The sequence below is a fragment of the Vibrio sp. 2CM40D genome (assembly GCF_023161825.1).
Classification (GTDB): Bacteria; Pseudomonadota; Gammaproteobacteria; order Enterobacterales; family Vibrionaceae; genus Vibrio; species Vibrio alginolyticus.
Genome location: NZ_JALNTL010000017.1, coordinates 1 through 51,576 on the forward strand (window position 1 = coordinate 1; position 51,576 = coordinate 51,576).

Genomic DNA, 51,576 nt, shown 5'->3' on the forward strand with positions numbered 1-51,576 from the left:
TTTGATACCGAAGTATCGAATTGGATTATCATCAACGAGTGCCCACACAGATTGATAGGTCTATATTGTTAAAGAGCAACTCTTCTTTGTGATTGACATCACTTCGGAAGAGGCGGCCATTCTAGCGAGATAATTTATTGTGTCAAACACTTTCTTCAAATTATTTCGTTTTTCTTTTCAGCCTTATCAACTTCGCTTAAACCCTTGTGAGGCCTTGCCCTGTCGACGAGGAGGCATTATAGAGATCGCGCTCACATTGGCAAGTGTTATTTTTCAAAAATTGCAAAAACAGTGGTTAAACGATGAGTTTTCGATCAAACCTTTATTTATTCAACTTTACCCCAAACTATCACACAACTTATCCACAGAGTTGTTCTTTGAGACGTGTTTTTCAAGTACCATAAATAAAGAAAGCTGCTTTATTGCAGCTATCTTTATTAAACTTAACCTAAACTCTATTTAAAGAGCATTATGGCTATATGCCAGACCCATCTTGTTCAGAGCCATCATCTTCGTGTAGGCCACATTCTCGCTTTAAGCCAAAGAATCGAGTTTCTTCCTCTGACATTCCCGGCTCCCATTTACGAGTAGTATGTGTATCACCAACTGAAAGGTAACCTTCATCCCACAATGGGTGGTATTTAAGGCCGTGTTGTTCTAAGTAGTAATGAACGTCTTTATTAGTCCAATCAATTACTGGTAGAAATTTAAACACACCGTTCTGAATTGATAGAATCGGTAAACCTGCACGAGATTTACTTTGCTCTCGACGCAGTCCAGAGAACCACGTTCCAACATTAAGCTCTTTTAACGCTCGACGCATCGGCTCAACTTTATTGAGCTTGTTGTATTTTTCAATTCCCTCTACGCCTTGCTCCCATAATTTTCCATATCGAGCTTCTTGCCAATTCGCACTTTCCTTGGCTCGATAAACTTTTAAATTTAGGTTGAGAGCATCTGTCAGCTCATCGATAAATCGGTACGTCTCAGCAAACAGGTAACCAGTATCGGTTAGAATGACGGGGATGTCCGCTTTGGCGCGAGTAACTAAATGAAGCATAACCGCGGCTTGAATACCAAAACTAGAAGAAACCGCGAACTCGCCTTCTAGATTATCTAAAGCCCACGCTACTCTCTCTTGTGCTGAAAGCTTTTCGAGCTCGACATTAATTTGAGCAAGACGGAGGATTTGCTCCGTCTTTGTTAATGTCAGTAACTCTGTGAGCTCCAGCTTGGATGCTACAGAATCAAGCATGAAAGTCCCTCTTTGATACGAGCACTTCTTGGATAATGCCAGCACGAATAGTGAAATCGCCAAAGGCTTCGCCTTCTTCACGCTCTTTCGACCATCGGGCCACCAGCAGATCAATCTCTTCTAAGATTTGCTTATCCGTGATGTTCTCTTTATACATTTTTGGTACTCGAGTACCGGCACGGTTACCACCTAGGTGCAAGTTGTAACGACCCGGCGCTTTGCCAACTAGACCAATTTCAGCCAACATTGCGCGACCACAACCATTTGGACACCCAGTTACACGCAAAATGATGTTGTCATTTTCTGGTAGGTTGTGCTTCTCCAGAATCCCCTCAACATCAGTAACAAACTGAGGAAGGAAACGTTCAGCTTCTGCCATCGCTAGCGGACAAGTTGGAAAAGCAACACAAGCCATTGAGTTCTTACGCTGTTCACTTACGCCGTCGTCCATTAAGCCATGTTCACGAGCGATCTTTTCAATCTTCGCTTTTTCGTTTTTAGGTACACCCGCAACAATTAGGTTTTGGTTTGCTGTCATGCGGAAATCGCCTTTGTGGATTTTGGCAATTTCAGCAACACCCGTCTTAAGTGGTTTACCTGGAAAGTCTAATAAGCGACCGTTTTCGATGAAAAGCGCTAAATGATATTTACCATCAATTCCTTCTACCCAGCCAATACGGTCACCACGTTCTGTGAATTCATATGGACGGCTTTGCTCAAACTTAACACCAGCACGTTTCTCGACTTCCGCTTTAAACACATCGCTACCTACACGATCTAACGTGTACTTCGTTTTCGCATTTTTGCGGTTTGAACGGTTACCCCAATCACGCTGAGTTGTTACTACAGCTGCGGCAACATCAAGTGTCTTGTCCAGCGGAATAAAGCCAAAGTCGTCAGCGCGGCGCGGATAAGTTGATGTATCGCCATGCGTCATCGCTAAGCCGCCGCCGACCAGGACGTTAAAACCAACCAGCTTGCCGTTATCTGCAATCGCTACGAAGTTGAGATCGTTAGCGTGTACATCTACGTCATTTTGCGGTGGGATAACCACTGTAGTTTTAAACTTACGTGGTAAGTAGTTCTTGCCTAGAATCGGTTCGTCTTCTTCCGTGCTTTCTACTTTTTCACCGTCTAGCCAAATCTCTGCATAAGCGCGCGTCTTTGGTAATAGATGCTCACTGATCTTCTTCGCCCATTCGTAAGCTTCTTGGTGTAACTCTGACTCCACTGGGTTAGTGGTACACAACACGTTACGGTTTACATCACCCGCGGTTGCAATCGAATCAATGCCAATACTGTTGAGCGTTTGATGCATCAACTTAATATTCGGTTTTAATACCCCATGAAACTGGAACGTTTGGCGAGTCGTCAGACGAATACTTCCATATAAAGAGTGCTCCGTTGCGAACTTGTCGATCGCTAACCATTGCGTTGGCGTGATGATGCCTCCAGGCATACGAGCACGAAGCATCACATTATGTAATGGTTCCAGTTTTTGCTTTGTGCGTTCATTACGGATATCACGATCGTCTTGTTGATACATACCGTGGAAACGAATTAACTGGAAGTTGTCGGCAGTAAAGCCACCAGTAATACGGTCCTGTAAATCTTGCTCAATGGTGCCACGTAATAAGTTGCTTTCTCGCTTCAGGCGCTCGTTATCAGATAGCGGCCCTAACTCTTCACCTAATACAACCTGCTTATTATTGTCCGTAGAAAAAGTCATTAGTAAACATCCCTCTGATAACGTTTCGCTTTACGTAGGTCATTAATAAATTGTTCTGCATCGTCACGCGGCATCTTGCCTTCTTGTTCAGCAACGATAACCAATGCGTCGTGCACATCTTTTGCCATACGCGTTGCATCACCGCAGACATAGATATAAGCGCCTTCTTGGATCCACTGCCACACTTGAGCTGCGTTTTCTAAGATGCGATGTTGTACGTAAACCTTTTCTACTTGGTCACGACTAAAGGCAACATCCAATCGGCTTAGTACTCCTGACTTGAGATACTTTTGCCATTCCACTTGGTATAAGAAGTCTTGAGTGAACGTGCGATCACCAAAGAACAACCAGTTTTTGCCTTCAGCATCACGGTTTTCACGTTCCTGAATAAAGCTTCGGAATGGTGCGATCCCTGTGCCAGGACCAACCATGATAATTGGAGTGCTATCATCTTCCGGCAGTTTAAAGTTGTTGTTATGCTCAACAAATACTTTAACTTCATCTCCCTCTTCGAGACGCTGTGCTAAGAAACTAGACGCTCCACCATATCGTTTTTCGTCGTTTTGTTCGTACTCAACCAAAGCAACCGTTAGGTGTACTTCTTCATCGACCTCTTCTTGGCTTGATGCAATAGAGTAAAGGCGTGGAGTAAGACGACGAAGCAAACCAATCAATTCATCTGCGGTTAACTTGGTTTTCTTTTCTGCCAGTACATCAACGATTTGAGTATTTGCAGAGTACTCGCGAAGCTTATCTTTATCTTCAACTAACTTTTGTAGCTTCTTGCTACCGGATAACTCGGCAAACTTTGTGATGAGCTGCGGGTTAGATGTTGTGATTTCATATTTACTCACGAGAGCACTGTGGATTGACAAGCTTTCACCATCAACGTCAACAGTCTCAACCCCAGACAAACCGACCTTACCAAGAATGGCATTTGCAAGTTCCGAGCTATTTTCAAACCACACACCTAGTGCATCACCTGGCTGATACGTTAAGCCCGAGCCTTCTAAGTCGATTTCTATATGACGAACGTCTTTTCCAGAGTCACGGCCCGTGATTTTTTGACTGGTCAGTAACGTCGCAGTGTACGGATTTTGTTTATTGTAAGGAGAGTGCGCAGTCGCAGCTTGACCCACTGGAAGTTGAACCACATCCGCTTCAGAGCCAGAAGACAGTGTATCTTTTACCTTGTCTAACGCATTCTTACGCCATTCAGTTGCAGGGGCTTCATAATCCACATCGCAATCAAGACGCTCGATAAATGGAGTCGCGCCTAGCTTTGATAGGTAAGTGTCGAAGTCTTTACCGGTCTGACAGAAGAACTCGTAGCTAGAATCTCCCAATGCAATAACACCATATTGCAGGTTTGGCAGCTTAGGAGCCTTCTTCGATTGCAAAAACTCATGTAGCTCAATGGCATTGTCTGGCGCTTCGCCTTCGCCGTTAGTCGATGCCACAATAATGACATGCGTTTCTTTGGCTAAGTTTTTACCTTTGTAATCGCTTGCATCAAAAAGTTCGACTGCAATTCCTTCTGCTTTTGCTTCCTGTTCCAGAGCTTCAGCAACACCTTTAGCATTGCCCGTTTGGGAAGCAAAAATAATACTCAACTTACCTGCTGGCTTCGCTGATACGGCTGCCGTTGCTTGTGCAATTGGCGTTACCGCTGTGTTTGGTTGATTTTGAGCTAATCCCCAAAAATACCCACTGACCCAAGCAAGTTGCTGTGAAGACAACTCAGAGACAGTTTGTTGGAGTGAGCTAATTTGTTGGTCATTCAGAGGGCTTGCGATTGGAGGATTTCCTCCTTGCCCATTATTATCTTCAGACACATTCTTGTGAGAATACTCATTCTTTTGAAAAGACATTATCACGACATCCCTATTCATTGCGTGACGATAGAGTACCCACTCTCCTTAATAACAAGAAAGAATAGAAGTGAATGTTTTATAACTTTTTGGAAGTAAGAACGGCTTACTTTTTGCTCATCGATCTTCAATGCGGACTTGTTGAAAGCCTACTGCCATTGCCGATTTTGACGCAGTATCCAAATCTTCATAAAGACATTCTTCGCCGTGACTGTCCGTTAGAAAAACAAAACCACCGCGCGCATGTCTGAACTCTACAACCCAACCACCCTCTTGGATTGCAGGCTCAATAATCGCTTCGATAAGCTGATTTTCACGGAATAGATGTCTTAGTTCATTTATTGTCATCGCTATCCCTGCTTTAACTTTCACATTGCTCCTAGGTAAGCATGGTCTAAGTCAGCCAAATAGGGAGAAATTTCGATTAGATATAATGAAGTGATATAAAAAAACGCCGCTTATAAAGCGACGTTTTAAGTAAATCGAATATCTAACATGGCTGAATTTAGAACGCGTATTCCGCACTCACAAAGAAGCCGTTAGCAAAAATAAACTCTTTCCCTAGATCCGACATGAATTTATCGGACTCTAAATCAATCACACGGTAACCTCCACGAAAAGCCAGTCGAGCTTTTTCGAGCGGTACATTGTATTGAACACCTGCCATGAAATCGGTGCTTTTGATACCTTTGTTGTCACCAAAGTTTATCTCACCAATCACATCAAAGTTTGTATCCGGAACTTGAATTTCTGCGTAACCATACCAAGCCCAAATCAGCTCATCAAATTCTTCTACACGCCTGCTTGAGCCAGCATCAATGTATTTAGTGTCACTTAAATTACTGAACGTGAGACCCGCATCAAAGTGCAATAAATCATGCTCTAGAACGTGGTAATACAAGGTTAAATCGAGCTTATCGAACCCCATGTAATCCGCATCAACACTTGAGTAACGAAGGCGCGCATTAGGGACATATTTAACATCATGTTCAATCGCCGCGTAAAAAGTGCCTGCGGTACTGCTATCTCGTCTCACTTCATTAACTTTAGTGTCGGCAGCCCATACCTCTGCGCCGACTTTTGTCGATACAGAGTACTCTGCAAAAACAGGAAAAGATACTGCCAACGATAATGCCGTTAAAGCGATATTCGCTTTATTTGTCATGTAGTATTTACTCCGAGATAGCTGATATTCACGTAGAGGACGTGAGAGGAAATATACCATATTCTCACGCCTCTCCATCAACTAAATGATGTTACTCATTATTTATAGCGGGGCTGAGCGACGTAATTCTTGAAGAACCAAATACCCAATGCAATCACGATTAACCATGGTAATAGTTTAAGTACCGCTCCAACCATTCCCAGTAAAAACATCACAACTAACGCAATACCAGTTGCTGCGAATACGGTCATCATTGTGATACCCGTAACCAACAAGGTCGCCGCAAAGACTAAAATAAAGATTAGCTCCAACATAATCACTTCTCCATTTGTTTTCAATAAACAGAGCAGTTTCCATACCAACTTACAGAAACGAAGTTAAGATTATGATTTTTAATAAAAAAACAAAGCCAGAGGCATTTCTGCACTCTGGCTTTATCATTCTTTAGTTGGTAATTTTAGCCATTCACTGGCGAATTTTACACATTCAATTCTTTTGGAATCTTAGCTAGCGCGTCTTGCAATACTTCTAGACCAGAACCTGGTTTGTGCGCATTTTCACTGATATGACGACGCCATTGACGAGCACCGGGCATGCTTTGGAACAAACCTAACATGTGGCGGGTAATATGACCAAGGTACGCACCTTTCGCTAATTGCGCTTCAATGTATGGATACATCTCTTCAACAATTTCGCTGCGTTTCTTCACTGGAGCATTAGAGCCAAACAACTCTTGATCTACCGATGCCAGTAAATATGGGCTTTGGTATGCTTCACGACCAATCATCACACCGTCAAGATGCTGAAGATGTGCTTTTGCTTCTTCTAATGATTTCACGCCACCGTTAATCGCAATCGTTAGGTGTGAGAAGTCTTGCTTCAATTGGTAAGCGCGTGGGTAATCCAATGGTGGGATCTCACGGTTTTCTTTTGGGCTTAGACCACTTAACCATGCTTTACGTGCGTGGATAGTGAACTGCTCACAGCCACCCTTTTCTGAAACAATAGAAACGAAATCCGTTAGGAATTCGTAAGAGTCTTGATCATCAATACCAATGCGAGTCTTGACTGTTACAGGGATATCGACCACGTCTTTCATTGCTGCGACACAATCCGCAACTAACTGCGGTTCAGCCATTAGGCAAGCACCAAATCGACCGTTTTGTACGCGGTCAGATGGACACCCCACATTTAGGTTAATCTCATCGTAGCCACGCTCTTGCGCTAGCTTGGCACACGTAGCCAAATCTGCTGGGTTTGAACCACCAAGTTGAAGGGCTAACGGATGCTCTTCTTCGTTATAAGCCAGGAAATCTCCTTTTCCATGAATGATCGCACCTGTCGTCACCATTTCAGTGTACAACAGGGTTTCTTTGGTCATTAAGCGATGGAAGTAGCGACAATGACGATCAGTCCAATCTAACATTGGTGCTACGGAGAGCCTGCAAGAATGAGTCATGATATAAACACCCGTTTTTATGTTGCCAAGGTCGAGCGCAGCAGTACGCTCAAAAAATAAGTCGGGTATTGTATACCCAAGCACCTCTGGGTGCTAGTTTCAGCGAGAATGATTTGGTTGGCTGACTAGCCAAGTGCTTAGGAATACGCAGAAGTAATACGAATCTGTCATTCGTTGATTCATTCTGTGATGATTATTCCGCCTTCACACCACCACCGACTTGCTTTAATTCATGATTTTCGTTCTGATAGTGGGTAAAATGAAGCATTTCTAAACGAACTTCGTATAGAAATGATTTATCATAGAGCACGTCCGATAGTTATGGTGAAAGGTTTGAACCCAACAATCATTGAACAAATTGAAAGTATCTGCGCAGAGCGTGGAGTACGACTGACTCCGCAACGCCGACGCGTATTTGAACTCATTTGTTCTAATCGCCGCGCCTCAAGTGCGTATGAGCTATTGGAGCAACTAAAAGAGAGTGAGCCTCAGGCTAAGCCGCCCACTGTTTATCGAGCATTAGATTTTCTCCTAGAGCAAGGCTTCATCCACCGAGTGGAATCGACAAATAGCTTTATTACTTGTTGTTCTTTCAATACTCAGCAGCACTTTTTCCAATTACTAATTTGCGATAAATGTGGTGATGTCGTTGAACTCGAAGATGAGACGCTGATATCCTTGTTAGCCGAAAACGCCGAGAAGCATGGATTCAAACTGACCAACCAAGTTATTGAAACTCATGGTGAATGCCAGGCCTGTTCCTCCGAGACGAAAGAAAAAGTATAGAAGAACGTTATGCGCGCTGAATTTGTAAACCCGTTTTTAGCTTCTTTAATGAACGTGCTAAAAACTATGGCTTCTCTTGAGCTGAAGCCACAAAAACCGCGAATCAAAAAAGATGAGATCGCACGAGGTGACGTTTCTGGTCTGATTGGTATGGTAGGCCCACAAACTCGTGGTTCAATGTCGATCACCTTTGATGAAGCACTCGCCCTAGAAATCATGCAGAACATGCTTGGTGAACGTCCAAATGGGCTCAATGAAGAAGTGACCGATATGGTGGGTGAGATCACCAACATGGTTACTGGTGGTGCGAAACGCATTCTGGCGGAAAGTGGTTTTGACTTTGATATGGCAACACCGGTTGTGGTTTCGGGCCGAGGTCATACGATTCGCCACAAGTGTGAAGGCTCAATTATTATCATGCCTTTCTCTTCCCAATGGGGAAATGCCTTTATCGAAATTTGCTTCGAATAAAAGAGAAAAAATAGGTTGGCACTGGCCAACCTATTTTGTTTTTGCCTCAGGCAATAAAAAGGTCAGCATTTGCTGACCTTTTCTTTATCTATTCAAACATTAAGCTTTGAACGCTTTAAATGCGTTGATTAGACCGTTTGTTGAGCTGTCATGCGAGCTGATTTGAGACTCGTCTGCAAGCTCAGGTAGGATTTGGTTAGCCAGTTGTTTACCTAGCTCCACGCCCCACTGGTCAAAGCTGAAGATATTCCAGATAACACCTTGTACGAAAATTTTGTGTTCGTACATTGCGATCAAGTTACCTAGCGTACGAGGCGTGATTTGCTTCACTAGAATAGAGTTTGTTGGACGGTTACCTTCAAACACTTTGAATGGCGCAATCGCTGCCACTTCTTCAGCATTCTTACCTACTTTCACCAACTCTTCTTTCACGGTTTCTTCATTTTTACCAAACGCTAGAGCTTCAGTTTGCGCGAAGAAGTTAGACATCAGTTTTTGGTGATGATCGCTAGCTGGGTTGTGGCTAATTGCAGGTGCAATGAAGTCACATGGGATAAGCTTAGTACCTTGGTGAATTAGCTGGTAGAACGCGTGCTGACCGTTGGTACCTGGTTCACCCCAAATGATTGGGCCAGTTTGGTAAGTTACAGCATTGCCGTCACGGTCAACGTATTTACCGTTTGATTCCATGTTGCCTTGCTGGAAATATGCTGCAAAACGGTGCATGTATTGATCGTAAGGTAGGATAGCTTCTGACTCCGCACCGTGGAAGTTGTTGTACCAAATACCAATCAAAGCAAGAATCACTGGAATATTGCTTTCTAGATCTGTTGATACGAAGTGCTTGTCCATCTCGTGAGCACCATCAAGCAACTCAACAAAGTTGTCGAAACCTACTGCTAGTGCAATTGATAGACCGATCGCAGACCATAGTGAGTAACGGCCACCAACCCAGTCCCAGAATTCAAACATGTTCGCTGTATCGATACCAAATTCAGACACGGCTGTCGCGTTTGTTGAAAGCGCAGCAAAGTGCTTAGCCACATGAGCCTGATCACCCGCCGATTCTAGGAACCAATCACGAGCAGTGTGCGCGTTAGTCATGGTTTCTTGTGTTGTAAACGTCTTAGACGCGATCAAGAATAACGTCGTTTCTGGGTTAACTTTCTTCAACGTTTCAACGATGTGTGTACCATCAACGTTAGATACGAAGTGAAGGTTTAGATGATTTTTGTATGGCGCTAGAGCTTCCGTCACCATGTAAGGGCCAAGGTCAGAACCGCCGATACCGATGTTCACAATATCGGTAATTGCTTTGCCTGTGTAACCTTTCCATTCACCGCCGATAACGCGCTCAGTGAATGATTTCATTTTTTCTAGAACCGCGTTCACTGCTGGCATTACGTCTTCGCCATCTACCATAACTGGAGTATTAGCACGGTTACGTAGTGCAGTGTGAAGAACAGCGCGACCTTCTGTTTGGTTGATCGCTTCACCACTGAACATCGCTTCAATTGCAGATTTCAGCTCGGTCTCTTTCGCAAGAGCAAACAGGTGCTTCAGAGTTTCCTCATTGATGAGGTTCTTTGAGTAATCGACTAGGATGTCTGAGCCGAAACGTGCAGAGTATTTGTCGAAACGCGCTGCGTCTTGAGCAAACAGCTCTTTAAGATCCATATCTTGTGCAGATTCGAAATGCGCCGTTAGCGCTTTCCAAGCTTGTGTTTGCGTTGGATTGATATTTTTCAACATGGTCTTTATCCCGATGTTACAGTAGGTTCCATTCCTTACAGTCTAGCGAAAACTGTGGAATCCCCGATTTAGCAAATAGAATATAAATTAGATGTTTGGGCAAATTGCCACAAAACAAGTCTTTGTAATTTTTTTTCAGGCGCCAATTATGACCGAGAGCTTTTACACTCACATTGAGTTAGGTCACGTTCCCTGCCCTGAAATTGAACAATTCATTTACGATGACAAGAATCATATCATTTACTAATGACAGGCTCTAATTGGAATAGGATAGACGCCAATTTATAAATTTCCAAAGGAACACGTATGTGGGCACAAAAAACACTGCAATTAAAAGCGAGATGCCGCGGTTTTCACCTGATAACTGATGAAATTGAACAACAATTACCACAAATAAACGAACTTTCAGTAGGTTTATTACACTTATTTATTCAGCACACCTCCGCCAGTTTGACCTTAAATGAGAATGCTGATCCAACCGTGCGTATGGACATGGAAGCGCACTTCAATAAGTTTGTGCCAGAGCGTGCTCCTTATTATCAGCACACCTATGAAGGTGACGACGACATGCCGGCACATATTAAAGCATCACTGCTTGGCAGTAGTGTGACGGTACCAATCCAAAATGGTCGATTAGCTTTAGGAACATGGCAAGGTATTTACTTGGGTGAGCATCGAGACTTTGGTGGCGGCCGCCGCGTTATTGCTACGATTAACGGTGAGTAGATAAAACAAAGGCTAACCTTGGGTTAGCCTTTCGTTGTTTATTTGGAGTATTCCATCTCGACGCGAGGCGTTAGCTTAGTCACGAGTTCATACGCAATCGTACCAATGTGACCCGCTACTTCTTCTACTGGGAGCTCTTTCCCCCAAAGAATCGCTTCGTCGCTGACTTTATCCGTTGCGTCTGGTCCCAAATCGACCGTCAGCATATCCATGGAAACTCGACCTGCAATAGGTACTTTACGGCCATTAACCCACACCGGCGTACCGTTTGGAGCACTTCTTGGGTAACCGTCGCCATACCCTACAGCAATGACACCAACTTTTGTATCTCGCTCACTGGTCCAAATACCACCGTAGCCAACACTTTCACCCTTCTTCACTTCACGTACCGCAATAAGGTGGGATTTAAGTGTCATGACAGGCTGATACCCAAGATCTTGCGCCGTTTTGTCATCGAATGGCGACACACCATACATGATAATACCCGGACGAACCCAATCTAAATGGCTTTGAGGCCATGCCAATAACCCCGCAGATGCCGCCAGTGAACGTTCCCCTTGGCAACCAGAAGTCAACGATTTAAACAGCTCAATCTGTTGTGGGGTAATATCGCTATCCAGCTCATCTGCACAGCCAAAGTGGCTCATGTAACGCAACGGTTTCGCTACATTTGGACACTCCTTCAGCCGCGTTACAAACTCGTCATATTGTTCAGGACGAACCCCAAGGCGGTGCATGCCACTGTCAATCTTCAGCCACACGACAACCGGAGTTTCAAGGTCTGCTTGCTCCAAGGCGATAAGCTGCTCTTCACAGTGCACCACAGTTTGGATGTTGTTCGTCACAAGAACAGGTAAGTCACCAGGAGAGTAAAAACCTTCTAGCAATAGAATCGGCTTTACTACTCCACAAGCGCGCAGTTGCAATGCTTCTTCAATACGAGCCACACCAAACGCATCCGCATGGTTAGCATGTTTTGCGACATGACGTAATCCGTGACCATAACCATTGGCCTTGACGACAGCCATCACTTTACTTTGTGGCGCTTGAGCTTTTACGCGCTGTAAGTTGTGCTGCAACGCAGACAAATCAATGCACGCCTTGGCCGCTTTCATATAGCTCATGGGATTACTCATCATCAATATCGAATGCAGGACCCGCGTAGTTGTCGAAACGCGAATGTTGACCTTGGAAAGTGAGGCGAACAGAGCCGATAGGACCATTACGCTGTTTACCAATAATGATTTCGGCCGTACCTTTGTACGGACTATCTGGGTGATAAACCTCATCACGGTAGATGAACATGATCAAGTCGGCATCCTGCTCGATGGAACCGGATTCACGCAAGTCCGAGTTTACTGGTCGTTTATCCGCACGTTGCTCTAGGGAACGGTTTAGCTGCGACAGTGCCACAACAGGCACATTTAGCTCTTTTGCCAGCGCCTTAAGAGAGCGCGAGATCTCAGCAATCTCAAGAGTGCGGTTATCGGTTAACGAAGGCACGCGCATCAACTGAAGGTAGTCGACCATGATCATCGACAGACCGCCATGTTCACGAGCGATACGGCGAGCGCGCGAACGCACTTCGGTCGGAGTTAGACCAGAGCTATCATCGATGTACATATTTTTCTTCTGCATCAGGATACCCATAGTAGAAGAAATACGCGCCCAATCTTCGTCATCTAGCTGACCCGTACGGATCTTGGTTTGGTCAACACGAGACAAAGAGGCCAACATACGCATCATCAACTGTTCAGCTGGCATCTCTAACGAGAAAATAAGTACGGGCTTTTCTTGTTGCATGGCCGCATTTTCACACAAGTTCATCGCAAAGGTCGTTTTACCCATCGATGGACGCGCTGCGACAATCACCAAATCAGAGCCTTGCAAACCTGCGGTTTTCTTATTGAGATCGGTGAAACCGGTATCGACCCCGGTAACACCATCTTGTGGCGTTTTATACAACAACTCGATACGTTCTAACGTCTTTTCGAGGATGTTGTCGACGTTTTGTGGTCCTTCGTTTTCACTAGTTCGAGACTCGGCGATAGCAAAAACTTTACTCTCCGCCATGTCTATTAAATCTTCAGAACTGCGACCTTGAGGGTCATAGCCCGCGTCCGCAATTTCATTCGCGACACCAATAAGGCCACGAACAATCGCACGCTCAGCGACAATATCAGCATACGCATTGATGTTAGCTGCACTTGGCGTATTCTTCGCCAAGTCAGCGAGGTAAGCAAAACCGCCTACATCTTCTAACAACTCGTGACGCTCTAGATATTCCGATAAAGTAATAAGATCGAGAGGTTTACCCGCTTCAAGAATGGTTTTTACACCTTCAAAAATCAGGCGGTGTGGACGACTATAGAAATCACTGCTCACAACACGTTCGGCAACGGTGTCCCAACGTTCATTATCCAGTAAAAGACCACCAATTACTGATTGCTCGGCTTCTAGTGAGTGAGGTGGCACTTTGATTGCGTCGACCTGACTGTCTGAAGGTTTGCGATTTCTGTTTTCCGCCATGACTTTGCTCGATAACTACTATTGACCCACGATTATAACCTTAACCTAGCTGAGATGCTTCCCCGAAGCGACAATTACTTGTTAAGAAATCATCATGTGAACCACCCGGGTAATAGCCTGGTTCTTCCGCCTAGCTCTAATAAAAATTAACCTACCATTGACCCAACCAAATATCTGTATCAGTATCATGCCCCTCCTTTTTGATTACGTTCGAGGTTGATGTGTCCCGATACTGGTTACTTAGCTTTAGCCTACTGTGCGCTAGTGCATCGTATGCTGACGAATCAGTACAGCCAGAGCAAAATATTGATGTACCCGACCCACTAAAAACCGAGGTGGAGTTCGGCTATCAAGCTCACACAGGTAACACGGACTCTCGTTCCCTGAATGCTCGTTTGAGTGCTGAATATACGTCAGGTCGACACCGTTCTAATGGTGAATGGAAGTACTACAACTTGTACAAAGACGGTGAAGAAGACAAACGCTCATCCACCTACTCCCTACAGAGTGACTACAAGTTAGGCCCTAAGACATATTTGTATGGCAGCTTTAAAGGAGTGGATTCTCGCTACAGTGCTTATTTTAAAGACTATACGTTGTCAGGTGGTTTGGGTTACCAGTTCTCCTACACTGAGAACTTCATTTTAGAGGTAGAGGTAGGCCCTGGTTTTCGCTATCAAGAGCCAAACTTAGACGAAATAGATGATGACGATATTGTCTTTCCCGATATCGTTAGAGAAGGCATTTTTCGAGGAAATATCAACACAACTTGGCATGCGTTGGATAATTTAAGTTTCGCAGCTGATATTACGTTGGTAACAGGTAGAAGTAACACACGTACTGATAGTGAACTCAGTGTAACCAATGATATTACTGAAGATATCGCACTGAAACTGGCGCACTCTCGTCAGTATCACGATAAAGTGCCTGAAGGCTTAAGCAAAGCGGACAGCGTATTTTCCGTTAATTTACTTTTCGCTTTTTAACCCTTTTTCTCTCAGTTTTAGAAATAAAAAAAGCACCTCCAAGGAGGTGCTTTTTAGTATTTCGTCTTGATACTGAATTACTCAGCAGCAACAACTTGTAGGTTAACTGTCGCGAAAACTTCAGAGTGAAGTTGAACGCTGATCTCGAACTCACCAGTGTTACGTAGAGCACCTTCAGGAAGGCGAACTTCGCTCTTAGCAACTTCAACGCCTGCAGCTGTGATAGCGTCAGCGATGTCACGAGTACCGATAGAACCGAATAGTTTGCCTTCGTCACCAGCTTTAGAAGCGATAACTACCGCTTCTAGAGCGTTAACTTTCTCTGCGCGAGCTTCTGCAGCAGCTAGTTGCTCAGCAACTTTAGCTTCTAGTTCAGCACGACGAGCTTCAAACATTTCAACGTTAGCTTTAGTTGCCATAACTGCTTTACCTTGTGGGATAAGGAAGTTACGAGCGTAGCCAGATTTAACGTTTGCAGTATCGCCAAGACCACCTAGGTTACCAATTTTATCAAGTAGAATAACTTGCATTGCTTAATCCTCTTTCTTAATAAAATGAACCGATTACTGATGCTTGTCAGTGTACGGTAGTAGAGCTAGGTAGCGTGAACGCTTGATAGCACGTGCTAGTTGACGCTGGTACTTAGCGCTTGTACCAGTGATACGGCTAGGTACGATTTTACCAGCTTCAGTGATGTAGTTTTTAAGAGTTGCTACGTCTTTGTAATCAATCTCTTGTACGCCTTCTGCAGTGAAACGGCAGAATTTACGACGACGGAAGAAACGAGCCATGGGCTATCTCCTGATCTTAAATTTGAGTAATGTTGTCGGCGTGTAACACTAATTTTCCCACGCCATTTCGGCCGGTTTGATAAGTGACAAAACCACTTACCTTAATGTTACTGCCTTGAACTAAATTCTGAGTTAGTGCTTGTGACCCAAGCCCGCTGACGACTACCGGCATACGACAATAAACTTGTCGAGGTAAGTCAGCTTCGATAATAGTAGAGCGATGCTCCAGCCAAAACCGACAGTGTTCAATACCACCAGGGCTTTTACTACGAATGGGCGGTTTGGCAATGGTGCCGCTCAGCTCCATTCGATTGGCCATAAGAAAACTTACTCAGCAGCTTCTGACTTAGCTTCAGGCTTAGCTTCAGAACGCTCTTCACGACGTGGAGCACGCTCTTCTTTTTGCTTAAGCATGATAGATTGCTCAGTGATCGCTGCTTTAGTACGCATGATCATGTTACGTAGAACTGCATCGTTGAAACGGAAAGCAGTTTCTAGCTCATCAATTACAGCTTGGTCAGCTTCAACGTTCATAAGAACGTAGTGAGCTTTGTGAAGCTTGTTGATTGGGTAAGCCAGTTGACGACGGCCCCAGTCTTCTAGACGGTGGATTTTACCGCCAGCTTCAGTGATTGAACCAGTGTAACGCTCGATCATGCCAGCAACTTGCTCGCTTTGATCTGGGTGCACCATGAATACGATTTCGTAATGACGCATTGGTTGCTCCTTACGGATTATTCAGCTTCCACAAATGGCTCAGTCGTCCAGAGGAAGCAAGGAACTAAAGATAATTGACTGAGTTTAAGGAGCACGAATAGTACAGAAAGGGCGTAAAATAGGCAAGTGATTATTTGCTCAGCGCAGTGGATATTTAATTTCTTCTAATACTAGAAAACACAAAGGCTGCCAACAAGCTGGCAGCCTTTAAAATCAGCGTGTTATTGCGCTGGCTTATCGGTGCTTATTTAACTTCAGCCAGTTCAGCGCGCATTTGATCGATCACTTGTTTGTAATCTGGCTCACCGAAAATCGCCGAGCCTGCAACAAACATGTCTGCGCCCGCTTCTGCAATTTCACGAATGTTGTCAACCTTCACACCGCCATCGATTTCTAAGCGGATATCACGACCAGACTCGTCAATCATCTTACGAACGGCACGCAGTTTATCTAGTGTATGAGGAATGAATGATTGACCACCAAAACCAGGGTTTACCGACATCAGTAGAATCATGTCGACTTTATCCATAATAAATTCAAGACTTGCAAGTGGCGTTGCTGGGTTTAGTACCACACCAGCCTGACAGCCGTGCTCTTTAATTAACTGCAGTGTACGGTCTACATGATCAGAAGCTTCTACATGGAACGTAATCATCGACGCACCCGCTTTTGCGAAATCAGGAATAATACGGTCAACGGGTTTCACCATTAGGTGAACATCGATTGGCGCTGTGATGCCATAATCGCGTAGTGCTTTACACACAGGCGCACCAAAAGTCAGGTTTGGTACATAGTGGTTATCCATAACGTCGAAATGCACCACATCCGCACCCGCTGCGAGTACTTTTTCTACATCTTCACCGAGACGAGCAAAATCTGCCGATAAAATGGATGGAGCAATAAGAAAATCTTTCATACCTGACCTCAGTAGTAATGAGCAAACAATCTGCGCGCAATTCTACCGAAGCCAGTGGGGAGATCCACTATTTAGATATAATAGTGTGAGAATTAAGAGCTTGATTTATCCATGTCTGGCGCATGAAAAAGCGCAAGTAGCTCATCAACTTTATTACGACCGTTACCATTACGGCTAATGGTACGCTTTACTTTAACCACATTAAGATCCGCACCGTGATACAACCGACGTGTCAAGGTAGTGTCGTGGTTAGAAATCAACACAGGAATGCCACGTTCAGTCGCTGTTCTTTCAGCAATGTCGGCTAATGCAGCTTGGTCGTCCAACGTGAAACCATTACCTGCGTATGAGGTGAAATTTGCCGTATTTGAAAGCGGCGCATAAGGTGGATCGCAATACACGACGCTCCCTTTGCGCGCACGACGAAATGTTTCAGGATAACCTTCACAAACAAACGTAGCTTTTTTGGCTTTTTCTGCAAAAAACTCCAATTCCGCCTCAGGGAAATACGGCTTTTTGTAAGAGCCAAACGGTACATTGAAGCCACCTTTTTTGTTGTAACGGCATAGGCCATTAAAACCAAAGCGGTTCATGTACAAAAACGCTAAAGAGCGGTACATCACGTCATCGGTTTTATTAAACTCAGCGCGAATGTGTAGGTAGGCTTCTTTGCGGTTGTTCTCAGCGACAAACCAACGCTTCGCTTCAGAGATATACTCTTCAGGGCGTTCTTTCAGCAGGTTGTACAGATTGATCAAATCTGGATTGATATCTGCAAGTAGATAATGGTCATAATCGGTATTCAGAAACACTGAGCCCGCACCAACAAAAGGTTCAACTAGCTTTCGAGCCGGCGGCAAATGACGTTGGATGTCTTCAACCAGTCCGTATTTTCCTCCTGCCCATTTAAGAAAGGCTCGTTGCTTTTTCATCTACTGCTCTATCTATCGACCAAAAATTAAGGCTGCGGAATGTAACATATTTTTCAGGGAAGCTCAGGTTTATTTCACTCGTTCAATTTCACGGTGAACCTGACGGAGTGATTTTGCCCAAGGACTCACCGACTTAACCGAATCTGGCAAGCTTGCGACGGCATCACGAGCCATTTGAATTGTCGGATAATCTTGATATGTGATGATATACCACTCGGTGTCATTACGAACGGTAGGATAAATTCGCACTTGATTATTCAGTTGATGCTCATTGAGAAAGGATTGTACATCTTCCATTGAGGTCATAGCTGCGAGTTGTAAAGTATAAGCTCTTGGCGATAGCGCTTTTAGTTCTTCACGAGCAAATGAAAACTTCACAACAGGTTGGTTTGCCTCACCCTCTTCTGACTGAGCAGGTGCTTGCGTCATATCTTGATTCGGTTTTACGACTTTAATCAAAGGAGAGCTAGTTTCATCGGCGGTTTCTGTCTTCTCAGTACCTACGACATCATCAATCGCTTTTGTGTCTGCTGAATCAGCTTTACCTTCAAGCAATGCATCGACCACATTCGACTCAATCACCACTCTTTGTTGATTGTCATCACTGCCTACGCTCGCTACTTCTTCTGTCACTGCTGGCGGTAATGAATCAGAATCATCAATCGCACCAGAGTTATCAAGACTGCTAGAGCCATCGGTTACAGGTTGCAGTGAAGACTGCGCTGCACTGATTCCTGACTCTTCAAAAGTTGGAATAGCCGTTTGCTCTAAACTGCCAGCAATTTGCTGCGCTTTATCATCAGGGCTTGGTTGACTAAGCATCCACCAATAGCCACCAGCAGCAAGCAACAGTAATACTAATACCACCAACGCAATATTCAGGGGTGAACCGACAATCGAGCGGATAATGATCCTTTTTTCCACTTTCATCTCTCCTAACGCCATGATGTCACCCGGTACTGGGTCGACTTTTTTAAATGCATCTCGAACCCGTTTCTCAGACTCATCATCGACGTAGCGCGCAACAAGTGACTCAAAGAAACGACGAGCTTCCACTTCGGACAACATATCAATATCAAGCTCAACAGGCTTTATCTCTTGTCCATAACTGAGACGTGCTAGCAAACCGTCTAAACGTCCAGACTGTGTAAACAGTAAGACATTGATGGTCCAATTTGGCTTATGGTGCGCCTCTAAGACCAGCATCCAAAGCTCAGAGATAAGTGTCTCACTCAATAAATGCGCATCATCTACAACAATTGCAATGTCACACGGCTCATCACCTAAAAGCCTTTCAAGGCTATCAAGTAAAGGCTCTTGCTGATTAAACAATGCGTCTGAAACCAGTTGACTCAAAATAAGGACGCGATGCTGCACACCGTCTTGATTAGAATGACAAAGTAACAAACATTGATTCTTGTTACTGGCACCCACTTCAAGGTATCGCTGCGCTAACCAAGATTTCCCGTACCCATCATGACCATTAATCGCAATGAGATTGGAACCAAAGTTAGTCAGTAGACCTAATCTATCAAGCAACTCGATTTGAGAATCTAATTCCAGTACGTGAGCAACACTCATCTAATAACCTTAATACACTACAAGAATGACGCCCAAAGGCGCCATTACAAGGTTAAATATCGCGACCGAAGTCTATTGCCTGTTTGAGTACGTCTTGTGTCGTATCAGCAATTACCTCGGCAGTGCCAATGCCTGTAGGCAAAACCAATCGTAATTGACCAGAGAGAACTTTCTTATCTCGCATCATGTGCTTGATGAAGTCATCGAAATTCATACTGTCTGGAGTATGCACAGGCAGTTTTGCACGACGCAAAATCGCAACAATACGCTCAAATTGCTCTTCCGAGATCAGACCGCGTAGATGCGACGTTTTGGCCGCCATAACAGTGCCGGAAGATACCGCTTCACCATGCAGCCAATTGCCATAGCCAAGTTCCGCTTCAATCGCATGACCAAAGGTGTGACCTAAGTTAAGCAAAGCACGGATGCCCGACTCTTTCTCATCCTGAGCCACCACTTCCGCTTTTATTTCACAGCAACGTGCGATCGCATAAGTTAGTGCTTCTTCATCCAACGCATACAAGCGCTCAAGATTGTCTTCTAACCATACAAAAAAATCTGCATCGTAAATAATGCCGTACTTAATGACTTCGGCGATACCCGCAGCGAACTCACGTTCAGGCAACGTCGACAGGCAGTTGGTATCAATGATCACTGCTTTAGGTTGGTAAAACGCGCCTATCATGTTCTTACCCAACGGATGGTTAACCGCGGTTTTTCCACCAACCGAAGAGTCCACTTGGGATAGTAATGTGGTCGGTATTTGAATAAAGTCGACCCCACGCTGGTAACAGGCAGACGCAAAACCCACAAGATCGCCAATAACACCACCACCTAACGCGATGATCACAACATCACGAGCATAACTCCCTTCCAGTAAGAAGTTCATTACTTGATTAAATACATCCAAGTTTTTGTACTGTTCACCGTCAGGCAATTCTAACAAGGATGCACTACAACCGAGCTGCTCGAGTTGCTTTAAAATTTTGTCTGCATACAAAGGTGCCACTGTGACATTACTGATCACAACAACTTTTTGTTTTGCATTTTTGTTTGAGAGAACTTGAGAGAGGTACGCCGGGTCCTCAAATAACCCGGCGCCAATAGAGATTGGGTAGCTACGCTCAGCTAGGTTGACCGTAATCCGTTCCATCGGTTTGCTCCAATTAAAAAAAAGATAAAGACTTATCTCTCTTCTAGCATTTTTACGATCTGGTTGGCTACCACTTTTGCACTTTGATCGTCAGTGCGAACAGTGTAATCCGCTACTTCTTCATATAAAGGATTACGTTCTTCAGCTAATTGCTCCAGTACTTCGCGAGGGTTATCCGTTTGAAGTAAAGGACGCTTCTTGTCGCGGTTTGTACGCGCAAGTTGCTTTTCAATCGTCGTTTCTAAGTAAACAACAACACCACGTGCCGAAAGACGATTGCGGTTTTCTTTGCTCTTAACAGAGCCACCGCCAGTCGCAAGCACGATGCCTTGCTCTTGTGTTAGGTCTTCAAGTACCGCTTCTTCACGCTTGCGGAAGCCTTCTTCACCTTCTACATCAAAAACCCAAGAGATGTCTGCACCAGTGCGTTCTTCGATCACTGTATCGGAGTCAACAAACTCCATATGCAGTTGCTGTGCTAGATGTCTACCAATTGTACTTTTGCCGGCGCCCATTGGGCCAACAAGGAAAATATTACGTTTCTCAGCCATGTTTAGCAGTAATTTACAACATTGATTCAATAAGATCGCCACAAGAAAACACAGCTAAACTGCTGTTCTACAAGGCTTGTGGCACCAGTTCCTCACAGATAATTCGTGATAAGACCCGAAATTATCCAAGCATGGTGCCACTATTGCAACTTTATTTTTGATTTAATCAGTTTTTCCCGAGACAGAACTACTGAATCACCACCTTAGGCGTGACGAAAATTAACAGCTCACTTTTACCAACATTTTCATAACTTCGACGAAAAAGCGCACCTAATAGCGGAAGATCGCCCAACAAAGGCACTTTGTCCACCGAGTTAGTAATGCTGTGCTGAAAAATACCACCAAGAACGACCGTTTCACCGTTATTCACTAACACTTGCGTCCCGATACGTTGAGTATCAATCGCAACAGCTTCACCAGTGCCTGTCTTCACGACTTGTCCAGGTCTATCTTGCGTGACACTTAAATCCAATACTAAGCGGTTATCCGGTGTGATTTGCGGGGTTACCTTCAAACTTAATACCGCCTTTTTGAACGTCACCGTCGTTGCACCACTTGATGATGACTCAAGATAAGGAATCTCTGTACCTTGTTCGATATAGGCAGGTTTCTTATTGGTAGTGATCAAACGTGGGCTCGAGATAATCTCAGCTTTAGACTCTTGTTGCAGAGCAGAAAGCTCAAGATCCAACAAGGTGTCTGAACCTAACTTTGCGACCTGAAAAGCAATGCTGGTGGCATTCGGACTGGTTGCAGCTAAGTTTACATTTAGGAAGTCATCGATCCCTACTCCATCACCGTCACCACCGTCATCACCCCCTTCTCCATTATAGAGACCGATCGTGGCGAGGTTGTTCTCAATAGAACCGCCCACTGTATTACTGCCATTAATAGACGTAAAACCCCAACGAATCCCTAACTCGTCCATGTTACCTTCATTGATGGTCACAATACGCGCCTCAATTTGAACCTGTTTAACTGGAATATCCAAAGACTCAATAATTTCTCGAATCACCTCGATGTTTTCAGGTAACTCTCTAATCAATAACGAGTTAGTTCGCTCATCAATGGTCATACTGCCGCGCTCTGACAGCATGCTGATATTTCCTTCTCCATTGATCATCTCCGCAATGTCTGATGCTTTAGCAAAATTAACTTTGATGATTTCAGATGAAAGCTCTCCCATTTCTTCCGTAAGTTTTTGTTTTTCTAACTGCTGCTTCTCACGCAAGTCCAACTCATCAGTCGGAGCAACTAAAATCACGTTGCCATCAACACGCTTATCTAACCCCTTAACTTGCAAAATAATATCCAGCACTTGCTGCCAAGGGACACCATCAAGACGAAGCGTGAGGTTGCCTTCTACAGAGTCGGAGACAACCAAATTGAATTGGTTGTAATCAGCAATAAGCTGCAAGACGTTTCGCACAGGAATATCTTGGAAGTTAATCGAAATAAGCTTACCTTCTCTTTCTAAAATGCTTTTATCTGGGGCTTTCTCATTGGGTTTGATCTTCGCTACTTTGATTTCCAAAAAAGGCCCCGTTAAACGGTAATCATGCATGTATTCTTCATTGATGTGCGCAACCAAGCGCGTCGTCGAGGTGTCGCGAAACACTTCTACGCTCTCAACCACAGTCGAAAAGTCTTTCACGTCTAGGAGATACAATTGCTCGTCTTTTACTGAAGTGTTAAGCAAATCGATACTTAACCCTTCCTGTACACGCTTGATATCTACAATCGCGGCCGGTGACGCCAATTCGACGACAATCACGGCGTCTTTATCTTTATTAGTTCGAAAGTCGATACTTTTTAGGGCATTGGACGAAACTTCTTCAGCTGCCGCTAAAGGGGCTAAAAATACAAACAACCATAAGGAGAAGAGCCCAGTAAGTATCCTTGGTGTACGTGTTAATCCTTGTCTCATTTTCATTACTCAATATCAAAAATAAATGGGGCTATCTCAAAGCCAACTTAACTTTACGTTTTTGCCAACACCCTAAGCCGTCGGGCAACGTTTCATTAATCAACAAGTAGGAGTGGCTGACATGGGTCACTTTGCCATTATTGCGTCCAAGGTATTGACCCAGCTTAACTTTATAGACGGTGCCATTGGGAGCCTGAACCAGGCCAGAAACCGTGTTATCCATGCCCATGACCCCTTTCAAACGTAATTGGCTTAATGGGAATTTTTCTAATTTTCCAGTTCGCCTTCTTGAGGGCGGTTGCCAACAATCTTTTCTTGCAACTGGCTGAGTCGCGATGGTGGCTTCTTTGGGTAACTCAAAGGGTGCACGCTGTACTTCCGGTGCGTACGTGACTGCAACATATTTGTCTGCGGGCTTAAGCTTCTCGACCTCTCGACGCGCCTGTGTTTCCACTCCTCGAATAAAATCCGTCAATGATTCATCATTCGCCTGGCAGCCCATCAATAGAGAACCCATCAGTACCAGCAACAAAGACTTACTTGTCATTTTTCGTCTCCTCCGGCTTAAACTGATAGGTGTTAGCGCGCACCCGAAAGTGCAGAGTTTCGCTCTCTTGGCTGACACGTTGCCAAGTCACATCTTTAAACGTGATGATTCGAGGTAGCGTCGCTATCGCCTGAGAAAAATGGCCGATGTCATGAAAGTCGCCCGTTAACTCAATGTTTAAAGGGAGACGATAAAGGAAGTGCTCTGATTGTTTTTCGCCCCAGTCGATTCGGGTGAAAGTCAGCTTATTGTCGATGCCAAGCTCATTCACTGAAGCGAGCATTGTAGCCAGCTCTTTTTGCGCAGGCAGTTGTTGCAGTAATAACTCGTAACGAGTGGTAAGTTCATCCAATTGAGATTGAAGCTGAGGCAACGCTGCCACTTTGTTCGCTTTGATCTTCAATGCCACCTTGAGTGTCTGCTCCTGCTGGATCAAGTGATTCAACTGTTCTTCTTTCGGTTTAAGGTAAAACCAATAACCTAAGCCTTGAATCACCATGATCAGAAGCGCGATTACCACAATTTGGGGCAACAATGGCCACTCGGCCATTTCATCTATTTCGAGATCCTGCCAATCAACCACGTTGAGCCTCCAATTTCTTCTCCGTTACTTTGAACATGAAAGACACTTTGAATGTTTGAAACTCTTTCCCAAAACGGGCTTTGCCGTGAACGATGGAATGCATTTCTACGTCGTTCAACTTGGCCGAGCGCTCCATGTTGTCCAGCATCGTGGCAAGTTTTGGAGTGCTATCTGAGATCCCAGAGATCTCAATTTCCAGATCATTCATTTTGATCTTGTCAACATATACACCTTCAGGGATAACGGCAGGCATTAAGTTCATGAACTCGGTCGTTTTGTTTCGTCCGTTTTGTAAACCTTCAACGACCTTTAGACGTTCGAGGATTTTGCTGTGCTCTTGCTCTGCAATTTTCATTGCTTCAATACGCTGGTCGAGTTCGGCAATGTAGTGAGTGAGGTAATCGAGCCGCTCCTGTTGTTGATCTTGTTGGTACTCAAAAAACTTTCCAATACCCCACTGGATGCCAACAGCGACCAACATGCCTAATGCGACCAAACTGATGAAACGACGTCGGTGCTCTTCTCTTTGATTCTCTCGCCAAGGAAGTAAATTAATGCGATAAAGCACGGGCGCCTCCTAGCCAATGAATGCCACGAACGGCCAGTCCGGCTGCTGTTGAGAAATGCTGCCAATCCACAGCACGACGCTTACGCTTAGACACCTTCATCTCAAATAGCCCTAGCGGATTTAGCAATTCACACTCTAACGACAATTGTTGAGACAACTCCTCTGCGAGCATGGGAGTGGAGGCCCCTTCCCCTGATAACCAGATACCCTTGATGTTTTGTGAGCCATTGATTGAGGTATAGAGCTGCATCTGGCGCTTTACTCGCTCTACGATTTGACGGTTAAACAGCTCTGTTTTCTCCTGAGCATCATCGGACAGAAAATCGACTGGAGAAGCGCTGTTTGCTCCGCGTGTGCCGTAAGCAAACTCTTTGTGAAACAGTTCACCTTGTTCGGTAAACATGGTGAAGGAGCTCGATAAGGTGCCAATATCGAGTAAGCAGTATTTGTTTTTGTCAGGAAAGCGATCGGCGGTGAGCTTCCAGATATGACCAAGGCTTTGCGAATGCACGTCCACTAAAACAGGTTTTAGTCCGGACTTTTGTAATGCATCGACTCGGCCTTCTACCACATCTTTTCTTGTCGCAAACACTTGATAGCTATCACTGCCACTCTGCCCGCCCTCAGCGCGAAGACGAACGAAGTCTAAACTCAGCTCTTCGACAGGGAATGGCGATTGATGAGAAAAGGCTTGTATCACTGCAAACTCAACTTCACTCTCTTCAAGATTTTGTTCTATTTGCAGTTTCTTGCTAATTACCGAGTTATCAGGAACTGAGATCGCAACTTTTTTAGCACCAAAAGGCAGTTCTTTTTTTATCTGCTTGAGGGTCTTTACAATTTCTTGATGATTTATGGTGTTATTTTCAGCGACAATACCTTCCTTTAGTAATATTTCTTTGTAACCCAACAGAGCGTAATTGTTGCCTGTGGGTTTAAGTACTACGGCTTTGAGGCTGTTATGGCCTATATCGATGCCGGTAACGATTAGCTTATCCATCTCTTACTCTCGCTCCGAAATTTCTTCGTGCAAAGGTTGTTATTAGCATCCAAATAAGAGTTAATATCTCTTATGTGCTAAATTTTTGACCTAAGAGTACAAGGGTTTGCCGTTACACAGCCTCAACCAATCAGGGATTCTCCGGTGAAGTTCATAAAGCGTTTATTATTTTTAACATTGATTTGCATAATTCTTGGAGTCACCACAATATTTGGCTTCTATCAGTACGTGAAGCCTGAATTGCCAGATGTTGCAACTCTAAAAGACGTTGAATTACAAACACCTATGAAGGTGTTTAGTCAAGACGGGAAGCTGATCGCACAGTTCGGTGAAAAGCGTCGTATTCCTGTTACTTATGACGAAATTCCTCAAGACTTAATTCACGCGCTCATCGCAACCGAAGATAGTCGTTTCTATGAGCATCCTGGTATCGACCCTATCGGCATCACTCGTGCAGCGGTTGTTGTTGCGGTTTCAGGCTCGGCTAAACAGGGTGCAAGTACGATTACGCAACAGCTAGCTCGTAACTTCTTCTTATCTAATGAGAAGAAGATCATGCGTAAGATTAAAGAGATTTTTATTGCTATCCATATTGAGCAGCTTTTAAGTAAGCAAGAAATCATGGAGCTTTATGTCAATAAAATCTTCCTTGGTTACCGCTCATATGGCTTTGGTGCTGCCGCTCAAGTGTATTTTGGCAAGAGCCTTGATGAATTGACGTTAAGTGAGATTGCAACACTCGCTGGTATGCCAAAAGCGCCATCAACCATGAACCCAATTTACTCTCTTGAGCGCGCAACAAAACGCCGTAACGTTGTATTAATGCGAATGCTTGATGAGAAATACATTACACAAGAGCAGTATGACGAAGCACGCAATGAGCCTATTGTGGCGCGTTATCATAGCGCTGAGATTGAGCTTTCCGCACCTTACGTAGCAGAGTTGGCTCGTGCATGGGCAGTAAAAGAATACGGTGAAGAAGAAGCTTATACCTCTGGCTTGAATATCTACATGACTGTGGATTCTAAACTGCAAGATGCTGCAAATACGTCTGCGGTAAATAACCTCTTGTCATACGATGAACGTCATGGCTACCGTGGTGCAGAAAGTGTGCTTTGGAAAGAAAGGGAAGCGGCCTGGGACAATGAGCAAATAGAAAAGCACCTGAAGAAACAGCCAACTTATGGTGACCTTTACCCTGCGGTTGTGACGAAAGTCGATGATAAGACGGCACAAGTATGGGTTAAGAACCATGAAGAGCAAACCATCCCTTGGACTGGAATGCACTGGGCGCGTAAGTACATTACTGATAACCGCCAAGGCTCAACACCAAAGTCAGCGCATGATGTGCTAGCGACAGGTCAACAAGTTTGGGTTCGCGAAGTAAGTGAAACCGATGAAGATGACAACACAACACTGAGCTGGAAACTGAGCCAAGTGCCGACAGCAAACACCGCGTTTGTTGCGATGAACCCAGAAAATGGCGCGATATTGTCGCTGGTTGGTGGTTTCAACTTTGTTCACAGCAAGTTTAACCGTGCAACCATGTCAGTGCGTCAGGTTGGTTCAAGTATCAAGCCTTTCATCTACTCGGCAGCAATTGACAAAGGGCTGACTCTAGCCACTTTGATTAACGATGCGCCGATTAACAAGTGGGATGCAGGTTCTGGTTCAGCTTGGCGACCAAAAAACTCACCACCGACTTATGGTGGTCCAACGCGTCTTCGCCTCGGCTTAGCTCAATCAAAAAACGTCATGGCAGTGCGTACACTCCGTGAAGTTGGCCTCGAGGAGACACGTCAGTACCTTACTCGTTTCGGTTTTGATATTAACCAAGTACCGCGCTCAGAGACCATCGCACTCGGAGCTGGCAGCTTAACACCAATGAAAGTGGCACAAGGTTACTCTGTGTTTGCGAACGGTGGTTATTACGTTGAACCATTCTATGTAGAACGCGTGGAAGATGCATTCGGTGAAGTACTGTTTAAAGCCAATCCAAAGAGTGTTTGTCATAAGGATTGTCCACAAATGAGCGAGCAGCCAGAAAATCGCTACGCTGATGAATTTGGCGAACAAGACGTCGCAATTGACGGCCTTGCAACAGACAATGCCCTTGAAAATGATGAACCTCAATATGCACCGCAAGTTATCTCTGAACAGAATGCATTCTTAATGCGTGAGATGATGTACAGCAACATTTGGGGTGGCGGTAACTGGCGTGAAGGCACAGGTTGGAATGGTACAGGCTGGCGCGCGCAAAAACTTGGTCGTCGTGATATCGGAGGTAAAACGGGTACAACGAATGATTCCAAGGATGCTTGGTACAATGGCTATGGACCTGGTGTCGTTGCGATAGCTTGGGTTGGCTTTGATGATCACTCACGTGCACTTGGCCGCACCACTGTTAACAGCAACCTAGGGCAAGGCCAAATTTCTGGTGCCGAGTCGGGTGCGAAAACCGCAGAGCCTGCTTGGATTGACTTCATGCGTGTTGCGCTAGAAGGGACGCCGGAGCAAGGTAAAAATATTCCAGAGGATATTATTCGAGTTCGTATTGATCGCAACAGCGGTATGCTAACGCACAAGGTAGATAGCACATCAATGTTCGAATACTTTGAAAAAGGCACGGAGCCTACCGAATACGCTGGCGACCGTTTAGAAGATAGTATTTATTCTTCAGGTTCTGGCGCAGAAGAACTGTTCTAAATCACAAAAGCACAAGGGAGAGCATCAAGCTCTCCCTTTTTATTTCTGCTTTTTATGCTGCAGCATTCAATGATGGATAAGAAGCCAACACCTCTTTAATCTTCGCTGCTAAAGCTTCAAACCTAGCTCGTAATGGTGAGCCCGGACGGTATACGAGCACGATATTACGCGAGGGGGTTGGGTTAACAGCTGGTACGTAGCATACGCCATCTTTTTGCTTCTCATTAGGGATAGAAAGCTGAGGCAATAACGTAATCCCCGCACCGGCAGCAACCATGTTGCGTAACGTCTCCAAGCTGGTGGCTTTAAAACGCTCATCGTCTTTTGCACCAGCGGCAAAACAAAAACCTAACGCTTGATCTCGCAGACAGTGGCCGTCTCCCAACGCTAAAACGGTTTTACCATTCAGCTCCAACATATCAACATGGTCGAGAGAGGCCCACTCGTGGTCACATGGCACTGCGACACTTAATGGCTCTTGATACACTTCGATCTCTTTAAATGGCGCAGTTTCATCAACCGAAGCTAAAACTAAGCAATCTAGTTTGCCTTCTTCCAATTGACGCACTAATTGATGTGTTTGAGCTTCGTGCAGAAATAGTTCCAACTCAGGAAATGCTTCTTTTATCTGCGGCAGAATTTTGGGTAGTAGATAAGGCCCAACCGTCGGGATGAAACCAATATGCATCGGTCCAGTCATGGCTCCGCTTTGACCGCTTGCCATATCTCTGAAGGTTTTCACTTCACTTAAGATGCGTTTAGCCTGCTCCACCAGCTGTAACCCTGAATCGGTAAACAAAACACGTCGGCTGCTTCGCTCTAAAAGCGTGGTCCCGAGTTCATCCTCTAGTTTACGAATTTGCCCACTCAATGTTGGCTGGCTAACAAAACATGCCTCTGCCGCTTTGCGAAAGTGCTTATGTTCCGCAAGTGCAACTAAGTACTCAAAATCTCGAATATTCATAATTCACGCTTCGCTTCTTTAACAATAGCTAATACCTATCAAAACCATAACACCAAACGATTAGAGCTATCAAAGAATTTTTACAATAATGGGCTCAACAAAACGAAACAGAGCGACGAAAAACGCTAAGCTCTATACGCATAATTTAAAATAGTTAAAGGAAATCATTATGTTTGTATCTAAAGAAGGTCAACAAGTCCCTCAAGTTACTTTTCCAGTTCGTCAAGGTGACTCTTGGGTGAATGTAACGACCGATGAGCTATTTAAAGGTAAGACCGTTATCGTATTTAGCTTACCGGGTGCATTTACTCCAACCTGTTCATCAAGCCATCTACCTCGTTACAACGAATTGTTCCCTGTATTTAAAGAGCACGGAGTGGATGAGATTATTTGTGTCTCGGTCAATGATACGTTCGTGATGAATGCATGGAAACAAGACCAAGAAGCAGAAAACATTACCTTCATCCCGGATGGTAATGGTGAATTCACCGATGGCATGGGTATGTTAGTGGATAAAAACGACATCGGCTTTGGCAAACGTTCATGGCGTTACAGCATGCTAGTAAAAGATGGCGTAGTGGAAAAAATGTTCATTGAGCCAAACGAACCAGGCGACCCATTCAAGGTGTCAGATGCAGATACGATGCTGAACTACATAGCGCCTGACTACAAAACGCAAGAATCCATCACGGTGTTCACTAAACCAGGCTGCCCTTTCTGTATGAAAGCGAAACAAAATCTGATTGACCACGGTCTTCAATATGAAGAAGTGATTCTGGGTAAAGACGCAACAACAGTTAGTCTACGAGCTATATCTGGTCGCACGACTGTTCCACAAGTCTTTATCGGTGGCAAGCACATCGGCGGTAGCGAAGAGCTAGAAGCGTATCTAGGCTAAGCTGTCCATAGCCTACACCCTCGGTCTCCGGTGCCTTTTGGCTCGGAGGCCAACCCTAAACCACTTCTTCTACTAGTCTAGATAAGTAGTTATCTGCCAATAAGGTGACTACTTATCCAGATTCAACTATCCAATTCACTCTCCAAGCTCAATGTAGCTAGCTTGGCTTAAAACAAAAGCGAGAGTTCACGATGAAACAAGTTAATGTCGACGTAGCGATTATTGGTGGCGGGACGGCTGGTCTTGGTGCTTATCGAGCAGCAAAAGCTCATACCAACAGCGTGGTAATGATTGAGGGCGGTCCCTACGGAACAACCTGTGCTCGTGTCGGATGCATGCCGTCTAAGCTGTTAATTGCGGCAGCAGAAAGTGTTCATCAAATCGAAAAAGCACCTGGATTTGGGATACACCCGCAAGGTGAAGTACGAATTAACGGACGAGAAGTTATGGATCGTATAAAGCGCGAACGCGATCGTTTTGTTGGCTTTGTGCTTGAAAGTGTCGATGATATTCCCGCTGAAGACAAACTATCGGGCTACGCGAAGTTTGCCGATGACCACACTCTCATCATAGATGATCATACTCAGGTCACCGCACAGCGCATTGTTATTGCGACAGGATCTCGTCCGACATATCCGGCAGCTTGGAATGAACTGGGTGATCGCCTAGTGATTAACGATGATGTATTTGACTGGGATGACTTACCAGAGTCCGTGGCAGTATTTGGCCCAGGAGTCATCGGCCTTGAATTGGGTCAGGCTTTACACCGCCTAGGAGTGAACGTGAAGCTCTTTGGCCTTGGAGGACAAGTGGGCCCACTGACAGACCCAGAGGTGATGGCGTATGCAGATAAAGCCTTTAAGGAAGAGTTCTACCTTGATGCAGATGTAAAAGTCGAAAGCATGAAACGCATTGCATCGTCAGACAATGACGGCGAAGACAAGGTCGAAATCCAATTCATCAACCATGATGGTGAATTAGAAACTTTCGTTGTCGATTACGTATTGGCCGCAACGGGTCGTCGTCCAAACGTCGATAAGCTGACGATCGAGAACACCAATGTGGCTCTCGATGAACGTGGCGTACCAACGGCGGATCACTATACATTGCAAACTTCGGTAGAGAGCATCTTCATCGCAGGTGATGCAAGTAACCAGATTCCACTGCTGCACGAAGCCGCTGACCAAGGCCGTATTGCTGGAGACAACGCAGGCCGTTTCCCAGATATTCGTGCGGGTCTGCGTCGCTCACCAATTTCAGCCGTGTTCTCCGACCCTCAAATTGCTATGGTTGGCGAAACATATAAACAACTAGAAACACGTCTAGGCACATGTGGATGTTTCGCAACCGGTGAAGTCTCGTTTGAAAATCAAGGACGTTCGCGCGTCATGCTTCGTAATAAAGGTATTCTGCATGTCTACGGAGAGCAAGGCACTGGACGTTTTTTAGGTGCAGAAATGATGGGCCCGAATGCAGAGCATCTTGCGCACCTTTTAGCGTGGGCGCACCAAAATAGGATGACGATTTCTGAGATGTTAGATATGCCCTTCTATCACCCAGTGATTGAAGAAGGCGTCCGCACCGCTCTACGTGATTTGAATGCAAAACTACACTTAGGGCCAGAAATGGTGAAACATTGTCTTGACTGCGGCCCAGGCTGCTAACGCTTTCAGGCTTCTATCTAAATATAAAGCAAAGCCTCGTCATCAACGAGGCTTTGCTTTACTACTTTGGCGCAATGAAATCTCTCTTACGCTGCCATCATTGCATAGCGACTGACCATACAAATCGCGACAACACCGATCATAAAGAACCCACCAGCGATACTCAGCGCAAGTTTCAACTCTGTCGACATCATTATATTTCCTGTTAAAGACTGACAGCACACCATACATCAATTACGTGCCACAAAGCTTTTACAAAGCTAACTTTCCATTTTTGGTTGTGTCATGGCGCTCTAAGCCCGTGTAAGAAACGCTTTCCACCATTTAGTTAGATATATAATCTGAAGCAACACTAATGGTTTGGAAAACACTATGACTTGTCGCCGCTGCGAGGAACATTGGTTTTGGAAAAAACTTGGACGTTGCCAACGATGCTTGGATCAATTGACGGTACTTTCTGTACTGTGTTGGATTGTGTGGTGGTTTACGCTCAAAGATGATCCACAAAGCATCGAGTCGATCGCTTTGATCTTTGTCGGCTTCGCTTTCAACGTTTTGTTGTTTCTACACTTATGGATGCGTTTTGTCATCTTGCCTTGGCAACGTCGAAAGGGACAAAAAAAGGCCAATAAAAAAGAGAAAAGTGACAGATAGAAAAAAGCCCCAAAACCAATGTCAGTTCTGGGGCTCTCTTAGATTCTTCTAAGAAAAAGCAGTGGTACTTTAATAGACCGGGCTTCCTCTCAAAGGTTCCAAATTTTTTCGATTTTTTTAGCGAATACTGATGTAAGTAAACAGGAAAATGACTATGTCATTGAATGCTAATAAAATCACTCCACAACTTCAGTTCATGCCACATGCGTTTTTTGGATCACTTGCTCCATTAAATTGATCTCAAGCGCTACCTCATCACATGCATGTTGACGTGGGCACTGATCGCAATCTTTCAGAACTTTCTCCGGCAGTAATGACTTCGATGTAGGTAAAAAGCTTTGCTTCATAAAGAACTCAGGCGTTCGCGTTAGAACAAAGACTTTCTTGATCGCCATCTGGCGCGCTTTCTCAACCAAATAGTTCACAATCGCACTGCCCTGCCCTTGGCCTTGCCAGCCCGCTTCGATACCAAGAGAGCGTATTTCTGCCAACCCTGAGTCATACACATATAGAGAAGCGCAACCCGTCACTTCACCATGATGCTCAGCCACCGCAAAAGAGCCAATATCTCTCACGAGCTCATTACGAGAGCGCGGAAGATTCTCACCAAGGTTCGCCCAGTAAGCAACCATACCTTCCAACGTTTCAATGTCCGTCAAACGTGCAGGACGCACTTTCACCGCCGAGCTGTCACGCTGGCTCAGGCGCTTATCCGCTTGTTCTACCGCGTAAGCGACCTGGTGAGGCGAAACACCCCCCAAAGCACAACGCTTTTCCAAACACGAATCGATAGTCAGAATGTCATACACATCCGCTTCAATGACTTCTGAGAAGGCTTTTAACTCTTCGATAGACAGCTCTTCTAGCGCACAACCTTTAGCAATAGCACCAACGACCGCGACACCGACGATGTGGTGAGCTTCACGGAATGGGATGCCTTTCGCCACTAGGTAATCAGCTAACTCCGTCGAGTTTGCGTAACCTTGTTTCGCCGCTTCTAGTGTGCGCTCGCCATTCACTTTAATACCGTCAAAACACAGAGCTGCCATTTCCATGCAGTCGTTCCATGTATCTAAAGCGTCAAACAACCCTTCTTTATCTTCCTGCATGTCTTTGTTGTACGCCAATGGCAAAGCTTTAACTGTCATCATCATGCTCGATAATGCGCCATAGACACGCCCTGTCTTACCACGGATCAACTCAAGTGCATCTGGGTTTTTCTTCTGTGGCATTAATGACGAACCAGATGTCACCGTATCCGCTAACTCAATGAAGTTTGACTCGCCTGAATTGTAGAAGATCATATCTTCTGCAAGACGAGAAAGGTGAAGCATAGAAATCGACGCCACCGACATCAGTTCCATCACATGATCACGATCTGAAACCGAATCGAGTGAATTACGCGTAGCACGGTGGAAACCGAGATTATGTGCTAATTGTTCGCGATCAATCGGATAAGCCGTTCCCGCTAAAGCACCCGAGCCAAGTGGACAAGTGTCGAGACGCTGTAAGGCATCATTCAGACGAGAGTAGTCACGCTCGAACATTTCAACATAAGCCAAGCACCAGTGAGCAAAGGTTACAGGTTGAGCACGCTGAAGATGAGTATAGCCTGGCAATACGGTGCCTTGGTGCTGTTTAGCAACATGGACCATTTGTGCTTGTAGGCGATCTAAAGCAATCAACAATTGCTGACCTTGCTGACGACACCAAAGTTTCAAGTCTGTGGCGACTTGGTCATTACGAGAACGCCCAGTGTGGAGTTTTTTACCTAAATCTCCCACTTTACTGATTAGCTGCTGTTCAACCCAAGAGTGGATATCTTCTGCATCAGAGCGAAGAATTTGGTGAGGGTCTTCCATCACTTCTAACTTCAGCTCATTTAAAGCAAGTTCCAGTTTTTGCTGTTCTTCTGCCGATAGCACATCAACAGAAAGCAGAGCTTTAGACCATGCGATTGAACCTACGATGTCTTGCTCAGCCAATCGGTAGTCAAAACGCAACGAATCATTGAACTCTTTAAATCTGGTGTCTGCCGCTTGGGTAAATCTTCCGCCCCATAATGCCATTGCGTCTCTCCTGATGACTATTGCTTACTCTAACGTTCTCGAATGAGTAGTAACCAATTTGATGGTCATTTGCTCACTTTTTCTTATGGGTCAACGTTACGGCAATTTCGATAAAAAATAAAGTATAAATTCAATATTTTTACATATATATTCAAGACAAATTTAGGTACCCGCTTTTAGAAACCAAAAGACCCGCCTATAAATGGCGGGTCTTTATTCAATCCAAGATGGATGTTAAGGGATTATTTCTTCTGGCTGTTCAATGCACGAATACGGCTTGATAGCGAGTAAAGACGGATAAACCCACCTGCATGGCTTTGGTCGTAAACTTCATCTTCACCAAAAGTCGCGAACTCTTCTGAATACAAGCTGTTGTCAGAACGTTTTTGCGTCACTGTCGCTTGACCTTTGTAGAGCTTAACAACCACTTCACCGTTAACGTCTTGCGCTAGCTCTTCTGAAGCGGCAAGGATCGATTTACATAGTGGCGTAAACCAACGGCCATCGTATACAAGGTGAGACGCTTTTAGACCTAGCTCCTCACGGAATTCGAATGATGATTTGTCTAGCACAAGCTGCTCTACAGCACGCAGCGCTTCCATCATGATGGTGCCTCCCGGTGTTTCATAACAACCACGAGACTTCATTCCAACAAGACGGTTTTCCACGATATCGATACGGCCAACACCGTGCTTAGCGCCCTTCTCGTTTAGGTAAACCAGTGCGTTGTATGGTGTCATCGCTTCACCATCAACTTCGACCACTTCACCTTTTTCTACTTTCAGCGTGACGTATTCCGCTTCATTTGGCGCTTGCTCTGGGTCGACAGTCCACACCCAGCAGTCTTCGTTTGGTGCGTTCCACGTATCTTCTAAAACGCCGCCTTCCGTCGAAATGTGCCATGCGTTTGCATCACGTGAATAGATCTTAGTAAGAGACGCAGAGCAAGGAATATTACGCTCAGCTAGGTAATCCAAACACTCTTCACGACTCACTAGGTCCCACTCACGCCAAGGTGCAATCACTTGTAAGTCCGGTGCTAGTGCTGCGAATGCGCCTTCGAAACGTACTTGGTCGTTACCTTTACCTGTACAGCCATGACACAGAGCGTCCGCGCCCACTTTACGTGCCACTTCAACCTGCGCTTTGGCAATGATTGGACGCGCCATTGATGTACCTAGCAGGTACTTACCTTCGTAGTACGCGCCAGTTTTTAGCGTTGGGTAAATGTAGTCTGCGACCATTTCTTCTTTCAAGTCAGCGATGTAGCACTCAGAAGCACCAGAGGCTTTTGCTTTCGCTTCAATGCCTTCTAGCTCTTCGGCACCTTGACCAACATCGGCAACGAAAGCCACTACTTCACAGTCGTAGTTCTCTTTTAGCCACGGGATGATTACTGAAGTATCTAGACCGCCTGAGTATGCGACTACCACTTTATTTACGTTCACTTTGCTCATGTTTTTTCTCCAAACTTAACTGGCGCTGCGCTCGGCGGTCAGTGCCAACTACGACTTCCTAATATTGAATTCTTTTGCTGATGCTTATTGAGGCAAGAATTGAGTACCAATACTTTCACCAGCGAATAACTGTGCTAATTTTTCTGGGTAACGCCAGGTCGCGACTTCAATTGGACGGCCAAGATCATTGGCGGCCTCCAAAGCAGCTTTAACTTTGACGATCATGCCATCGGTGATCACATGTCCATCGATCAACGAGTTAGCTTGCTGCTCTGACAGGGTTTTGATCAAATGGCCTTTTCCATCTAATACACCACTCACGTCTGATAACAGGACTAACTCCGCATCTAATGCGCCCGCAACCGCGACTGCTGCTTGATCAGCATTCACATTCATCATCTGGCCATCTTTGGTTAAACCAATTGAACTGATGATCGGCAGTGCACCTGTGTTTAGCACCGCTTGTAATAGTGCTGAGTCACCCGGTGATGCTTTGCCTACAGCGCCGAGTTCTGGGTCAAGTTCTTCAACAAGACACAAACCACCATCCGCAAGGCTAAGGCCCACAGCGTTAAGACCGTCCGCAATCGCTTGACCTTGAAGTAACTTATTCGCAGTGCCTGCAAGCGCGCCTGCAATCACAGGAATTTGATCGTAAGGCGTTACGCGTAAACCGTTTTTCTTAACGGTTTCAAGCTGAAGCTTTGCCATCAACTCATCAACTAGGTAGCCACCGCCATGAACGATGGCGATTTGTCGCTGTGCCGATTTTTGGTAAGCCGCAATGGCACCAAAAAGTTGGCTTAAGGTTTGAGTGCATGATAGAGCTGCACCACCTAGCTTAATGACTAAAGGAGCTTGATTGGTTTGCGTCATCGCATTTCCCTCTTTCAACGACTACAGCAACGCTGTCAGTTCTGGGTAACCGTAATGAATATTGAGACATTGCATCGCTTGACTCGATGCACCTTTAAGTAGGTTGTCGATAGCTGAAATCACAATGATGTGTTCGCCTTGTACCTTCCAGCCGATATCACAGAAAGGGGTATTTTCGACATCCTGAATACGTGGAATACCGTCGCCTTTAAGACGCACCGCAGGCTTGCCTTGATAAGCTTGTTCAAACGCCTGTGCCACTTGTGCTTCTGTCACACCTTGCGCAAGCTTCATGGTGATAGTGGCAAGAATGCCGCGTTTAAAGTTGCCGAGGTGCGGAGTAAAAATCACATCGCAACCCAAGTGCTGAGCAATCTCTGGCTGGTGACGATGGTTAAATACACCATAAGGTTGCAAGCTCACTTCACAGAAGCTGTTAACCATGGAGGCTTTACGCCCTGCACCTGATACACCACTGGTTGCGTTGATCACTGGCCATTGGTTGGTATCGAGCAACGCATGTTCTAATAAAGGTTTGATTGCAAGCTGTGAAGCGGTTGGGTAGCAACCTGCTACTGCAATCAAAGGAGTGGTTTTTATTGATTCTTGGTTCCACTCTGCTAAGCCGTATGCTGCTTTATCTAGCCAGTTGTTATGTTGATGTTCGAAGCCATAAAAAGTGTCGTAAAAGCCTTCACTTTTCACACGGAATGCACCCGATAAATCGAATACCTGACAGCCTGCCTCCAAGAAAGTTGGGGCTAAATCATGGCTGACTTCGTGAGCCGTTGCCAAAAACACCACGTCCGATTCTTGAGCGATTTGCAGTGGATCCGTTAGTGGTAAAACTGGCATATCAATGATGCCCGCTAGCTTACCGTGCAGCTGCGCGATGCTCTTTCCCGCATCAACACTGTTGGCGGAAACGTATAAACCTGATAGCGTGAGTTGTGGGTGTTTATTAACCATTAACGCTAACTCTGCGCCGGTGTAACCGCTGGCTCCAATAATCGTGGTTTTTAGCATTGTGTAACATCCATATACTTAAAGGCTCAAATGACTATTCATATTTAATTTTTGCTTTATTTTGATTTTTTATTCATTAAATATGATTTAATATGTGTTTTACATTTTTGTGGTCTGTCTGTCAACAGGAGATTTGAAGAATCCATGCAATTACCAACTTTTCTAGAGGTCTATGAAGGACTCATCAGCACCTCTTCTATCAGCTCCACGGATCCGAGCTGGGATCAGGGCAATGCAAAAGTCATCGAAAAACTCGCATCTTGGTTTAAAGATCTGGGTTTTAGCGTTGAAGTGATCGAAGTCGAGCCAGGCAAGCACAATATGATCGCACGTATGGGTGAGGGTGAAGGTGGCCTTTTACTTGCTGGCCATAGCGATACCGTGCCATTCGATCAAGGGCGATGGAATTTTGATCCGCATAAACTGACGGAAAAAGACAACCGCTTCTACGGTTTAGGCACAGCAGACATGAAAGGCTTTTTCGCCTTTATTTATGAAGCAGTGAAGAAAGTCGATTGGAGCAAGCAGAGCAAACCACTTTACGTATTAGCCACTTGTGACGAAGAGACCACCATGTTGGGCGCGCGACATTTCACAGCAAACGCCCCATTTAAGCCGGATTACTGCATCATTGGTGAACCCACCAGCCTTGTGCCAATTCGAGGTCATAAAGGGCATGTGGCAAATGCCATTCGCGTAACAGGCAAGTCCGGTCATTCATCGGACCCAGCGCTTGGCGTTAACGCTATTGAGATCATGCATGAAGTCATGTTCGCCATGATGCAACTGCGTGACAAATTGATTAAAGAATATCACCATCCGGGTTTTGCCATTCCAAGCCCTACCCTAAACCTTGGACACATTCACGGTGGTGACAGCGCTAACCGTATTTGTGGTTGCTGTGAGCTGCATTACGACGTGCGTCCTCTTCCTGGCATTAGCCTTGATGGTTTAGAGAACATGTTGCGCGGAGCATTAAAAGAAGTCGAAGCGAAATGGCCAGGGAGACTGGAGATTATTCCATTGCATGAGCCTATTCCGGGTTACGAATGCCAACATGACCACCCATTTATTGGTGGTGTTGAAGAGATTTGCCAAACTAGTTCAGAAACCGTGAACTACTGTACTGAAGCACCATTTCTACAGCAGTTGTGTCCAACCTTGGTGCTCGGCCCTGGGTCAATCGACCAAGCCCATCAACCGGATGAGTTTCTATCCTTCGACTTTATCGACCCCACAATTGATGTGCTTTCAAAGGCGATGGTCAAGTACTGCTGTTAATACGCGTTTAAGCTCGAAAGTCTGTGCAGCTCGATTGAGCTGCATCTTTTTATCTTCACAATTTAGCGCTAGTCTTAACACTTATTTAACTTGTTATTTTGTAATTAATTTTCACTTCTTACTCTATGGCTGCCGTAAATTTGCTCTAAATCAGGAGACAGCGGAATAATTGCAAACTTAGTCTGCTTTATTTGACTATAACTGGTGCTTTTCGCTAGATTGGAGTCTTAACAAGGACAATGGATGTAGTTTTTTTACGAGGCAGGACGACAATGAACGAGAAATACGCCGCACTCAAAAGTAATGTGCGCATGTTAGGCCACTTATTGGGTAACACCATTCGCGATGCCCATGGCGAAGAAATCTTCGAGAAAGTGGAAACCATTCGTAAATTATCCAAATCAGCTCAAGCAGGGAATCAAGCAGACAGGGACAGCTTGATCGAAGAAATCAAACATCTACCTGATGAGCAGCTAACGCCCGTTACTCGCGCGTTTAACCAATTTCTAAACCTCACCAATATCGCTGAGCAATACCACACGATTTCACGCCATTGTGAAGAGCACATTTGCGAACCAGACGCGATTAACTCGCTGTTTTCTAAACTGGTACAAAACGATGTGAGCAAACTGGACACTGCCCAAGCGGTTCGTGATCTAAATATTGAATTGGTATTGACGGCTCACCCAACAGAAATTACGCGCCGCACGATGATCAACAAACTGGTCAAGATAAACGAGTGCTTATCAAAGTTGGAGCTAAGCGATCTTTCTTCTAAAGAGCGCAGAAAAACCGAACGCCGCCTAGAGCAACTGATTGCCCAAGGCTGGCATTCAGACGTGATTCGACAACAACGCCCAACTCCGTTGGATGAAGCAAAGTGGGGCTTTGCGGTCGTTGAAAACTCGCTATGGGAAGCAGTACCGGACTTCCTACGTGAGATGAATGACCGTCTAAAATCTTACCTTGGAGAAGGTTTACCCATTGATGCTCGCCCAGTGCACTTCTCCTCTTGGATGGGCGGTGACCGTGACGGTAACCCGTTTGTTACTCACAACGTTACGCGTGAAGTCTTACTTTTGTCTCGTTGGAAAGCCGCCGATCTTTATCTCAATGACATCAACGAGTTGATCAGCGAGCTGTCTATGACAGTTTCAAACGATCAAGTCCGTGAGCTTGCTGGCGAAGATCAGCACGAACCATACCGTGCGATCCTGAAGCAATTACGCACTCTGCTCAATGAAACCAAAGATATTCTCGATGCTAAGATCCACGGTCAAAAACTGGCCGTTAAAGCACCACTGCAAAAAGTCGAGCAACTTTGGGAACCGTTGTATGCCTGCTACCAGTCACTAAACGAATGTGGCATGGGTGTAATAGCCAACGGCTCACTACTGGATACACTACGCCGCGTAAAAGCATTTGGTATCCATCTTGTACGTCTTGATATCCGCCAGGAGAGCACGCGTCACTCAGACGTCTTGTCTGAACTGACTCGCTACTTAGGTATTGGTGATTACGAACAATGGAGTGAGCAAGATAAGATTGCTTTTCTAACTAACGAGCTGGCATCTAAACGTCCGCTTCTCCCTCGTGATTGGGAACCGTCTGAACCCGTCAAAGAGGTTTTGGATACCTGCAAGATTGTTGCAGCACAACCGCGTGAAGCGTTTGGCGCTTACGTTATTTCAATGGCACGTACCGCCTCTGACGTACTAGCCGTTCATCTACTGCTACAAGAAGCTGGTTGCCCTTACCGCATGGATGTGTGTCCTCTGTTCGAAACGCTAGACGATTTGAACAACGCGGAATCGGTCATCAAGCAGCTTATGGGGATTGACCTTTACCGTGGTTTTATCCAAAACCACCAGATGGTCATGATTGGTTACTCTGACTCAGCGAAAGATGCAGGTGTTATGTCTGCAGGTTGGGCTCAGTATCATGCGATGGAATCGTTAGTTAAAGTGGCTGAAGAAGAAGGCGTTGAGCTAACTCTATTCCATGGTCGTGGGGGCACAGTCGGTCGCGGTGGCGCACCTGCGCATGCTGCGCTTTTGTCGCAACCACCAAAAAGCTTGAAAGGCGGTTTACGTGTAACAGAGCAAGGCGAGATGATCCGCTTTAAACTGGGTCTCCCAGATGTCGCAGTAAACAGCTTTAACCTATACGCAAGTGCGATTCTGGAAGCCAACTTGTTACCGCCACCAGAGCCAAAACAAGAATGGCGCGACTTGATGGAAGTGCTATCAGAAGTAAGCTGTGAGTCTTACCGAAATGTGGTTCGTGGCGAGCCAGATTTCGTGCCTTACTTCCGCCAAGCAACACCAGAACTCGAACTCGGCAAGTTGCCACTTGGTTCTCGTCCTGCAAAACGCAACCCTAAGGGCGGAGTAGAAAGCTTACGTGCAATCCCGTGGATCTTCTCATGGAGTCAAAACCGTTTGGTACTTCCTGCATGGCTAGGCGCAGGTGAAGCGATTCAATACTCGATCGATAAAGGCCACCAAGCATTGCTCGAAGAGATGTGCCGCGAATGGCCATTTTTCTCAACTCGTCTCGGCATGCTGGAAATGGTGTACTCGAAGTGTAATATTGATATCTCTCGCTACTACGATGAGCGATTGGTGGATGAGTCGCTCCGTCCACTCGGTGAAAAACTTCGTGCTCAGCTTCAAGAAGACATCAAAGCGGTACTGAATGTAGAGAACAATGAAAACTTGATGCAGCATGACCCTTGGGGACTCGAGTCGATTCGCTTACGCAATATCTACGTTGAGCCATTGAATATGCTACAAGCAGAGCTACTATACCGCACGCGTCAAACCGAAGAAGCTTCTGCAAACTTGGAAGAAGCGTTGATGGTGACGATTGCTGGTATTGCTGCTGGTATGCGCAACACAGGCTAATCGTTTCATTTTTAATAAAAAGCTGGGCAAATGCTCAGCTTTTTTTTATCACAGGATAATCGCACCAAAACAAAGGCAGTTAAATATACCACCAAAGACCCAAAAAATACCAAAATAAAAGAATAAAAAACCACAAGTTAACACTATTGATTATTATGTTAGTTTTTTAGGGTAATTTTGTCCTACTATTCCACTTCATGCTTATTATTTATATACTACTTGCCTGCTGAGAGCTCATAAATCCAATCATACCTGCTCCAGCCTTGATGGGACTCCCCATCTCTCTAGGTGATAAACGGCTTTAAGGTGACAGGACCAACATTGTTGGTGCTACTTATACATTAAAAAACTCAAGTGCCAGTAAGAGCGCAGCTGAAAGTATAAGTAGCTTGTTTACAAGTTTATTGACCATTTGGATTGAAGACATGTCATTACCACACGTAATCTTAACTGTTCTTAGCACTCGCGACGCAACCGGTTACGATATCACTAAAGAATTCTCTGCTAGCATCGGTTACTTCTGGAAAGCAAGCCACCAACAGGTGTACCGTGAACTCAACAAAATGGCTGAGAAAGAACTGGTTACTTGCGTATTAGAACCCCAAGAAGGCAAACCAGACCGCAAGGTTTACTCCATTACAGACGCTGGTCGCAGCGCTTTAGGAGAGTGGTTTGATCAACCAACTGCACACCCAACAGTTCGTGATGAGTTTTCAGCGAAATTGATGGCATGTGCCGTTCAACCAGCGGCTCCATTCCGTGACCAACTCGCCGAGCTAGTTGAAGAGTCTCGCAAACTGGTTTCTCACTACAAAGAAATTGAAGCGGCTTACTACGCAACGCCGTCAACTTTAGATAAACAAGCTCGCCTAGAACGTCTAACGCTTCGCCGTAACCTACTGTTACGTGAAACTTGGATCACTTGGGCAGAAGAAGTTCTAACTGAACTTGAAGTGATTGGTTAAACTCCTTTTGCTTTGATAAAACGAAAAAGGCTTGCCACTTGGCAAGCCTTTTATCTTTTTGAAACTAGGTTTACGCACCGACTACTGCGCGAGGACGAACACCCAACGTATGACATAACGCGTAAGTCATCTCTGCACGGTTTAGTGTGTAGAAGTGAAAGTCCTTAACCCCTTCACGACTCAGTACACGCACCATATCAATAGCTTGGCTAGCTCCTACAAGCTGGCGAGTCACCGGATCATCATCCAAGCCATCGAATTGTTTGCTCATCCATCCTGGTACTTTCACATTGTTCTGTGCCGCAAAGCGAGAAGCTTGCTTAAAGTTCGATACAGGCAAAATTCCTGGCACAATTTCTACGTCAATTCCTGCTGCGACACAACGGTCACGGAATCGCAGGTAAGACTCAACGTCAAAAAAGAACTGAGTAATAGCACGGTTTGCACCTGCATCTACCTTACGTTTTAGGTTCAATAAGTCAGACTGAGCGCTTTTAGCCTCAGGGTGAACCTCAGGGAATGCAGCAACGGAGATATCGAAATCGTGGCGTGATTTCAGCAGCTCAACCAAATCCGAGGCATACATATCAGGCGCACCGCCACCTGGAGGAATATCACCACGCAGAGCGACGATATTTTCAATACCATTGTTCCAATAATCATCGGCAATATTAATCAACTCTTCACGAGTCGCATCAATACAAGTGAGATGGGGAGCGGCAACCAATCCGGTTGTTGCTTTAATTTCTTTAATGATGGAGTGTGTTCTGTCACGCTCGCCGGAGTTCGCACCGTAAGTCACAGAAACAAATTTAGGTTGAAGCGTTTTAAGACGGTGCACTGAACTCCAAAGTGTTTCTTCCATCTTAGCGCTGCTTGGCGGAAAAAACTCAAACGATACATTGATGTTATCTGATAACTCAGCAATATTCTGGTTCAAGGCGTCGATATGGCCTGCGTGCGTATATCCCATCTTACTCTCCCTGCGGCACTCCGCCACGAAAACAAATCCTTAAAATCGACGTTTAGACGTCTATATGTCTACAGAATGTATTGAATACGATTTAATGTCAACCTTGTAATTATGAATTTTTCTCAAGTTAATAATGAAGATAGTTCAAGTTTCTACTTGAGCATCATCTCGCCATTTTGCACGGGTTATGACTTCAGTATGGCACTGATAGGGGAATAAAAAACCCTGGATTAATTCCAGGGTTTTTAGGTCAATCGCAACTTTAAAATAAACCAGCCAATCGGTTGAGGTCGGATTGAATAGCGCCGGCTGTCACTTCTCTGCCTGCGCCTGGTCCTCGAATGACCAGAGGGTTATCTTTGTACCACTTGCTCTCTATGGCAAAAATGTTATCGCATGGCAATAAGTTGGCGAGCGCGTGCTCACGAGATAACGCTTCGACTCCCACCGTTGCTTTACCATTTTTTTCTAAACGCGCCACATAGCGAAGCACTTGATCGTTTCTCTGTGCTTTTGTCAGACGCTCTTGAAGTATTTCACTCAACAACGCTCCATTATCGAAGAAATCATCTAAGCTCAGTTCTCTTAATTCTTCTGGAACCAAAGACTCAACTTTAACGCTGTCTGGTTCTATATCTAGGCCCGACTCTCGAGCCAAGATGACTAACTTACGCATTACATCGGAGCCATCTAAATCAGAACGAGGGTCAGGTTCGGTTAACCCTTGCTGCCAAGCAAGATCGACTAAATCATTAAATGGCACAGAACCATCAAACTGTTGGAACAGCCATGATAACGTCCCCGAGAAAATCCCCGATAGAGCGACGATTTCATCCCCACTTTCACGAAGATCTCGCACGGTATGGTTTATCGGTAACCCAGCACCAACCGTTGCGTTGTATAGCCAATGACGACCAATTTTAGCGAATGCATCTTGAACCTGATGGTAGTACTGACTATCTGCGGAACCGGCCACTTTGTTAGCGGAAATCAAATGAATGCCTTGCTGTGCGATTTCTACGTAGCGCTGAGCTAACTCTTTACTCGCGGTAACATCAAGCACGACGGCTTCATCATAGCTTTTAAGTGCTCCCAAACGTGCCAGCCAATCCCCATTGTTTGCTATGCTTTCATCATCAAATCGTTCAGCAACACTCGCCGCCTCAATACCTTGCTCATCGAACCAATAGGTTTGGCTATCCACAACCGCGACAAGATCAAAGCTCATACCATGACGTTTTTCGAGCTCACTTTTTTGCGTCGCAAATAAATTTAACCAACTAGAACCAATATTACCCTTGCCACATAAAGCCACTGCCACGCGTTTTTGCGCTTGGAACAACTGGCTATGAATCGTTTGAACCAACGCCTCGGTATCAGTACGGCGCAAAACAGCGACTAGGCTCAGTCCTGAGTCTGTTTCAGAGATAAATTCTACCGGAGAGTGCTTTAGCTTCTGATAAAAGCCAAAGCAATGATTGGCGTTTTTCGTAACGCCTGCACCTACCGCAGCTAAGAGCGAGTAACCTTCTTTTAGCTTAATTTCTGCCTCTACCGCAAGCTCTTGCAAGTGTTTCAATGCACCACCGGCGATTTCTGCGGTGTAAGCCAAGCGTAGCGTGTGCTGATCGGATTGAGCTTCAAATGCCAGTGGCTCTAATTGCGCGCGCTGCAACGCTTGTAATACATCACTCTGTGTTTTTTCGAAGTCGTGCCCATGCATGAAAGACAACTGCACCAATAAAACATCATCCAGTGAAGTAATAATTTTAGCGCCACGACCAGATGCCAATACACGCTCAATACGAGTAGAACCCGACTCTGGCAGATAGCTACACTTGAGATTAAGGTCCATGGTACTTTGCGCCACAGGCTGAAGCGTACGACTGTGTAGCACTGGGGCAGCTAAGCGAGCAAGTTCACTGGCTTCATCCAATCGAAGTAACGGTAATAAACAAGCGTCAGACACCAAACGTGGATCGGCACTATAGACACCAGCAACATCACTCCAAATCGTGACAGTACTGACTTCAGCAAGCGCGCCTATGACCGTTGAAGAATAGTCAGAGCCGTTACGACCAAGTAGAATGGTTTCTCCTGCCTCGTTCTGAGCCATAAAGCCAGTAATTACCACACGTTTATGGTTATGCTGCGCGAGGATCTCTTTAATTAAAGGGTATGAACGAGCGCGATCAACCTCTGGTTGAGTTCCCGCTTCTGCACGTAAAAACGCTCGTGCATCTTGTGCAACCGCAGGGATAGAACGTTGAGATAATAACGCGGCCAATAGGCGAGCAGACCATACTTCTCCGTGCCCCAGTACCGCGGCTTTTTGCGCATTAGTGAGTGGTGCAGTCAGCTCCGAGAGAGTACTGAACTCATCATGTAATAAAGCTAACAGCTCTTCTTTTGTTTCACTCTCCAACAAGCTTTCTATTAGCTCAGTTTGAAACTGTCTTAAGCTTTGAAGCGCTTCATGCGCAATTCGGCCATCTTTATTTAACCCTTCCAAAAACTCAATCAAGCGGTTAGTGGTTTTTCCTGCAGCAGAGACGACCACCAGATCATTTTCTGTCGAATACTCCTTGAGAATACCCACAACGCGTAAGTAGCATTCTGGGTTTGCTAAGCTACTGCCACCAAACTTATGCAGCTGACGTTGTACAGTCATTGTTATCGTCTCCTATTACTGGGTAGCTTTAGCAAACGCTTGTTCTAAATCTGTGATGAGGTCTTGTGCATCTTCCAAACCGACAGACAAACGCAATAGTTGATGAGAGACCCCAGCCTCCGCCAGCGCCTCCTCACCCATTGCACGGTGCGTCATGGATGCTGGGTGGCAAATCAAACTTTCTACACCACCTAATGACTCTGCTAATGAAAACAGTTGGAGCTCTTTCACAAACACCTTTAACTGCTCAAACGAACCAGCAAACTCAAAACTCAACATAGAGCCAAAGCCCGTTTGCTGCTTTTTAGCAATGTCGTGACCTGGATGTTCCGGCAGGCTTGGATGATAGATAGTTTTAACTAACGCTTGTTTCTGTAGGTAAGCTAGTACCTGCTGTGAGCTCTCTTCATGTACTCTCATACGAGCACCAAGCGTACGAATACCTCGCAGTGTCATGTAACTATCGAAAGGTGTGCCCGTTGCACCAATACAATTGCCCCACCATGCAAGCTCTTCTGCATGCGCTTCTGTGTTGGTGATGATTACCCCACCAATTACGTCCGAATGACCGTTGATGTACTTTGTTGTGGAGTGGATAACAAAATCCGCACCTAGCTCTAAAGGTTTTTGGTACACGGGTGTCAAAAAGGTATTGTCCACCGCAACTAACGCGCCGACTTGTTTCGCTTTTTCACAAGTAGCTGCAATATCCACTACGCGAACCAGAGGATTTGACGGAGTTTCTAGCAAAATGAGTTTTGGTTTTTGTGCCAATGCAGCATCTAAAGCCTGTTCGTCTGATTGATCGACAAACTGAACCTTAAAATCGCCTTTGTTAGCTCGGGTATTAAAAAGACGATAGGTACCACCATAACAATCGTGAGGAGCAATAATGAGATCATCTGGGCCGAGAAAAGCGGAAACCCATAAATTTAATGCCGACGTACCGCAGTTAGTAACAACCGCTCCTTTTCCGGACTCAAGTTCAGATAGCGCACTTTCCAACAGTCCGCGGTTTGGATTACCAGATCGTGTGTAATCATACTTGGGCACTTCACCAAAAGCAGGAAAACCATAGTTAGTGGAAAGATAAATAGGTGGAACGACAGCATGATATTGGCTGTCTGATTCAATACCAGTGCGTACTGCAATGGTCGCAGGTTTGCGAGTGCTCATGGGTGTATCCTTTCACGGGTAATGACTTCTAAATAGGAATGCGCTATATCTAATGAGTAACATAAAGTGATCAACACGCTTCCTTTGCTGTTATGTTCACTTTACTCGTCAAAAAATGAGACGTCAACACTTCTAGACGTCTATATGTCTTTGCTTATGGCGGTAAATGCAGCTAAAATCAGCACCTAAATTATTTTTAACCGATTACATAAATGAAGGTGTGCAATGGCTGACTGGAATGGCGAATACATTAGCCCATATGCAGAGCACGGCAAAAAAAGCGAACAAGTAAAAAAAATTACCGTCTCTATCCCGCTAAAAGTTTTAAAGGTGCTAACTGATGAGCGTACTCGCCGTCAGATCAATAACTTACGCCATGCAACCAATAGCGAATTGCTATGCGAGGCATTTTTGCACGCGTACACAGGTCAGCCACTTCCGACAGATGAAGACCTTCGTAAAGACCGTCCTGATGATATTCCAACAGAAGTAAAAGCGCTGATGACGGAAATGGGCATCGAATTTGAGTCATTCGACGAAGAATAAAAAAGCCTGATAAGAGGTTTCAGGTAATGACTCTTGCCTCGAGCCAAATGAATGACATAAAAAATGGGACGCAATAGCGTCCCATTTTTGTGTATCACATCTGAAAGATATATTACTCTGCCATGTAGTTTTCAGGCATCTCGATACGAGCTACACCTGAATTAACCGCCGCCTGAGCAACCGCTTTTGCAACACGCGGTAGCAAACGTGAATCCATTGGTTTTGGAATAATATAGTCCGCACCAAACTCTAGCTTATCAACACCTGCAGCCTTCAATACGGCTTCAGGTACAGGCTCTTTTGCTAGCTCGCGAATCGCCTCAACGGCTGCAAGTTTCATTTCATCATTGATTTCACTTGCACGCACATCAAGAGCACCACGGAAAATGAATGGGAAACACAATACGTTGTTAACTTGGTTAGGATAATCACTACGGCCAGTACCCATGATCAAGTCATCACGAACTGCGTGAGCAAGTTCCGGCTTGATTTCAGGATCCGGGTTAGAACATGCGAACACGATTGGCTTATCAGCCATCAACTTCAACGCTTCCGCTGGCAACAGGTTTGGACCAGATACACCTAGGAACAGATCTGCACCTTCAATTACGTCTTCTAGTGTGCGCTTATCTGTATTGTTCGCAAATAACTGCTTATATTCATTAAGGTCATCACGACGAGTGTGAATCACACCTTTGCGATCTAGCATGTAGATTTTTTCGCGCATTGCACCGCATTTGATCAGAAGCTCCATACACGCTACAGCGGCAGCGCCAGCGCCAAGACAAACAATTGTTGAATCTTCAAGTTTCTTACCTTGAAGTTCGATTGCATTCAGCATACCCGCTGCCGTTACAATAGCAGTACCATGTTGATCATCGTGGAATACTGGTACATCACAACGCTCAATCAAACGTTTTTCAATCTCAAAACAGTCTGGTGCTTTAATATCTTCAAGGTTGATACCGCCAAAAGTGTCTGCAATGCTCGCAACAGTATCCACAAATTCATCGATCGTGCGGTGCTTAACTTCAATATCAATAGAGTCAAGACCAGCAAAACGCTTAAACAGTAACGCTTTACCTTCCATCACTGGCTTAGATGCAAGTGGACCTAGGTTACCTAGACCTAGAATAGCGGTACCGTTAGAAATAACAGCAACCATGTTCCCTTTTGCAGTGTACTTGTACACGTTATCCGGGTTTTGTGCGATTTCACGCACTGGCTCTGCAACACCAGGGCTATATGCAAGGGCAAGATCACCCGCCGTTTCCGCAGGCTTTGTCAGTTCGACAGCAATCTTTCCTGGAGTTGGATAAGCATGGTAATCCAATGCTTTTTGGCGATGTTCTTCTTCTGGAGTGGCTGCTTGGTGGTTGTCTTCAGACATGGACGTTTCTCTTTTTTATTTTTAGGTAAGGGGGCATAAATTCTATCGGATAGAAATCAAACTTCATAGGCAAGATTGCGAGCAATATCCTTAAAAAGCCGATAATAAAAGAGATTAGACCAGATAACGGGGTTAAGCACCTGATTTTCGAGTCAGGTGCTCTTTCTTCTTACTATTATTGGAGTATGCAAACTCAGAAAGTATCGTTACTCTTCGTCCACGTATTGCGCTTGGAGATAATTCTCAATACCAGACATTTCAATCAAGCCAAGTTGAGTCTCTAGCCAATCAACATGTTCCTCTTCATCTTCAAGAATATCTTGGAAGAGATCTCGAGACACATAATCTCGAATGTCTTCAGCGTAGGCAATCGCATCTTTTAAATCTGGAATAGCCGCCATTTCAAGCTTTAAGTCACACTCGAGCATTTCCTTGGTATCTTCACCAATCATCAACTTACCTAAATCTTGTAGGTTCGGTAAGCCTTCAAGGAACAAAATACGCTCAATTAGATGATCGGCATGCTTCATCTCATCGATAGATTCGTGATATTCCTTGTCTGCTAGGTGCTTTAAGCCCCAGTCTTTATACATTCGGGCATGAAGAAAATACTGATTAATAGCGACGAGCTCGTTACCGAGCACTTTATTGAGATGTTGAATGATGATTGGATCGCCTTTCATGACAAAACCCTCCTCTTTGGCTTCATTTAAATGTAGAAGCAAATGAGAAGGTGTCAAAATGTAAGGCAAATAATTACTGCATACTTACAGCAATTAGCTGGCTTGTTTAAATTCCGTGTAACTAGTTTCCGCTAAAATTTCCTTGGCCTGTCTGATGCACTTACCACATTGGCTGCCCAATGCCGTGCACTTTTTGATTCCTTTAATATCTGTTACGCCTTCATCTATCGCCAACTTCCTGATTTTTTTGTCGGAGACACCATGGCAAAGACAAACGTACATACTCAAAAAACCTATAAAACTAATCTGTGACAAACAATATAAACAAGAATAGTTCTTGTTACCAGTCGCATTATGGTGTCCGCTCAGAATATTTGGTTATAACGATTTTACCGCTGCAGGAAAAGATCAAAGGGTTAAGAGGGGTGAGTAAAAGCGTTAAGAAATAAAGTCGGTAAAACTCTGTTTTTAAATCGAAAAAGTGACGTCTTTTATTTCAACACTTATAACTAAATGTAATCTAGAAATGAAAAAGGGAAGCCTAAGCTTCCCTTTTCGATGCGCTTTCTTCAAAAAGAAGAACAGTGCAAGATTTCGTTTAATTCGCTATGAATTAGTCGAAGATCTTAGCAACAACACCAGCACCTACTGTACGGCCACCTTCACGGATCGCGAA

At 45.0% G+C, this 51,576-nt stretch carries 47 protein-coding genes and 1 pseudogene; 12 read left to right on the forward strand and 36 right to left on the reverse strand.

All coding sequences use genetic code 11. The features are described from left to right. Positions 1-475 precede the first annotated feature (475 nt). From MTF70_RS22790 to dusA, 7 genes are all read right to left on the reverse strand, one after another. Positions 476-1,255 (reverse strand): phosphoadenylyl-sulfate reductase, encoded by a 780-nt coding sequence (locus MTF70_RS22790; RefSeq protein ID WP_005382748.1) that lies wholly within the window; start codon positions 1,253-1,255, stop codon positions 476-478. Beyond that, positions 1,248-2,984 carry an assimilatory sulfite reductase (NADPH) hemoprotein subunit gene (gene cysI / locus MTF70_RS22795; RefSeq protein WP_005382750.1) on the reverse strand — a complete coding sequence of 579 codons (1,737 nt, stop codon included), beginning with the start codon at positions 2,982-2,984 and terminating at the stop codon, positions 1,248-1,250. Before cysI ends, MTF70_RS22790 begins: the two co-directional genes overlap by 8 nt. Beyond that, positions 2,984-4,855 carry an assimilatory sulfite reductase (NADPH) flavoprotein subunit gene (locus MTF70_RS22800; protein ID WP_005381262.1) on the reverse strand — a complete coding sequence of 624 codons (1,872 nt, stop codon included), beginning with the start codon at positions 4,853-4,855 and terminating at the stop codon, positions 2,984-2,986. The genes cysI and MTF70_RS22800 overlap by 1 nt, the downstream gene beginning before the upstream one ends. 117 nt (positions 4,856-4,972) lie before the next feature. Further along, on the reverse strand, positions 4,973-5,203 hold the full coding sequence (locus MTF70_RS22805) for a hypothetical protein (protein ID WP_005381264.1): 231 nt from the start codon (positions 5,201-5,203) through the stop codon (positions 4,973-4,975). Between the two features lie 157 nt (positions 5,204-5,360). Then, on the reverse strand, positions 5,361-6,020 hold the full coding sequence (locus MTF70_RS22810; RefSeq protein ID WP_005381265.1) for a TIGR04219 family outer membrane beta-barrel protein: 660 nt from the start codon (positions 6,018-6,020) through the stop codon (positions 5,361-5,363). Between the two features lie 98 nt (positions 6,021-6,118). Further along, on the reverse strand, positions 6,119-6,334 hold the full coding sequence (pspG, locus tag MTF70_RS22815) for an envelope stress response protein PspG (RefSeq protein ID WP_005381266.1): 216 nt from the start codon (positions 6,332-6,334) through the stop codon (positions 6,119-6,121). 164 nt (positions 6,335-6,498) lie between these two features. Then, a complete protein-coding gene (gene dusA / locus MTF70_RS22820; protein WP_017821727.1) occupies positions 6,499-7,479 on the reverse strand; it encodes a tRNA dihydrouridine(20/20a) synthase DusA in 981 nt (326 codons plus the stop codon). A 321-nt stretch (positions 7,480-7,800) separates the two neighbouring features. On the opposite strand from dusA, the gene zur reads away from it, so the two are divergent. Both zur and MTF70_RS22830 read left to right on the forward strand, forming a co-directional pair. Further along, a complete protein-coding gene (gene zur, locus MTF70_RS22825; RefSeq protein WP_005381268.1) occupies positions 7,801-8,265 on the forward strand; it encodes a zinc uptake transcriptional repressor Zur in 465 nt (154 codons plus the stop codon). Between the two features lie 9 nt (positions 8,266-8,274). Further along, positions 8,275-8,736 carry a chemotaxis protein CheX gene (locus tag MTF70_RS22830; RefSeq protein ID WP_005381269.1) on the forward strand — a complete coding sequence of 154 codons (462 nt, stop codon included), beginning with the start codon at positions 8,275-8,277 and terminating at the stop codon, positions 8,734-8,736. Between the two features lie 99 nt (positions 8,737-8,835). Here MTF70_RS22830 and pgi read toward each other — a convergent pair whose 3' ends face one another. After that, positions 8,836-10,488 (reverse strand): glucose-6-phosphate isomerase, encoded by a 1,653-nt coding sequence (pgi, locus tag MTF70_RS22835; protein WP_005381270.1) that lies wholly within the window; start codon positions 10,486-10,488, stop codon positions 8,836-8,838. Positions 10,489-10,794: 306 nt separating this feature from the next. Here pgi and MTF70_RS22840 point away from each other — a divergent pair, with 306 nt between their 5' ends. Then, positions 10,795-11,214 (forward strand): secondary thiamine-phosphate synthase enzyme YjbQ, encoded by a 420-nt coding sequence (locus tag MTF70_RS22840; RefSeq protein ID WP_042523680.1) that lies wholly within the window; start codon positions 10,795-10,797, stop codon positions 11,212-11,214. 38 nt (positions 11,215-11,252) lie between these two features. Here the strand turns inward: MTF70_RS22840 and alr are convergent, their stop codons facing one another. Both alr and MTF70_RS22850 read right to left on the reverse strand, forming a co-directional pair. Beyond that, entirely contained in the window at positions 11,253-12,329 is a 1,077-nt protein-coding gene (alr, locus tag MTF70_RS22845) for an alanine racemase (protein WP_031777284.1), read from the reverse strand. Positions 12,330-12,342: 13 nt separating this feature from the next. After that, a complete protein-coding gene (locus tag MTF70_RS22850) occupies positions 12,343-13,743 on the reverse strand; it encodes a replicative DNA helicase (RefSeq protein ID WP_005382759.1) in 1,401 nt (466 codons plus the stop codon). A 221-nt stretch (positions 13,744-13,964) separates the two neighbouring features. On the opposite strand from MTF70_RS22850, the gene MTF70_RS22855 reads away from it, so the two are divergent. After that, positions 13,965-14,729, forward strand: coding sequence for a DUF481 domain-containing protein (locus MTF70_RS22855; protein ID WP_005381276.1), 765 nt, complete (start codon positions 13,965-13,967; stop codon positions 14,727-14,729). A gap of 77 nt (positions 14,730-14,806) precedes the next feature. Here MTF70_RS22855 and rplI read toward each other — a convergent pair whose 3' ends face one another. The 14 genes from rplI to pilM form a co-directional block, all read right to left on the reverse strand. Next, positions 14,807-15,259, reverse strand: coding sequence for a 50S ribosomal protein L9 (rplI, locus tag MTF70_RS22860; protein WP_005382760.1), 453 nt, complete (start codon positions 15,257-15,259; stop codon positions 14,807-14,809). Between the two features lie 33 nt (positions 15,260-15,292). Continuing rightward, positions 15,293-15,520: a 30S ribosomal protein S18 gene (gene rpsR, locus MTF70_RS22865; protein ID WP_000090472.1), complete on the reverse strand. Its 228-nt coding sequence runs from the start codon at positions 15,518-15,520 to the stop codon at positions 15,293-15,295. A gap of 16 nt (positions 15,521-15,536) precedes the next feature. Beyond that, the gene (gene priB, locus MTF70_RS22870; RefSeq protein WP_005381298.1) at positions 15,537-15,839 is read right to left on the reverse strand and encodes a primosomal replication protein N; all 303 of its coding nucleotides are present in this window, start codon (positions 15,837-15,839) and stop codon (positions 15,537-15,539) included. A gap of 8 nt (positions 15,840-15,847) precedes the next feature. Continuing rightward, positions 15,848-16,237: a 30S ribosomal protein S6 gene (rpsF, locus tag MTF70_RS22875; RefSeq protein ID WP_005381299.1), complete on the reverse strand. Its 390-nt coding sequence runs from the start codon at positions 16,235-16,237 to the stop codon at positions 15,848-15,850. A 244-nt stretch (positions 16,238-16,481) separates the two neighbouring features. Further along, entirely contained in the window at positions 16,482-17,153 is a 672-nt protein-coding gene (gene rpe, locus MTF70_RS22880) for a ribulose-phosphate 3-epimerase (RefSeq protein ID WP_005381300.1), read from the reverse strand. A 92-nt stretch (positions 17,154-17,245) separates the two neighbouring features. Further along, positions 17,246-18,085, reverse strand: coding sequence for a Dam family site-specific DNA-(adenine-N6)-methyltransferase (locus MTF70_RS22885; RefSeq protein WP_005382762.1), 840 nt, complete (start codon positions 18,083-18,085; stop codon positions 17,246-17,248). A 69-nt stretch (positions 18,086-18,154) separates the two neighbouring features. Next, entirely contained in the window at positions 18,155-19,666 is a 1,512-nt protein-coding gene (locus MTF70_RS22890) for an AAA family ATPase (protein ID WP_205461597.1), read from the reverse strand. A 52-nt stretch (positions 19,667-19,718) separates the two neighbouring features. Beyond that, positions 19,719-20,819 (reverse strand): 3-dehydroquinate synthase, encoded by a 1,101-nt coding sequence (gene aroB / locus MTF70_RS22895; RefSeq protein ID WP_005381318.1) that lies wholly within the window; start codon positions 20,817-20,819, stop codon positions 19,719-19,721. Between the two features lie 32 nt (positions 20,820-20,851). Continuing rightward, a complete protein-coding gene (gene aroK / locus MTF70_RS22900) occupies positions 20,852-21,370 on the reverse strand; it encodes a shikimate kinase AroK (RefSeq protein ID WP_005381319.1) in 519 nt (172 codons plus the stop codon). Positions 21,371-21,557: 187 nt separating this feature from the next. After that, a complete protein-coding gene (locus tag MTF70_RS22905) occupies positions 21,558-23,303 on the reverse strand; it encodes a type IV pilus secretin PilQ family protein (protein ID WP_042523674.1) in 1,746 nt (581 codons plus the stop codon). Positions 23,304-23,328: 25 nt separating this feature from the next. Further along, a complete protein-coding gene (locus MTF70_RS22910) occupies positions 23,329-23,844 on the reverse strand; it encodes a pilus assembly protein PilP (protein WP_205461596.1) in 516 nt (171 codons plus the stop codon). Further along, complete coding sequence (gene pilO, locus MTF70_RS22915) at positions 23,834-24,427, reverse strand: type 4a pilus biogenesis protein PilO (protein ID WP_053350733.1); 594 nt, start codon at positions 24,425-24,427, stop codon at positions 23,834-23,836. Before pilO ends, MTF70_RS22910 begins: the two co-directional genes overlap by 11 nt. Beyond that, a complete protein-coding gene (locus MTF70_RS22920) occupies positions 24,420-24,995 on the reverse strand; it encodes a PilN domain-containing protein (protein ID WP_005381323.1) in 576 nt (191 codons plus the stop codon). The genes pilO and MTF70_RS22920 overlap by 8 nt, the downstream gene beginning before the upstream one ends. Further along, positions 24,979-25,995, reverse strand: coding sequence for a type IV pilus assembly protein PilM (pilM, locus tag MTF70_RS22925; protein ID WP_005381324.1), 1,017 nt, complete (start codon positions 25,993-25,995; stop codon positions 24,979-24,981). Before pilM ends, MTF70_RS22920 begins: the two co-directional genes overlap by 17 nt. Positions 25,996-26,139: 144 nt before the next feature. Between pilM and MTF70_RS22930 the strand changes: the two genes are divergently transcribed. Then, positions 26,140-28,701: a PBP1A family penicillin-binding protein gene (locus tag MTF70_RS22930; protein ID WP_206958471.1), complete on the forward strand. Its 2,562-nt coding sequence runs from the start codon at positions 26,140-26,142 to the stop codon at positions 28,699-28,701. 52 nt (positions 28,702-28,753) lie between these two features. On the opposite strand, the gene oxyR is transcribed toward MTF70_RS22930, so the two are convergent. After that, positions 28,754-29,665, reverse strand: coding sequence for a DNA-binding transcriptional regulator OxyR (oxyR, locus tag MTF70_RS22935; protein WP_005381326.1), 912 nt, complete (start codon positions 29,663-29,665; stop codon positions 28,754-28,756). A 169-nt stretch (positions 29,666-29,834) separates the two neighbouring features. Here oxyR and MTF70_RS22940 point away from each other — a divergent pair, with 169 nt between their 5' ends. From MTF70_RS22940 to MTF70_RS22950, 3 genes are all read left to right on the forward strand, one after another. Next, a complete protein-coding gene (locus tag MTF70_RS22940; RefSeq protein ID WP_005382781.1) occupies positions 29,835-30,563 on the forward strand; it encodes a redoxin family protein in 729 nt (242 codons plus the stop codon). A gap of 191 nt (positions 30,564-30,754) precedes the next feature. After that, positions 30,755-32,227 carry a dihydrolipoyl dehydrogenase gene (locus MTF70_RS22945; protein ID WP_213971116.1) on the forward strand — a complete coding sequence of 491 codons (1,473 nt, stop codon included), beginning with the start codon at positions 30,755-30,757 and terminating at the stop codon, positions 32,225-32,227. A 372-nt stretch (positions 32,228-32,599) separates the two neighbouring features. Beyond that, a complete protein-coding gene (locus MTF70_RS22950) occupies positions 32,600-32,881 on the forward strand; it encodes a DUF3624 domain-containing protein (RefSeq protein ID WP_248394429.1) in 282 nt (93 codons plus the stop codon). A 194-nt stretch (positions 32,882-33,075) separates the two neighbouring features. On the opposite strand, the gene argH is transcribed toward MTF70_RS22950, so the two are convergent. The 4 genes from argH to argC form a co-directional block, all read right to left on the reverse strand. Continuing rightward, the gene (gene argH / locus MTF70_RS22955; protein ID WP_005381331.1) at positions 33,076-34,950 is read right to left on the reverse strand and encodes an argininosuccinate lyase; all 1,875 of its coding nucleotides are present in this window, start codon (positions 34,948-34,950) and stop codon (positions 33,076-33,078) included. 242 nt (positions 34,951-35,192) lie between these two features. Continuing rightward, on the reverse strand, positions 35,193-36,407 hold the full coding sequence (locus MTF70_RS22960; protein WP_017821738.1) for an argininosuccinate synthase: 1,215 nt from the start codon (positions 36,405-36,407) through the stop codon (positions 35,193-35,195). An 84-nt stretch (positions 36,408-36,491) separates the two neighbouring features. Continuing rightward, positions 36,492-37,283 (reverse strand): acetylglutamate kinase, encoded by a 792-nt coding sequence (gene argB / locus MTF70_RS22965; protein WP_005381333.1) that lies wholly within the window; start codon positions 37,281-37,283, stop codon positions 36,492-36,494. 21 nt (positions 37,284-37,304) lie between these two features. Next, entirely contained in the window at positions 37,305-38,309 is a 1,005-nt protein-coding gene (gene argC, locus MTF70_RS22970) for an N-acetyl-gamma-glutamyl-phosphate reductase (protein WP_005382790.1), read from the reverse strand. Positions 38,310-38,453: 144 nt separating this feature from the next. On the opposite strand from argC, the gene argE reads away from it, so the two are divergent. The 3 genes from argE to MTF70_RS22985 all read left to right on the forward strand — a co-directional run bounded on the left by argE (position 38,454) and on the right by MTF70_RS22985 (position 43,461). Then, positions 38,454-39,590: an acetylornithine deacetylase gene (argE, locus tag MTF70_RS22975; RefSeq protein WP_005381335.1), complete on the forward strand. Its 1,137-nt coding sequence runs from the start codon at positions 38,454-38,456 to the stop codon at positions 39,588-39,590. Positions 39,591-39,862: 272 nt separating this feature from the next. Beyond that, positions 39,863-42,496: a phosphoenolpyruvate carboxylase gene (ppc, locus tag MTF70_RS22980; RefSeq protein ID WP_005381336.1), complete on the forward strand. Its 2,634-nt coding sequence runs from the start codon at positions 39,863-39,865 to the stop codon at positions 42,494-42,496. A 425-nt stretch (positions 42,497-42,921) separates the two neighbouring features. Continuing rightward, positions 42,922-43,461: a PadR family transcriptional regulator gene (locus MTF70_RS22985; protein ID WP_005382791.1), complete on the forward strand. Its 540-nt coding sequence runs from the start codon at positions 42,922-42,924 to the stop codon at positions 43,459-43,461. Between the two features lie 70 nt (positions 43,462-43,531). Here MTF70_RS22985 and metF read toward each other — a convergent pair whose 3' ends face one another. The 3 genes from metF to MTF70_RS23000 form a co-directional block, all read right to left on the reverse strand. After that, positions 43,532-44,434 (reverse strand): methylenetetrahydrofolate reductase, encoded by a 903-nt coding sequence (gene metF, locus MTF70_RS22990; RefSeq protein ID WP_205461594.1) that lies wholly within the window; start codon positions 44,432-44,434, stop codon positions 43,532-43,534. Between the two features lie 262 nt (positions 44,435-44,696). After that, positions 44,697-47,105 (reverse strand): bifunctional aspartate kinase/homoserine dehydrogenase II, encoded by a 2,409-nt coding sequence (locus MTF70_RS22995; RefSeq protein ID WP_205461593.1) that lies wholly within the window; start codon positions 47,103-47,105, stop codon positions 44,697-44,699. Between the two features lie 15 nt (positions 47,106-47,120). Next, the gene (locus MTF70_RS23000; RefSeq protein WP_017633522.1) at positions 47,121-48,281 is read right to left on the reverse strand and encodes an O-succinylhomoserine (thiol)-lyase; all 1,161 of its coding nucleotides are present in this window, start codon (positions 48,279-48,281) and stop codon (positions 47,121-47,123) included. 225 nt (positions 48,282-48,506) lie between these two features. On the opposite strand from MTF70_RS23000, the gene metJ reads away from it, so the two are divergent. After that, positions 48,507-48,827: a met regulon transcriptional regulator MetJ gene (gene metJ / locus MTF70_RS23005; protein WP_005381353.1), complete on the forward strand. Its 321-nt coding sequence runs from the start codon at positions 48,507-48,509 to the stop codon at positions 48,825-48,827. A 112-nt stretch (positions 48,828-48,939) separates the two neighbouring features. Here metJ and MTF70_RS23010 read toward each other — a convergent pair whose 3' ends face one another. The 4 genes and pseudogenes from MTF70_RS23010 to MTF70_RS23025 form a co-directional block, all read right to left on the reverse strand. After that, complete coding sequence (locus MTF70_RS23010; RefSeq protein ID WP_005381358.1) at positions 48,940-50,217, reverse strand: malic enzyme-like NAD(P)-binding protein; 1,278 nt, start codon at positions 50,215-50,217, stop codon at positions 48,940-48,942. A 206-nt stretch (positions 50,218-50,423) separates the two neighbouring features. Next, entirely contained in the window at positions 50,424-50,900 is a 477-nt protein-coding gene (gene bfr / locus MTF70_RS23015; RefSeq protein WP_005381359.1) for a bacterioferritin, read from the reverse strand. Between the two features lie 93 nt (positions 50,901-50,993). Further along, positions 50,994-51,182 (reverse strand): bacterioferritin-associated ferredoxin, encoded by a 189-nt coding sequence (locus MTF70_RS23020; protein ID WP_005381360.1) that lies wholly within the window; start codon positions 51,180-51,182, stop codon positions 50,994-50,996. Positions 51,183-51,513: 331 nt separating this feature from the next. Next, positions 51,514-51,576, reverse strand: a pseudogene (locus MTF70_RS23025) (elongation factor Tu); the annotation flags it as partial.

Excerpts from the sequence above, each read along its gene's own strand:
- MTF70_RS22790 (WP_005382748.1), bottom strand. The coding sequence starts at position 1,255 with ATGCTTGATTCTGTAGCATCCAAGCTGGAGCTCACAGAGTTACTGACA.
- cysI (WP_005382750.1), bottom strand. The coding sequence starts at position 2,984 with ATGACTTTTTCTACGGACAATAATAAGCAGGTTGTATTAGGTGAAGAG.
- MTF70_RS22800 (WP_005381262.1), bottom strand. The coding sequence starts at position 4,855 with ATGTCTTTTCAAAAGAATGAGTATTCTCACAAGAATGTGTCTGAAGAT.
- MTF70_RS22805 (WP_005381264.1), bottom strand. The coding sequence starts at position 5,203 with ATGACAATAAATGAACTAAGACATCTATTCCGTGAAAATCAGCTTATC.
- MTF70_RS22810 (WP_005381265.1), bottom strand. The coding sequence starts at position 6,020 with ATGACAAATAAAGCGAATATCGCTTTAACGGCATTATCGTTGGCAGTA.
- pspG (WP_005381266.1), bottom strand. The coding sequence starts at position 6,334 with ATGTTGGAGCTAATCTTTATTTTAGTCTTTGCGGCGACCTTGTTGGTT.
- dusA (WP_017821727.1), bottom strand. The coding sequence starts at position 7,479 with ATGACTCATTCTTGCAGGCTCTCCGTAGCACCAATGTTAGATTGGACT.
- zur (WP_005381268.1), top strand. The coding sequence starts at position 7,801 with ATGGTGAAAGGTTTGAACCCAACAATCATTGAACAAATTGAAAGTATC.
- MTF70_RS22830 (WP_005381269.1), top strand. The coding sequence starts at position 8,275 with ATGCGCGCTGAATTTGTAAACCCGTTTTTAGCTTCTTTAATGAACGTG.
- pgi (WP_005381270.1), bottom strand. The coding sequence starts at position 10,488 with ATGTTGAAAAATATCAATCCAACGCAAACACAAGCTTGGAAAGCGCTA.
- MTF70_RS22840 (WP_042523680.1), top strand. The coding sequence starts at position 10,795 with ATGTGGGCACAAAAAACACTGCAATTAAAAGCGAGATGCCGCGGTTTT.
- alr (WP_031777284.1), bottom strand. The coding sequence starts at position 12,329 with ATGAAAGCGGCCAAGGCGTGCATTGATTTGTCTGCGTTGCAGCACAAC.
- MTF70_RS22850 (WP_005382759.1), bottom strand. The coding sequence starts at position 13,743 with ATGGCGGAAAACAGAAATCGCAAACCTTCAGACAGTCAGGTCGACGCA.
- rplI (WP_005382760.1), bottom strand. The coding sequence starts at position 15,259 with ATGCAAGTTATTCTACTTGATAAAATTGGTAACCTAGGTGGTCTTGGC.
- rpsR (WP_000090472.1), bottom strand. The coding sequence starts at position 15,520 with ATGGCTCGTTTCTTCCGTCGTCGTAAATTCTGCCGTTTCACTGCAGAA.
- priB (WP_005381298.1), bottom strand. The coding sequence starts at position 15,839 with ATGGCCAATCGAATGGAGCTGAGCGGCACCATTGCCAAACCGCCCATT.
- rpsF (WP_005381299.1), bottom strand. The coding sequence starts at position 16,237 with ATGCGTCATTACGAAATCGTATTCATGGTGCACCCAGATCAAAGCGAG.
- rpe (WP_005381300.1), bottom strand. The coding sequence starts at position 17,153 with ATGAAAGATTTTCTTATTGCTCCATCCATTTTATCGGCAGATTTTGCT.
- MTF70_RS22885 (WP_005382762.1), bottom strand. The coding sequence starts at position 18,085 with ATGAAAAAGCAACGAGCCTTTCTTAAATGGGCAGGAGGAAAATACGGA.
- MTF70_RS22890 (WP_205461597.1), bottom strand. The coding sequence starts at position 19,666 with ATGAGTGTTGCTCACGTACTGGAATTAGATTCTCAAATCGAGTTGCTT.
- aroB (WP_005381318.1), bottom strand. The coding sequence starts at position 20,819 with ATGGAACGGATTACGGTCAACCTAGCTGAGCGTAGCTACCCAATCTCT.
- aroK (WP_005381319.1), bottom strand. The coding sequence starts at position 21,370 with ATGGCTGAGAAACGTAATATTTTCCTTGTTGGCCCAATGGGCGCCGGC.
- MTF70_RS22905 (WP_042523674.1), bottom strand. The coding sequence starts at position 23,303 with ATGAAAATGAGACAAGGATTAACACGTACACCAAGGATACTTACTGGG.
- MTF70_RS22910 (WP_205461596.1), bottom strand. The coding sequence starts at position 23,844 with ATGACAAGTAAGTCTTTGTTGCTGGTACTGATGGGTTCTCTATTGATG.
- pilM (WP_005381324.1), bottom strand. The coding sequence starts at position 25,995 with ATGGATAAGCTAATCGTTACCGGCATCGATATAGGCCATAACAGCCTC.
- oxyR (WP_005381326.1), bottom strand. The coding sequence starts at position 29,665 with ATGAATATTCGAGATTTTGAGTACTTAGTTGCACTTGCGGAACATAAG.
- MTF70_RS22940 (WP_005382781.1), top strand. The coding sequence starts at position 29,835 with ATGTTTGTATCTAAAGAAGGTCAACAAGTCCCTCAAGTTACTTTTCCA.
- MTF70_RS22945 (WP_213971116.1), top strand. The coding sequence starts at position 30,755 with ATGAAACAAGTTAATGTCGACGTAGCGATTATTGGTGGCGGGACGGCT.
- MTF70_RS22950 (WP_248394429.1), top strand. The coding sequence starts at position 32,600 with ATGACTTGTCGCCGCTGCGAGGAACATTGGTTTTGGAAAAAACTTGGA.
- argH (WP_005381331.1), bottom strand. The coding sequence starts at position 34,950 with ATGGCATTATGGGGCGGAAGATTTACCCAAGCGGCAGACACCAGATTT.
- MTF70_RS22960 (WP_017821738.1), bottom strand. The coding sequence starts at position 36,407 with ATGAGCAAAGTGAACGTAAATAAAGTGGTAGTCGCATACTCAGGCGGT.
- argB (WP_005381333.1), bottom strand. The coding sequence starts at position 37,283 with ATGACGCAAACCAATCAAGCTCCTTTAGTCATTAAGCTAGGTGGTGCA.
- argC (WP_005382790.1), bottom strand. The coding sequence starts at position 38,309 with ATGCTAAAAACCACGATTATTGGAGCCAGCGGTTACACCGGCGCAGAG.
- argE (WP_005381335.1), top strand. The coding sequence starts at position 38,454 with ATGCAATTACCAACTTTTCTAGAGGTCTATGAAGGACTCATCAGCACC.
- ppc (WP_005381336.1), top strand. The coding sequence starts at position 39,863 with ATGAACGAGAAATACGCCGCACTCAAAAGTAATGTGCGCATGTTAGGC.
- MTF70_RS22985 (WP_005382791.1), top strand. The coding sequence starts at position 42,922 with ATGTCATTACCACACGTAATCTTAACTGTTCTTAGCACTCGCGACGCA.
- metF (WP_205461594.1), bottom strand. The coding sequence starts at position 44,434 with ATGGGATATACGCACGCAGGCCATATCGACGCCTTGAACCAGAATATT.
- MTF70_RS22995 (WP_205461593.1), bottom strand. The coding sequence starts at position 47,105 with ATGACTGTACAACGTCAGCTGCATAAGTTTGGTGGCAGTAGCTTAGCA.
- MTF70_RS23000 (WP_017633522.1), bottom strand. The coding sequence starts at position 48,281 with ATGAGCACTCGCAAACCTGCGACCATTGCAGTACGCACTGGTATTGAA.
- metJ (WP_005381353.1), top strand. The coding sequence starts at position 48,507 with ATGGCTGACTGGAATGGCGAATACATTAGCCCATATGCAGAGCACGGC.
- MTF70_RS23010 (WP_005381358.1), bottom strand. The coding sequence starts at position 50,217 with ATGTCTGAAGACAACCACCAAGCAGCCACTCCAGAAGAAGAACATCGC.
- bfr (WP_005381359.1), bottom strand. The coding sequence starts at position 50,900 with ATGAAAGGCGATCCAATCATCATTCAACATCTCAATAAAGTGCTCGGT.
- MTF70_RS23020 (WP_005381360.1), bottom strand. The coding sequence starts at position 51,182 with ATGTACGTTTGTCTTTGCCATGGTGTCTCCGACAAAAAAATCAGGAAG.